The 56,322-nt window shown below is 70.8% G+C and carries 51 protein-coding genes, 2 tRNA genes, 1 other RNA gene and 1 pseudogene (1 of these 55 only partly in view); 26 read left to right on the top strand and 29 right to left on the bottom strand.

The annotated features are described in order from the left end of the window. Window positions 1-69: 69 nt before the first annotated feature. Window positions 70-1,581 (bottom strand): annotated as a pseudogene (locus ACWD4G_RS10640) (DNA polymerase III subunit gamma and tau); the annotation flags it as partial. A gap of 97 nt (window positions 1,582-1,678) precedes the next feature. Then, an RNA gene (gene ffs / locus ACWD4G_RS10645) (signal recognition particle sRNA small type) lies at window positions 1,679-1,773 on the bottom strand. Between the two features lie 73 nt (window positions 1,774-1,846). Here ffs and ACWD4G_RS10650 point away from each other — a divergent pair. Next, window positions 1,847-1,931, top strand: a tRNA-Ser gene (locus ACWD4G_RS10650). Window positions 1,932-2,454: 523 nt separating this feature from the next. Next, on the top strand, window positions 2,455-3,414 hold the full coding sequence (locus tag ACWD4G_RS10655; RefSeq protein WP_451292316.1) for a hypothetical protein: 960 nt from the start codon (window positions 2,455-2,457) through the stop codon (window positions 3,412-3,414). Window positions 3,415-3,529: 115 nt separating this feature from the next. On the opposite strand, the gene ACWD4G_RS10660 is transcribed toward ACWD4G_RS10655, so the two are convergent. The 4 genes from ACWD4G_RS10660 to ACWD4G_RS10675 all read right to left on the bottom strand — a co-directional run bounded on the left by ACWD4G_RS10660 (window position 3,530) and on the right by ACWD4G_RS10675 (window position 7,017). Next, entirely contained in the window at window positions 3,530-4,243 is a 714-nt protein-coding gene (locus ACWD4G_RS10660) for a hypothetical protein (protein ID WP_451292318.1), read from the bottom strand. Beyond that, complete coding sequence (locus tag ACWD4G_RS10665; RefSeq protein ID WP_451292320.1) at window positions 4,240-5,754, bottom strand: hypothetical protein; 1,515 nt, start codon at window positions 5,752-5,754, stop codon at window positions 4,240-4,242. Before ACWD4G_RS10665 ends, ACWD4G_RS10660 begins: the two co-directional genes overlap by 4 nt. An 8-nt stretch (window positions 5,755-5,762) precedes the next feature. Continuing rightward, entirely contained in the window at window positions 5,763-6,248 is a 486-nt protein-coding gene (locus ACWD4G_RS10670; protein WP_451292321.1) for a hypothetical protein, read from the bottom strand. A 238-nt stretch (window positions 6,249-6,486) separates the two neighbouring features. Continuing rightward, on the bottom strand, window positions 6,487-7,017 hold the full coding sequence (locus ACWD4G_RS10675) for a proline dehydrogenase (RefSeq protein WP_451292322.1): 531 nt from the start codon (window positions 7,015-7,017) through the stop codon (window positions 6,487-6,489). Between ACWD4G_RS10675 and ACWD4G_RS10680 the strand changes: the two genes are divergently transcribed. Then, window positions 7,016-7,411, top strand: coding sequence for a nuclear transport factor 2 family protein (locus tag ACWD4G_RS10680; RefSeq protein WP_451292323.1), 396 nt, complete (start codon window positions 7,016-7,018; stop codon window positions 7,409-7,411). The two genes, ACWD4G_RS10675 and ACWD4G_RS10680, sit on opposite strands and share 2 nt — an antisense overlap. 56 nt (window positions 7,412-7,467) lie before the next feature. Here ACWD4G_RS10680 and gap read toward each other — a convergent pair whose 3' ends face one another. Then, window positions 7,468-8,466 carry a type I glyceraldehyde-3-phosphate dehydrogenase gene (gap, locus tag ACWD4G_RS10685; protein WP_451292324.1) on the bottom strand — a complete coding sequence of 333 codons (999 nt, stop codon included), beginning with the start codon at window positions 8,464-8,466 and terminating at the stop codon, window positions 7,468-7,470. 259 nt (window positions 8,467-8,725) lie between these two features. Beyond that, a complete protein-coding gene (locus ACWD4G_RS10690) occupies window positions 8,726-9,682 on the bottom strand; it encodes a GlxA family transcriptional regulator (RefSeq protein ID WP_451292325.1) in 957 nt (318 codons plus the stop codon). A 121-nt stretch (window positions 9,683-9,803) separates the two neighbouring features. Here ACWD4G_RS10690 and ACWD4G_RS10695 point away from each other — a divergent pair, with 121 nt between their 5' ends. Further along, window positions 9,804-11,384, top strand: a complete 1,581-nt coding sequence (locus ACWD4G_RS10695; RefSeq protein ID WP_451292326.1) for an alpha/beta hydrolase — start codon at window positions 9,804-9,806, stop codon at window positions 11,382-11,384. Between the two features lie 73 nt (window positions 11,385-11,457). Here the strand turns inward: ACWD4G_RS10695 and ACWD4G_RS10700 are convergent, their stop codons facing one another. From ACWD4G_RS10700 to ACWD4G_RS10715, 4 genes are read right to left on the bottom strand one after another with little or no spacing between them, the layout of a single operon-like run. Next, on the bottom strand, window positions 11,458-13,113 hold the full coding sequence (locus ACWD4G_RS10700) for an ABC transporter substrate-binding protein (protein ID WP_451292327.1): 1,656 nt from the start codon (window positions 13,111-13,113) through the stop codon (window positions 11,458-11,460). A 24-nt stretch (window positions 13,114-13,137) separates the two neighbouring features. Further along, window positions 13,138-15,192, bottom strand: a complete 2,055-nt coding sequence (locus tag ACWD4G_RS10705) for a dipeptide ABC transporter ATP-binding protein (RefSeq protein ID WP_451292328.1) — start codon at window positions 15,190-15,192, stop codon at window positions 13,138-13,140. Then, on the bottom strand, window positions 15,189-16,127 hold the full coding sequence (locus ACWD4G_RS10710) for an ABC transporter permease (protein WP_451292329.1): 939 nt from the start codon (window positions 16,125-16,127) through the stop codon (window positions 15,189-15,191). The genes ACWD4G_RS10705 and ACWD4G_RS10710 overlap by 4 nt, the downstream gene beginning before the upstream one ends. Then, the gene (locus ACWD4G_RS10715; protein WP_451292330.1) at window positions 16,127-17,101 is read right to left on the bottom strand and encodes an ABC transporter permease; all 975 of its coding nucleotides are present in this window, start codon (window positions 17,099-17,101) and stop codon (window positions 16,127-16,129) included. The genes ACWD4G_RS10710 and ACWD4G_RS10715 overlap by 1 nt, the downstream gene beginning before the upstream one ends. A 250-nt stretch (window positions 17,102-17,351) precedes the next feature. On the opposite strand from ACWD4G_RS10715, the gene ACWD4G_RS10720 reads away from it, so the two are divergent. Then, a complete protein-coding gene (locus ACWD4G_RS10720; protein ID WP_451292331.1) occupies window positions 17,352-17,888 on the top strand; it encodes a GNAT family N-acetyltransferase in 537 nt (178 codons plus the stop codon). A gap of 70 nt (window positions 17,889-17,958) precedes the next feature. Further along, the gene (locus ACWD4G_RS10725) at window positions 17,959-18,900 is read left to right on the top strand and encodes a phosphorothioated DNA-binding restriction endonuclease (protein WP_451292332.1); all 942 of its coding nucleotides are present in this window, start codon (window positions 17,959-17,961) and stop codon (window positions 18,898-18,900) included. Between the two features lie 96 nt (window positions 18,901-18,996). On the opposite strand, the gene ACWD4G_RS10730 is transcribed toward ACWD4G_RS10725, so the two are convergent. The 5 genes from ACWD4G_RS10730 to ACWD4G_RS10750 all read right to left on the bottom strand — a co-directional run bounded on the left by ACWD4G_RS10730 (window position 18,997) and on the right by ACWD4G_RS10750 (window position 23,719). After that, window positions 18,997-19,638: a DinB family protein gene (locus ACWD4G_RS10730; RefSeq protein WP_451292333.1), complete on the bottom strand. Its 642-nt coding sequence runs from the start codon at window positions 19,636-19,638 to the stop codon at window positions 18,997-18,999. A 50-nt stretch (window positions 19,639-19,688) separates the two neighbouring features. Further along, the gene (locus tag ACWD4G_RS10735; RefSeq protein WP_451292334.1) at window positions 19,689-22,082 is read right to left on the bottom strand and encodes an ATP-binding cassette domain-containing protein; all 2,394 of its coding nucleotides are present in this window, start codon (window positions 22,080-22,082) and stop codon (window positions 19,689-19,691) included. A 182-nt stretch (window positions 22,083-22,264) separates the two neighbouring features. After that, window positions 22,265-22,675, bottom strand: coding sequence for a VOC family protein (locus ACWD4G_RS10740; protein ID WP_451292335.1), 411 nt, complete (start codon window positions 22,673-22,675; stop codon window positions 22,265-22,267). Between the two features lie 10 nt (window positions 22,676-22,685). After that, complete coding sequence (locus ACWD4G_RS10745) at window positions 22,686-23,219, bottom strand: helix-turn-helix transcriptional regulator (protein ID WP_451292336.1); 534 nt, start codon at window positions 23,217-23,219, stop codon at window positions 22,686-22,688. Between the two features lie 65 nt (window positions 23,220-23,284). Beyond that, window positions 23,285-23,719: a hypothetical protein gene (locus tag ACWD4G_RS10750; RefSeq protein ID WP_451292337.1), complete on the bottom strand. Its 435-nt coding sequence runs from the start codon at window positions 23,717-23,719 to the stop codon at window positions 23,285-23,287. Window positions 23,720-23,944: 225 nt separating this feature from the next. Between ACWD4G_RS10750 and ACWD4G_RS10755 the strand changes: the two genes are divergently transcribed. After that, entirely contained in the window at window positions 23,945-24,430 is a 486-nt protein-coding gene (locus ACWD4G_RS10755; protein ID WP_451292338.1) for a cation:proton antiporter regulatory subunit, read from the top strand. 8 nt (window positions 24,431-24,438) lie between these two features. Further along, window positions 24,439-25,857, top strand: a complete 1,419-nt coding sequence (locus ACWD4G_RS10760; protein ID WP_451292634.1) for a cation:proton antiporter — start codon at window positions 24,439-24,441, stop codon at window positions 25,855-25,857. Between the two features lie 125 nt (window positions 25,858-25,982). On the opposite strand, the gene ACWD4G_RS10765 is transcribed toward ACWD4G_RS10760, so the two are convergent. From ACWD4G_RS10765 to ACWD4G_RS10795, 7 genes are all read right to left on the bottom strand, one after another. Beyond that, a complete protein-coding gene (locus ACWD4G_RS10765; RefSeq protein WP_451292339.1) occupies window positions 25,983-26,591 on the bottom strand; it encodes a pyridoxamine 5'-phosphate oxidase family protein in 609 nt (202 codons plus the stop codon). Beyond that, window positions 26,588-27,478: an NAD(P)-dependent oxidoreductase gene (locus ACWD4G_RS10770; RefSeq protein ID WP_451292340.1), complete on the bottom strand. Its 891-nt coding sequence runs from the start codon at window positions 27,476-27,478 to the stop codon at window positions 26,588-26,590. Before ACWD4G_RS10770 ends, ACWD4G_RS10765 begins: the two co-directional genes overlap by 4 nt. Before the next feature lie 124 nt (window positions 27,479-27,602). Beyond that, complete coding sequence (locus tag ACWD4G_RS10775; RefSeq protein ID WP_451292341.1) at window positions 27,603-29,123, bottom strand: carboxylesterase/lipase family protein; 1,521 nt, start codon at window positions 29,121-29,123, stop codon at window positions 27,603-27,605. 174 nt (window positions 29,124-29,297) lie between these two features. Beyond that, window positions 29,298-31,241 carry a copper resistance CopC/CopD family protein gene (locus ACWD4G_RS10780; protein WP_451292342.1) on the bottom strand — a complete coding sequence of 648 codons (1,944 nt, stop codon included), beginning with the start codon at window positions 31,239-31,241 and terminating at the stop codon, window positions 29,298-29,300. 229 nt (window positions 31,242-31,470) lie between these two features. Beyond that, window positions 31,471-31,959: a cupin domain-containing protein gene (locus ACWD4G_RS10785; protein WP_451292343.1), complete on the bottom strand. Its 489-nt coding sequence runs from the start codon at window positions 31,957-31,959 to the stop codon at window positions 31,471-31,473. A gap of 60 nt (window positions 31,960-32,019) precedes the next feature. After that, complete coding sequence (locus ACWD4G_RS10790) at window positions 32,020-32,640, bottom strand: GNAT family N-acetyltransferase (protein ID WP_451292344.1); 621 nt, start codon at window positions 32,638-32,640, stop codon at window positions 32,020-32,022. After that, complete coding sequence (locus tag ACWD4G_RS10795; protein WP_451292345.1) at window positions 32,630-34,936, bottom strand: penicillin acylase family protein; 2,307 nt, start codon at window positions 34,934-34,936, stop codon at window positions 32,630-32,632. The genes ACWD4G_RS10790 and ACWD4G_RS10795 overlap by 11 nt, the downstream gene beginning before the upstream one ends. 137 nt (window positions 34,937-35,073) lie before the next feature. Here ACWD4G_RS10795 and ACWD4G_RS10800 point away from each other — a divergent pair, with 137 nt between their 5' ends. From ACWD4G_RS10800 to ACWD4G_RS10825, 6 genes are all read left to right on the top strand, one after another. Continuing rightward, a complete protein-coding gene (locus tag ACWD4G_RS10800) occupies window positions 35,074-35,805 on the top strand; it encodes a siderophore-interacting protein (RefSeq protein WP_451292346.1) in 732 nt (243 codons plus the stop codon). Window positions 35,806-36,149: 344 nt separating this feature from the next. Further along, a complete protein-coding gene (locus ACWD4G_RS10805; protein ID WP_451292347.1) occupies window positions 36,150-36,752 on the top strand; it encodes an HhH-GPD-type base excision DNA repair protein in 603 nt (200 codons plus the stop codon). A gap of 318 nt (window positions 36,753-37,070) precedes the next feature. Beyond that, window positions 37,071-37,394, top strand: coding sequence for a hypothetical protein (locus ACWD4G_RS10810; protein WP_451292348.1), 324 nt, complete (start codon window positions 37,071-37,073; stop codon window positions 37,392-37,394). 56 nt (window positions 37,395-37,450) lie between these two features. Then, window positions 37,451-37,603 carry a hypothetical protein gene (locus ACWD4G_RS10815; protein ID WP_451292349.1) on the top strand — a complete coding sequence of 51 codons (153 nt, stop codon included), beginning with the start codon at window positions 37,451-37,453 and terminating at the stop codon, window positions 37,601-37,603. 450 nt (window positions 37,604-38,053) lie between these two features. Next, entirely contained in the window at window positions 38,054-38,350 is a 297-nt protein-coding gene (locus tag ACWD4G_RS10820) for a type II toxin-antitoxin system VapB family antitoxin (protein ID WP_003999914.1), read from the top strand. Window positions 38,351-38,511: 161 nt separating this feature from the next. Continuing rightward, the gene (locus ACWD4G_RS10825; protein ID WP_451292350.1) at window positions 38,512-39,162 is read left to right on the top strand and encodes a LytR C-terminal domain-containing protein; all 651 of its coding nucleotides are present in this window, start codon (window positions 38,512-38,514) and stop codon (window positions 39,160-39,162) included. A 365-nt stretch (window positions 39,163-39,527) separates the two neighbouring features. Here the strand turns inward: ACWD4G_RS10825 and upp are convergent, their stop codons facing one another. Further along, window positions 39,528-40,163: a uracil phosphoribosyltransferase gene (upp, locus tag ACWD4G_RS10830; RefSeq protein WP_451292351.1), complete on the bottom strand. Its 636-nt coding sequence runs from the start codon at window positions 40,161-40,163 to the stop codon at window positions 39,528-39,530. Between the two features lie 195 nt (window positions 40,164-40,358). On the opposite strand from upp, the gene ACWD4G_RS10835 reads away from it, so the two are divergent. The 8 genes from ACWD4G_RS10835 (at window position 40,359) to ACWD4G_RS10870 (ending at window position 46,273) form a co-directional block, all read left to right on the top strand. Further along, the gene (locus ACWD4G_RS10835; protein WP_451292352.1) at window positions 40,359-40,580 is read left to right on the top strand and encodes a hypothetical protein; all 222 of its coding nucleotides are present in this window, start codon (window positions 40,359-40,361) and stop codon (window positions 40,578-40,580) included. Between the two features lie 465 nt (window positions 40,581-41,045). Then, window positions 41,046-41,579, top strand: coding sequence for a tRNA adenosine deaminase-associated protein (locus ACWD4G_RS10840; protein WP_451292635.1), 534 nt, complete (start codon window positions 41,046-41,048; stop codon window positions 41,577-41,579). Window positions 41,580-42,250: 671 nt separating this feature from the next. Further along, window positions 42,251-42,748, top strand: a complete 498-nt coding sequence (gene tadA / locus ACWD4G_RS10845; protein WP_451292353.1) for a tRNA adenosine(34) deaminase TadA — start codon at window positions 42,251-42,253, stop codon at window positions 42,746-42,748. Window positions 42,749-42,891: 143 nt separating this feature from the next. Beyond that, a tRNA-Ser gene (locus tag ACWD4G_RS10850) sits at window positions 42,892-42,976 on the top strand. A gap of 230 nt (window positions 42,977-43,206) precedes the next feature. Further along, window positions 43,207-43,383 carry a hypothetical protein gene (locus ACWD4G_RS10855; RefSeq protein ID WP_451292354.1) on the top strand — a complete coding sequence of 59 codons (177 nt, stop codon included), beginning with the start codon at window positions 43,207-43,209 and terminating at the stop codon, window positions 43,381-43,383. An 83-nt stretch (window positions 43,384-43,466) separates the two neighbouring features. Continuing rightward, the gene (locus ACWD4G_RS10860) at window positions 43,467-43,760 is read left to right on the top strand and encodes a Dabb family protein (protein ID WP_451292355.1); all 294 of its coding nucleotides are present in this window, start codon (window positions 43,467-43,469) and stop codon (window positions 43,758-43,760) included. A 187-nt stretch (window positions 43,761-43,947) separates the two neighbouring features. Next, window positions 43,948-44,883 carry a SigB/SigF/SigG family RNA polymerase sigma factor gene (locus tag ACWD4G_RS10865; RefSeq protein WP_451292356.1) on the top strand — a complete coding sequence of 312 codons (936 nt, stop codon included), beginning with the start codon at window positions 43,948-43,950 and terminating at the stop codon, window positions 44,881-44,883. 469 nt (window positions 44,884-45,352) lie between these two features. Next, window positions 45,353-46,273, top strand: a complete 921-nt coding sequence (locus tag ACWD4G_RS10870; RefSeq protein WP_451292357.1) for an RNA polymerase sigma factor SigF — start codon at window positions 45,353-45,355, stop codon at window positions 46,271-46,273. Between the two features lie 300 nt (window positions 46,274-46,573). On the opposite strand, the gene ACWD4G_RS10875 is transcribed toward ACWD4G_RS10870, so the two are convergent. Next, window positions 46,574-46,777 (bottom strand): hypothetical protein, encoded by a 204-nt coding sequence (locus tag ACWD4G_RS10875; protein ID WP_451292358.1) that lies wholly within the window; start codon window positions 46,775-46,777, stop codon window positions 46,574-46,576. Window positions 46,778-46,969: 192 nt separating this feature from the next. Between ACWD4G_RS10875 and ACWD4G_RS10880 the strand changes: the two genes are divergently transcribed. The 4 genes from ACWD4G_RS10880 (at window position 46,970) to ACWD4G_RS10895 (ending at window position 51,536) form a co-directional block, all read left to right on the top strand. Next, window positions 46,970-47,506, top strand: coding sequence for a MarR family winged helix-turn-helix transcriptional regulator (locus tag ACWD4G_RS10880; RefSeq protein WP_451292359.1), 537 nt, complete (start codon window positions 46,970-46,972; stop codon window positions 47,504-47,506). A 31-nt stretch (window positions 47,507-47,537) separates the two neighbouring features. Next, the gene (locus ACWD4G_RS10885) at window positions 47,538-50,063 is read left to right on the top strand and encodes an MFS transporter (protein WP_451292360.1); all 2,526 of its coding nucleotides are present in this window, start codon (window positions 47,538-47,540) and stop codon (window positions 50,061-50,063) included. A 31-nt stretch (window positions 50,064-50,094) separates the two neighbouring features. Next, window positions 50,095-50,931: a YceI family protein gene (locus ACWD4G_RS10890; RefSeq protein WP_451292361.1), complete on the top strand. Its 837-nt coding sequence runs from the start codon at window positions 50,095-50,097 to the stop codon at window positions 50,929-50,931. A gap of 125 nt (window positions 50,932-51,056) precedes the next feature. Further along, the gene (locus ACWD4G_RS10895; RefSeq protein WP_451292362.1) at window positions 51,057-51,536 is read left to right on the top strand and encodes a PPOX class F420-dependent oxidoreductase; all 480 of its coding nucleotides are present in this window, start codon (window positions 51,057-51,059) and stop codon (window positions 51,534-51,536) included. Between the two features lie 35 nt (window positions 51,537-51,571). On the opposite strand, the gene ACWD4G_RS10900 is transcribed toward ACWD4G_RS10895, so the two are convergent. The 3 genes from ACWD4G_RS10900 to ACWD4G_RS10910 all read right to left on the bottom strand — a co-directional run. Further along, window positions 51,572-52,357 (bottom strand): TetR/AcrR family transcriptional regulator, encoded by a 786-nt coding sequence (locus tag ACWD4G_RS10900; protein ID WP_451292363.1) that lies wholly within the window; start codon window positions 52,355-52,357, stop codon window positions 51,572-51,574. 161 nt (window positions 52,358-52,518) lie between these two features. Next, the gene (locus ACWD4G_RS10905; protein WP_451292364.1) at window positions 52,519-54,012 is read right to left on the bottom strand and encodes an MFS transporter; all 1,494 of its coding nucleotides are present in this window, start codon (window positions 54,010-54,012) and stop codon (window positions 52,519-52,521) included. Between the two features lie 181 nt (window positions 54,013-54,193). Next, window positions 54,194-56,322, bottom strand: partial view of an ArnT family glycosyltransferase gene (locus tag ACWD4G_RS10910; protein ID WP_451292365.1) — the 3' portion only. Its footprint extends 220 nt past the window's final position; the window shows 2,129 of its 2,349 coding nt (coding positions 221-2,349); the start codon falls outside the window, past its right edge; its stop codon occupies window positions 54,194-54,196.

The following is a 56,322-nucleotide window of genomic DNA, read 5'->3' on the forward strand; positions in this document are numbered from 1 at the left end:
GTCCGATGGATCTCAGCGAGTCCACGCCCCTCGCCCGGGCCGCCCTCGCACCCCGCCCCGACAACACCTGGCTGGAGCCGGTCCCGGACGCCCGGCACCGTACGCATCGGAACCAGGCGCACCCCCACCACCGCCACCCGGCATCCCAGGAGCGGGAGCGGGACCCCCCGGCGTACCAGGCACACCGGTTGCCCCAGGCGCGGTCGGCGCCCCCGGCCCCCCGGCCCCCCGTACCGCGGCCCGAGCCGCCGCGGCGCCACCACCCGGCGGAACCTGCACCGGCATGCCCTGCGGCGCGGCCTGCGGAGGCATCCCCATGGGCGCGGCACCCGCGTGTCCAGCGCCGTACCCTCCAGGCGCACCATGCGCCTCGGGCCCCGGCACGTACCCCATCGCGGGTCCGGGGCCGCCCCCGGAGAAGTTGACGCCGCGCTCAAGGCGGTCGAGGCGGGCCATGACGGACCGCTCGTCGCCGTACGTGGCGGGCAGCAGGACGCGCGCGCAGATCAGTTCGAGCTGGAGGCGCGGCGAATTGGCGCCCCGCATCTCCGTCAGTCCTTCGTTGACGAGATCGGCGGCGCGGCTCAGCTCGGCGGCGCCGAAGACGCCGGCCTGGGCCTGCATACGTTCCATCACATCGGCGGGGGCGTCGAAGAGCCCCTTCTCGACGGCGTCGGGCACGGCGGCGAGGATGACGAGGTCGCGGAGGCGCTCCAGCAGGTCGGCCACGAAGCGACGGGGGTCGTTGCCGCCCTCGATGACCCGGTCGACGACCTCGAACGCGGCGGCCCCGTCCCCTGCCGCGAAGGCCTCGACGACGGAGTCGAGCAGCGACCCGTCCGTATAACCGAGCAGGGACGTGGCCATGGCGTACGTCACACCGTCGTCCGTGGCGCCCGCGAGCAGCTGGTCCATGACGGACATGGAGTCACGCACGGAACCGGCCCCGGCGCGCACGACCAGCGGCAGAACGCCCTCCTCGACCGGGATGTCCTCCTTGCCGCAGACCTCGCCGAGGTAGTCGCGGAGCGTGCCGGGCGGGACGAGCCGGAACGGATAGTGATGCGTACGCGAGCGGATGGTGCCGATGACCTTCTCGGGCTCGGTGGTCGCGAAGATGAACTTGAGGTGCTCCGGCGGCTCCTCGACGACCTTCAGCAGCGCGTTGAAACCGGCCGACGTGACCATGTGGGCCTCGTCGATGATGTAGATCTTGTAGCGGCTGCTCGCAGGCCCGAAGAAGGCCTTCTCCCGCAGCTCACGGGCGTCGTCCACACCACCGTGCGAGGCGGCGTCGATCTCGATGACGTCGATGGAACCGGGGCCGTTGCGCGCGAGGTCCTGACAGGACTGGCACTCGCCGCACGGGGTCGGCGTGGGCCCCTTCTCGCAGTTGAGACACCGCGCGAGGATGCGCGCACTGGTCGTCTTGCCACAGCCACGCGGCCCGCTGAACAGGTACGCGTGATTGACCCGGTTGTTCCGCAGCGCCTGCTGCAGCGGGTCGGTGACATGCTCCTGCCCGATGACCTCGGCGAACGACTCCGGGCGATAGCGGCGGTACAGCGCGAGAGACGACACGCATACGAGGTTATAGCCGCCCACTGACAACGGGCCCCGACCTCGGACACCCGACAGGTCGGGGCAGGGCAGGGCACGGCAGGACAGGGCAGGGAACGCAGACGCCCCCCACGCACCCGCCAGAGCCGACCTACCCTTGCTGCCTTCCGGCCCTGGGGGAGTTCAGTCAGATAGCGCCGCGTGAGGGGCTCCGCACAGAGTACCCGACGTCAGGGACCGGGAACGAGTTCGCGAGCACTCCTCTCGGTCATGTAATGTTTCCGGCGGAGGATTCGCCTAGAGGCCTAGGGCGCACGCTTGGAAAGCGTGTTGGGGGCAACCCCTCACGAGTTCGAATCTCGTATCCTCCGCACCTCGCCTGAACAGGCAGACGAAGGGGCCCGCTGATCTCCAGCGGGCCCCTTCGTTGTGGTCCTCAGCCGTCGGCGATCTTCATGAGCACGGTGGGCGGCAGTGCGCCGAGCGCCGCGCAGCCGGGCGTACCGAACTCTTGTGCCCTCCAGTAGCCGCTGAGGAAATGCGGGGCCCACCGCGCTCGGCCGCTCGGCCGCCAAGCCGACCAGAGAGACGTTGAGCACGGGCTCGGGGCGGGTCATGAGTGGAGAGCTCCGCACCCGTCAGGCATGCGGCGGGTTCCGCGGCTCTAGTCGTCGTCAGGCGCTGTTGGAGCAGTCGTCGGCATCGCGCAAAAATTGTCAAAGAATATCAATATCGATCCAAACTACTAATTAGTTGGCTACTCGCGTCTGCAATACAACAATCAGACGCAACTCGAAGAGTCACCCCCTAGCATCTCTAGCGAGTGATCGAGACGCGCAGTCGCGCCGCTCTCGGCCTCCAAGATGTCGGCGCAAAGCGAGGAGAGGGAAGAACGTGACCGGGGAAGGCAGTGAGAATCCGCGCGCATACACCGAGATCACCGAAGTGACGCCCGACAAGTGTTCGATCTGGATGGAAAAGAGGACATGTAATCGCGTCCCCTTGAAGCGCTCCAATGTGGACAAGTTCAAGAGCATTCTGCGCAATAGACAGTTTCGCACCACCCACCAAGGCTTCGCTCTGGACTGGCACGGCTGTCTCATCGACGGACAGCACCGAGCCGCCGCCATTATCGAGACCGGCGTTACCGTGACCGCACAGGTCACGTACAACCTCAGCCCGGACACCTTTGCCGCGATTGACGGCGGTCGCGTCCGTACCGCTGGCGACTTCGTCGCACAGATCACGGAGATGAGGCAGAGCAACTCCAACGTCTATGCGGCCGCGCTCAAGATCCTCGCAAACCGCGCTGCGGGCCTGCACTGGATGAGGTGGACCAGCGGGCGGCTGACCGCCGAACAAGTACAGGATCTGGTCCCGAGGTGGCCGGTCGACGAGGAGCGCATCGTCAGCCTGGTCAGCAAGGGAAAGCAATGCCACTCCAGCGCAACGGGCTTGATTGTCGCGCGCACGATCATCACAGAAGTATGGCCTGAGAGTATCGCCGACCTGTTCTTCGACGGCATCGGCGAGACCAGCCGCGAATTCGTCGGGCGAGACCCTCGATCCCTGTATACGCACACCATGATCAATGTGAACCGCGGAGTCGTGAGCAGGGACAGTGTTCAGCAGTCGGCTCAGGCCATCAAAGCGTTCAACGCCCTCGTATCGGGTGACTCCATCGGCACCCTGAAGAAAATGAAGGCGGCCGGCGTAAAGATCATCAAGGATCGCCGAACCGGCAAGGAGATTCAGCGGGAGTACCCTCCGGACCGTTATCCGGAAGTCATTCAGCCGGCCATCAGCATCAGTGACAAGTGGCTTGGGGATGACGACACAAGGTCGGTCGGGTAAGGGAAGTCGATCGGGTAAGGGAACAGGTCAAGGCTCCCCGGAGCAGGCGCGTCAACCTCTCACGAATTCGCATCTCGTATTCTCCGCAGCCGCCTGATCAGGCGGAACGACGGCCTCAGTCCGTCGATGGCGATGAGGACGGGGTCGCGGGGAGAGGGTTGATGCCGGGTTCGAAGTGGGCGCGGAGGTAGATACGGGTTCGCTTGGGTGAGAACTCGTGTGCGTACAGACGGATGCAGCGCTCGTCGGACGTGTCGTAGGCGTCGGACGTACCGTACGGGTTGTCAGGGGTGCCGGAGGCTCCGGGATCTTCGGTGGCCTCGGCGGCGCCGGGGCAGACGTAGCCGTAGCGCATGCCGTCCTTGAACGTCTCCGGTTCCGGGAGCCCGAGGTGCGCGAAGTCATGGGGAGTGACGTCGGTCTGCGCGGAGGACGGCTCCAGCCACTTGCCCTCCGGGGGGTGCTCCTCCAGGTACGTCTCCGCCTCGGACCTCGTCAGCGTGAAGGTGAGGAGGCCCGTGTCGAAGCGGGAGGTGACCTCGTATGCGGCCTGGGGAGACCGGGCCGTGACCGGGACGTCAAGGCCCATCTGCTCGCTCATCCACTCCGGCGTGATCCCCTCGGCCCACCTCGCGTCCGCCGCCTGTTCCGCCACGCGGTCGCCGGCGCCGTCGCCGCCCTGGTCGGCGAGGAGCCACCCCGCCGCGGTCACGGCGCCCGAGAGGGCCAGCACACCGACGGCCACACCTGCGACGAGCCACCAGCGACGGCCGCCACGACGGCCCTTGCCGCCCTCTTCGGGTGCCCGGTACGCGTTGACGTCGTTCATCGGCCGTCCGCTCTTTCTGCCGCCCCGCTGGTCGTTCGGTCCTGCTGTTGCTCTCGGCCGGGGTTCAAGCGTCCGTCCCTGCTGTCGTCGGGGCCCGGCAGCGGGTCGTCGTTGGGCTCCGAGGAGCCGAGATCGTAGTGCTTGACGCTGCTGCTGCCCGACATGTCGAACTCCTGGGCCATGCCCACCCGGTGCAGCTTGGCCATCTGTCCGTCGGGGATGTCCAGCGGACCGACGTTGACGCCCTTGCCCTCGTCCCAGTTGTAGCGGTCCCAGACGTTCGCCTGGTAGTCGACGCTGATCTTGGGGTTGCCGTTCGCGTCCGGAACGGCCGTCACCACACCGGTGACATTGGTGTTGGCGCCACCCACCGCGTAGAACCAGTTGGGGTCGTCCTGCTGAGTGAAGTAGAAACCCTCGGGCTGCTTCGCCTCGACCGGGAAGGCGACGGGCTTTCCGCCGTTCTTCCTGAACTCCTCCAGGGCCTGCTTGCGCCAGTCGTCCTGGTTCAGCCGGACCGTGTCGTCGACGTACGACTTGAAGGCGGGGACGTCCGTCATCATCTTGTCCACGGGCAGGTTCATGGGACTGCCGCTGTTTCCCAGGTAGTGCGCCATGTGGCGGGACGCGTCCGTCATGCCCTTCCAGTCGGCGCCCTCCGTCAGCAGTTCCATCTTCTGCTTGGTGACCCACTCGTCGAAGCCAGGCGACTCGGACCCGTGCTTCCCCGAGCCCGCGTCCGCCGCGATCTGCGGCATGGTGGGGCTCAGGATGCCCGCTGCCATCAGGTCGTCCTTCTGCGCCAGCCAGAGCTGTGCCCGTGCCTCGGGGCTCAGGGACTCCCACAGGCGGCGCAGTTCCTCGCGCTGCTTCGGGGTCGCGTCCCCGGCGAGCCCGGCCAGTTCCTTCGCGCGCGGCAGTTGTTCCTCGTCGAGGGACGTGTACCTGGCGTGGCCCGCGTTGTGCGGGTCGTTGCCGTGGCTCTTGCGCAGCGCGCGTACGGCCGCCGCGTCGACCTCGGCGGCGTGCTGGACGATTCCGGTGAGGGTGTCCGCGTACCACTGGATGCGGTCCTTGGTGCGCTGGTCGGGGCCCTCGGGAGTGCACATCGCCTCCGTGACGCGGACGGTGCCGCCCGGGCCGTCGAAGACGAGGAGTCCCGGGTCCGGCGGAGTGCGGGCCGGGTCGCCCTCGCGTGCCGAGTCGGTGAGGCTCTGCGCCTGCTTCTGGTACCGGGTCAGCTCGCTGTGCGCGTCGGTGAGGACGTTGGCGATGCTCTCGGCCTCTGTCTGGAGGTCCGTGAACTCCTTGGCCGTCTTGCGTACGAAGTCCCTGGTCACGCCGGCGTTGACGCCCTTCCAGCGGGCTTCCTCGGACTTCTTCGTCAAGCCGTCCCGTACGTCGGTCGTGAGCTGGGCCAGTTGGCCGGCCATCGTTCCCCAGTCGGACGCGACCGTGCCCAGCTTGGTGAGGTCCAGGGCCATGAGGTCCGAGTACGAGAAATCTCCCATGGCGCTTCCTACTTGAAGTAGTCGTTCAGCGCCGAGACGGGCAACGGTCCCGTACGGCCGCTGATTTCGGCGGCGATCCCTACGTCTTCCTGCGCGTGCAGCTTCTTGCTGTAGTCGAGGTGGTTGGAGATGTGCGCGCAAGCCTGTAGGACGTGCTTCACCTGCGAGGTCCAGATCTCGACGGTCGACTCCAGCTCCGAACCGAGTCCGAGGTTGTGGCTCTTGAGCACGGCGGCCGCCTGCATGGTGGAGCCGGAGCCGTTCTGGTCCGCGCCCATCCCGGCGATGTCGGCCTTCTTCTTCAGCTCGCCGTGGAGAACGAACGCCTCGTGGCCGACAGCGCCGAGGTCGTCCTGGTGGACCACGAGATCCGCGTCACCCGCGCCTCCCGGTCCGGCCTGATTCAGCTGCGTCTGGACTGCCTGCCCATCCGACTGGACAGCCTGACCATCCGACGCCGCAGCCTTGGCTCTCTCCCACTCTTCCCAGGCCAATTCGTCCCCCGTCCCGGCCTCGCCACCTGCGGCGGGCCTCGCAGTGGCCACCACCCGTCGCTCACGCCAGCCTATCAACTACCTATATTCGGCCAGCAGTTCAGCTCGCCCCGCGTCTCGGTACCCCGGGAGCCTCACTCCTCCTAGGAGGCGGATGGCGGTGGCTTCGCTGGTCCCCCGCAGCCATGACGTGCTTGGGACGTAGCCGGTTCTTGCGGAGCTTGGCCACCCCTGACGATCAGTAGACGCGTATCCGGCTGTCGCCTAGGACGTCCGCAGCCGCCGCGCGGAAGCCCTTCACGGCTTGGTACAGCAGGTGCTCCCGTTCAGCGGCGAGCGCGGTGTCCGCGGCTTTGCGGGATGTGTCACCCGCATGGGCATCACCGACCATCCGCCGCACGACCTTGGCGAGGTCGTCGGCGGCGCGGACCACACGGTAGAGCGCCTCCACCACGGATTCGGGACCTTCGAGGATGACGAACTCGGCGGCCCGATGGACCCCGCGAGCCTGGGCGGTGAAGCGCTCCATCCGCTCGTCGACTTCCCGCAGGTCCGGGCGGTCTGCCCGAAGTGCGTCACGCACGGAGTCCAGGGCGACGTCTCGGTCGTACAACGCGCCCAGGTAGTTCGCGTAAGCGTCTCGGCGGTGCTGACGGCGCCACTGACCAAATTGCGAGCGCGCCGCCGCGCGCCCCGTGACCATCGCGGAACCGAGCGTGGCGAGTGAGCCTACGGCGGCGCCGAGCAGTGCCGTGAGTCCAGCGTCCATGGCCCCATTCTGCCGACGGCCGGGGCTAGTTGGCTGTCGGCCTGCCGTCGCGTTCCAGGTCGCGGAGGGTGTCGGTGAGGGCCTTCGCGCTGATGCTGTCCTTGTTGTCGCCCGGCGCTACGTCGACGCCGTGTCCGCCAAGGACTTCGCCGCGGTCGTGGGTCTGTTCGCCGACGACATCCTGTGGCATCAGCCCGGCGACAACGCCGTCTCCGGCACCTACGGCGGCGGCGCGGCGGTGGGCCGGATGCTCGCCGCGCAGGTGACCGCCACCGGGGGAACCTTCGAACTCCAGGCGACCGGCGACCCCATGGTCAACGGCGTGCTGGTCGCGATCCCCATCCACTTCTCCGCCGACCAGCAGGCCGAGGACGCCTTCGGGGGCGTCGGCTGAACACCGCCGGGTGCCCCTGACATGGGCGTGCCCGCCCCGCCGCGCCCCGGCCTCCGTCAGCCGGTGGCCAGGAGTTCGAGCGTGTCGATCACCCGGTTCGAGAAGCCCCACTCGTTGTCGTACCAGGCGACCACCTTGATGTGGCGGCCGTCGACGCGGGTGAGGGCCGAGTCGAAGATCGACGAGGCCGGGTTGCCCGTGATGTCGGACGACACGAGCGGGTCGTCCGAGTATTCGAGGATGCCGGCGAGCGGGCCCCGCGCCGCGGCGCTGTACGCCGCCAGTACGTCGTCGCGGGTCACGTCGCGGGCGACCGTCGTGTTGAGTTCGACGATCGAGCCCACGGGAACCGGCACGCGGATCGAGTCGCCGGACAGCTTGCCGTCCAGGTTCGGCAGGACGAGCCCGATCGCCTTGGCGGCGCCCGTCGTGGTCGGCACGATGTTGACGCCGGCGGCGCGGGCGCGGCGGGCGTCGCGGTGCGGGCCGTCCTGGAGGTTCTGCTCCTGCGTGTAGGCGTGCACCGTCGTCATGAAGCCGTGCTCGATGCCCGCGAGTTCGTCGAGGACCGCGGCCAGCGGCGCGAGCGCGTTGGTGGTGCAGGAGGCGTTCGAGACGATCGTGTGTACGGCCGGGTCGTACGCGTCGGTGTTGACCCCGAACGCGAGGGTGACGTCGGCGCCGTCCGACGGCGCGCTGACGAGCACCTTCTTCGCGCCGGCGTCGAGGTGGGCGCGGGCGGCCTTGGCCGAGGTGAAGCGGCCGGTGGCCTCCAGCACGATGTCCACGCCGAGTTCGGCCCACGGCAGCTGCGCCGGTTCGCGCTCGGCGAGCACCGTGATGCGGCGGCCGTCGACGACGAGGACGTTCCCGTCGACGGTCACCGGGCGACCGAGGCGGCCGGCCGTCGTGTCGTAGGCGAGCAGCCGGGCGAGGGTGGCGGGCTCCGTGAGGTCGTTGACGGCGACGATGTCGAGGTCGCTGTCGCGTTCGAGCAGTGCGCGCAGCACATTGCGGCCGATACGGCCGAATCCGTTGATCGCGATGCGAGTCATGGGTGGTGTCCCTTCGGTCCCTTCGAACCATTCGGTCTCTCTTCGAGCCCTTCGAAGCCTTCGCAGGGCTCGAACCATTCGGTTCGCCACCAGCGTCGCGTGCGGCATCCGCGCGTGACAGCGGCGGGATCGCCACGGTTCAAAAGGATCGCGCCACACGCCGAGTGGCCCGGCGCCCCATGCGTGAGTGGCCCGCCGCCCCACGCCCGAGTAGCCCGCCACCACACGCGCGAGCAGCCGGACGCCACGCGGCGGCGGGCTACTCCCCCCGCGCGAAGGTGCGCCGGTATTCGCTCGGCGTGGTGCCGAGGATGCGCTGGAAGTGCAGCCGCAGATTCGCGCCGGTGCCCAGACCGACGTCGGCGGCGATCTGCTCCACGCTGCGCTGCGAACGTTCCAGCAGCTCACGGGCCACGTCGATGCGGGCGCGCATGACCCACTGCATCGGCGTGTACCCCGTGTCCTCGACGAAACGCCGCGACAACGTACGCGGCGAGACCCCCGCGTGCCGCGCCAGCACCTCAAGGGTGAGGGGCTCGCCGAGCCGGTGCAGCGCCCACTCGCGGGTGGCGGCGAACCGTTCGCCGAGCGCCTCGGGCACGCTGCGCGGTACGTACTGGGCCTGGCCGCCGCTGCGGTAAGGGGCCGCGACCAGGCGCCGGGCCGCGTGGTTCGAGGCGGCCACCCCGAGGTCGCCGCGCAGGATGTGCAGGCACAGGTCGATGCCGGAGGCGGCGCCCGCCGACGTCAGCACGCTGCCCTCGTCGACGAACAGCACGTTCTCGTCGACCCGGACGAGCGGGTGCTTCGCCGCGAGCGCCCGCGTGTAGTGCCAGTGCGTGGTGGCGCGTCTGCCGTCGAGCAGGCCCGTGGCGGCGAGCGCGAAGGCGCCCGTCGAGATCGCGGCGAGCCGGGTGCCCCGGGCGTGGGCCGCGATCAGCGCGTCGACGACGGCACGCGGCGGGTCGTCGCGGTCCGGGAACCGGTAGCCGGGGATGAAGGCGATGTCGGCCCACGCGAGCGCGTCGAGGCCATGGGCGACGTGGTACGACAGGCCGTCGGCGCCGGTCACCAGACCGGGTGCCGCCCCGCACACCCGCACCTCGTACGGCATGCTCGCGCGGGTCGTGAACACCTGCGCGGGAATGCCGACGTCGAGGGGCTTGGCACCCACGAGCACGAGGACGGCTACGCGATGCGGGCGGGGGGACGGCACGGGGACAGGGTACGAGGGGGTGCGGGGCCGGGCCTTGCGCCCTGACCTCCGGGAGCCTCCGAGAGCACGCCCGTATGGGCGACATGTGGCAGGACAGCCTCGCCCACGGCACCTAGCGTGAATGACCGTGATCATCGGATTCCGCCGTGGGGCGACCGGCATCGCGGCGCTCGCGACGCTCATCTGTCTGACGGGCGTGAGCGCGCGCCCGGCCCCGGACCCAGCACCGGACCCGCTGGACCGCTACCACCGCCAACGCGTCGAGTGGACGAGTTGCGTGCGAGGCGCGGAGGACGAAGCCGGTCGAAGGCTGGAGCGAGCGGGCGCGCGGTGCGCCGGGATCACGGTTCCGCTGGACTACGACGACCCCGGCGGCCGTACGCTCACCGTAGCCGTGTCCCGGGTCGCGGCCACGGACACCGCGCACCGGATCGGGACGGTCGTGATGGTCGCGGGCGGCCCCGGCGACTCGGTGCTGGAGAACGGCGCCGACCCCCCTGCCCCCTTGACCGGCCTCGCCCCACGCTTCGACATCGTCGGCTACGACCCTCGGTTCGTCGGCCGCAGCACCCCCCTCGACTGCGGCTGGCCCACGAGCCACGCGGCCCGTTCGGCAGGCCTCACCCGCGCCGCCTTCGAACACCAGGTCGCCTTCCAGAAGGACCTCGCCGACCGCTGCCGCCGTACGCGCTCCGATCTGCTGCCCCATGCGACGACCCGCAACACGGCTCGCGACCTCGACGTCCTGCGCCATGTCCTGGGGGAGGAAAGGATCTCGTACTACGGCTTCTCGTACGCCACCTACCTCGGCACCGTCTACGCCCAGATGTTCCCTGGCCGCTTCGACCGGGTCGTCTTCGACGGGCCCATGAATCCGCTGCGCTACGACACCCGGATCTTGAGGGACGCGGCGCCGGCCAACGAGGCGGCGCTCGCCGCCTGGGCCGCCTGGGCGGCACGGCACCACGCCGAGTACCGGCTGGGCGGCACCCGTGCCCAGGTGCTGCGCCGGGTCCACGGCATCATGCGGGCCGCAGCGGGGCGGCCACTGGCCGTCGGAGCGCCCCCGAAGGTGTTCCAGGTGGATGACACGGTGATCCCGGTGGCCCTGCTGTACCAGCTCGAAAGCGACGCGGAGAACAGTCGGCGAGCGCTCGCCGACACGCTGTCCGTGCTGGCCAAGGCCGCCGACGGCGAACCGGCGGTCCCGGGCCGGGCCCTTCGTGATCTGCTGGAGTCGCTGTCCACCGGCTCCGCCTCGGCCTACGGCAGTGCCGCGACCGCCATCCTGTGCGGCGACGTCACCGCACCGCACGACCCGGAGTCGTACTGGCACGACATCCGGCGCGGCCGCCGGGATCACCCCCTCTTCGGCCCCGCCGTGCACAACATCACCCCCTGCGCGTTCTGGCCGACACCGCCCCGCGAGGAGCCCACCGCCGTACGCGAGGACGCGGCCGTCCTCATCGCCGCCTCCACCGGCGACCCCCGCACCCCCTACCCCGGCGCGCGGGTCCTGCGCCGTCTGCTGCCCAGCTCCCGGCTCCTCACCTTCCGAGGCGGTCACCATCACGGAGTCGGGCAGGACGACGCGTGTGTCAACGCGGTCATCCGTACGTATCTGGCCCACGGCCGACTGCCCGCCCACGACACGGTCTGCCGCGCGCCGGGAACCCGCGTCCGGCCGGCGCCCCCGTCATAGGGCACCGGCCGGCGGCCGTGTCATAGCGCTCCGGCCCGCAGCCGCATCACAGGCCATCGACCGGCGGCCGTGCTCACCCCGTCGACTTCAGGTGGAAGATCCATGTGCCGTTGGACAGGTCGAAGGAGGTGATGCCGGAGGTGTCGAAGGCCATGCCCTCGCCCACGGCGTACAGCTCGTCCTCGGTGAAGAGGGGGATGTAGGGAACCTGGTCGGCGACGGCGGTGAGGATCGTCTGCGTGGCGGTCCAGCGCGTGGCGTCGGAGCCGGCGGTGGTGATGACCGACTGGGCCTTGTCGACCTCCGGGGTGGTCCAGTTGGCGATGTTGATCTTCTGGGGGCCGATGTTGGCCTTGCCGACCAGTTTGCCGAGGAGGGGGGCCGGGTCGGGGTAGGTCGCGCCGAAGCCGAAGGGGAGGGTGATGTCGGTCAGTTCGTGCTTGAAGAACTTGCCGTACCACTCGTTCGTGGTGACCGGCTTCGGGGTGATCGTCACGCCGAGCGGCTTCATGTTGCGCTGGATGTTGAGGGCGGCCAGCTCCTGCCAGGGGTAGTCCTTGACGTACTCGATCGTCGCCGTGAAGCCCTTCGGGTGGCCCGACTTCGCCAGCTCGGCCTTCGCCTTCGTCTCGCTCAGCTCGTACTGGGGGAGGCCGGCGAGGAAGTCCTCCGCGTTCTGCCGGGAGCCTGCCACTCCGGCCAGCTCCTGGGCCGGGACCAGTCCGTTCATCGGCTGCGCGTACGAGTCGAAGGCGGCCTTCATGATGCCCGCGCGGTCCACCGAGTGGGCCACGGCGCGGCGGACGTGGACGTCGTCGAAGGGAGCCTTCGTGACGTCCATCGCCAGGAAGTCCTGGGAGAGGGACGGGGAGGCGTAGAGGGTCGCGCCGGGTACGGACTTCCACTGGTCCGCGCTCTTGCGGGCGGTGATCGCGCCGCCGTCGATCTCCCCGGAGCGCAGGGCGAGTTGGCGGGCCGTGTCGTCGGGGATCACGGAGAAGACGACCTTGTCGGCGGCGGGCTTCGGGGTGCGGGCGTACTCCGGGTTCCGGACGAGGGTGATCTTCTCCGCCGTCTGCGACTCGACCTTGTACGGGCCCGTGCCGACCGGTGCCGAACCCGCGTTGCCCAGCGTCTTCGCGTGCTCCTTCGCGTACTTCGCCTCCTCCACGAGCGTGGTGATGGCGATACCCGCGCGGGCCGTCGGGACCGGTGCCTTGAGCTTGACGGTCACCTCCATGGGGCCGGTGACCTCGACCGTGTCCACCTGCTGGCCGACCGCCGACGTCTGTGCCGTGGGCGCCGAGAAGTGCTCGATGCTCCACACCACGTCCTCGGCCGTCATCTCCGCGCCGCTGGAGAACTTCACTCCCGAGCGCAGCTTGTAGACGAGCGTCTTCGCGTCCGGCTGGGTCACCGAGGTCGCCAGGTTCGGGGTGAACTCCCCCGTGGACGAGACGCGTTCCAGGGGTTCCGTGACCAGGGACATCACCGCGCCGGTGGAGTTGTTGTCGTAGCTCTTCGCGTAGTCCAGCGACGCGGGGGCGTTGGGCAGGGCCCAGTTCACCACCGGTATCGCCTTGTTCGTCGTTCTGGGTGTGTCGCTGTTCTCTGTGTCGTCTCCGCCGTCGCCTCCGGCGCAGGCCGTGGCGGTGAATGTGGTGAGGGTGGTGAGGAGGGCCGCGGCCAGCAGGGTCCTGCGGCGGGGGGTGCGGTCGGTGGGGGGCATTTCTTCTGCCTGCTTTCCGTGCGGTCACCTCTCGCCCGGGATGGAGGCGAGGAGGCGTTGGGTGTAGGGGTGTCGGGGGGAGTCGAGGGTGTCGGGGGTGGGGCCGGTCTCGACCAGTTCGCCGCCGCGCAGGACGACGACCCGGTCGGTCAGCTGGCGTACGACCGACAGGTCATGGGTGATGACGATCAGGCTCGTGTCGTACGCCGTCCGCACCTCGCGCAGCAGCTCCAGGATCTGGGCCTGTACCGACACATCCAGCGCCGCCACCGGTTCGTCGCAGATCAGCAGCTTGGGGCGGACCGCCAACGCGCGGGCGATGGCGACGCGTTGGCGTTCACCGCCGGAGAGTTCGTGGGGGTGCTTGCGGGCGTAGGGGGCGGGGAGGCGTACGAGGTCCAGCAGTTCGGCGGTGCCAAGGGCTCGGTCCGCTGGGGGGTTGGCGCGGGTCGTACGGTCGTGACGGCTCGTACGGTCGTGACGGCTCGTACGGTCGTGATGGCCCGTACGGTCGTGATGGGCGTCCCCCGCCGCCAGTGCCTCGCTCAGGGTCGCGCCGATGGTCAGGCGGGGGTTGAGGGAGGCGTACGGGTCCTGGAAGACGATCTGGGCCAGGCGGCGGGCCTCGCGGAGGTCGTCACGGGTGAGGCGGCGGTGGTCGCTGACGTCCAGGTCGCCGAGGCGGATCGTGCCCGAGGTCGGGGTGGTCAGGCCCAGTACGCAGCGGGCCAGGGTGGTCTTGCCGGAGCCGCTCTCGCCGACGACGCCCAGGGATTCACCTTCATGGAGTTCGAGGGAGACCTCGTGCAGGGCGGGGGTGGCCGTCCCCGCCCCCTTGTCCCGAGGCCGGAGGAAGGGTGACAGCCACCGCCCGTACTCCTTCCCGTACGACGTCCCGTACGTCTTCGTGAGGCCGGTGACACGGAGGAGGGGCACGCCCGCGGGGGCGGGAGGCGGGGTGCCCGGGGTCGGCGGGTGGAGGCGGAGGGCGCTGAGGTCGTCGGCGATCTCGGCGATACGGGCGCAGGCGGAGGAACGGTGGTAGCGGTACGGGTCGGCGGTCCCCTGGCCCCCTTCATGTTTCACGTGAAACGTCTCCGCCGCCAAGCGCTCCGGCAGCGGTACAAGGGCCGGGCGCGACGTGACGCAGATGTCCTGGCGCCAGGTGCAGCGGGCGGCGAAGGCGCAGTGGTCGGTGACGCTGTCGGGGGTGGGGACCTGGCCCGGGAGGGTGGCGAGGTGGTCCACGTAGTGGGTGACCGGGGGTTCGGTCTGGATCAGGCCGAGGGTGTAGGGGTGGCGCGGGGCGCGGGCGAGGGCGGTGGCCGGGGCGTCCTCCAGGACGGAACCGGCGTACATCACCAGCACCCGGTCGCAGACCGAGAACGCCACGCGCAGGTCATGGGTGATCAGGACGAGGGCCATACCCCGCTCGGCCCTCAGCCGCCGCAGCAGGGTGAGGATCTCGGCCTGGGTGGTGACGTCCAGGGCGGTGGTCGGTTCATCGGCGATGAGCAGATCGGGGTCGCGGGCCAGGGCCGCCGCGAGGGCCACGCGCTGGCGCATCCCGCCGGAGAGCTGGAACGGGTAGCGGTCGGCGACCGTGTACGGGTCCAGTTCCACTTCGCTCAGGCGGCGGGCGACCTCGGCGGTGGCGGTGGCCCGGTCGCGGCGGACGTGCGGGGCCAGTGACTCCCGTAGGTGTTCGGCGATGGTCTGCGACGGGTTCAGCGCGGTGAAGGGGTCCTGCAGCACCATGGCCAGGCGGGTGCCGCGCAGGGGGCGCAGGTCGCGTTCGCGTCTGCCCAGCAGGGGGATGCCGTCGAAGAGGACCTCGCCCTCCGCGCGTAGACCGTCGGCGAGTACGCCCGTGATCGCGCGGGCGGTGAGGGTCTTGCCGCTGCCGGACTCTCCGACGATGCCGAGGGTCTGACCGGCCGCCAGGTCGAAGCCGACGTCACGGACCAGGGTGCGGGTGCGCGTTTGGGTGTGGGTCCGGCCTCGGGGGTGCGGGGCGGCGGCGTGCACGTGGAGGTGCCGTACGGACAGGAGGGGGAGAGGCCGCTCGTCGGGCGTCATCGGTGGGCCGTCCCGTCGGTGTGGCGGTCGTACAGCCAGTCGCCGAGGAGGGTGACGCCGGTCGCGGTGGTGATGATCATCAGACCGGGGGCCAGGGAGAGATACGGGTTGACGGTGAGCAGGGTCTGGCCCTGGCGGAGGAGTTCGCCCCAGTCGGGGGTGCCGGGCGGTACGCCGAGGCCCAGGTAGGACAGGCCCGAGAGACCGATCAGGGCGCCGACGAAGTCGAGGAGGAAGGTGGCGAGGACCGTGGGCAGGATGTTCGGCAGGATGTGCCGGAACATGATCCGCCGGGCGGGCAGCCCGAGGACCCGGGCGGCTTCGACGTACGGCAGTCGCGCCTGTACGAGGGTGGTGTTGCGGCAGAGGCGGATCTGCGCCGGGAGCGACAGCAGGGTGAGGACGGCTACGGCGAGCCAGTAGCCGCCGAGGCGGTCGTCCGCGCCGCCGATCACTCCGACCACCACGATGACCAGCAGCATCGCGGGGAACGCGGAGATGAGGTCGGCGAGGCGGTTGGTGGTGGCGTCGAGGAGGCCACGGCGGTAGCCGGCCGCGATCCCGAGGGGGACGCCCAGCAGCAGGACGCCGATCGCCACGCAGAGGGGGCCGATCACGGCGGTGCGGGTGCCGGCGAGGACCTGGGAGAGGACGTCCCGGCCCAGGGTGTCGGTACCGAGCCAGTGCCCGTCGCCGGGGCCTGCCGCGCCGCGCATCAGATCCTGGTCTTCGGGGTCGTACGGAGCCAGACGGTCGCCGGTCAGGACGAGGAGGGCGATGACGGTGACCGCGATCACGGCGAGGACGACCAGGGGCGGGGGCGGGCGGAAGCCCTTCGAGGGGGCGGGTACGTCGGCCGGGGTGGGCACAGCGTGCCGGCCGGGAGCGGCGTGTTCGCCCGAGACCGTAGGCGTCCCGGGGTCCGGTCGGCCCATCAGTGGTTCCCCTCCCCGTGAAGGCGGACGCGGGGGTCCACGACGTACGTGAGGAGGTCGACCAGCAGGTTGATCAGGATCACCAGGGTGCCCAGGAGCAGGGCGAGGCCCTGGACGACCGGGACGTCCTCGGCGGCGACCGCCGCCAGCAGCAGTGAGCCGGCGCCGGGCAGGGAGAACGCCTGCTCGATGAAGACGCCGGAGCCGAGGGGTGCGATGAGGAGGAGACCGGCGCTGGTGAGCACCTGGGGCGCGGAGTTGCGCAGGATGTAGCGGAACAGCACGCGGGTCGGGCTGAGCCCTCGTAACCGGGCGAAGGTGACGTAGTCCTGGCGGGACACCGTCAGGGTGGCCGCCCTGGTCTGCCGTACGACGACGGCCGACAGCACGGTCGCGAGCGCCACGGCGGGCAGCGTCAGATGGACGACCCGGTCGGCGAAGCCCTCGCCCGCGCCGTACACCGGGAACCAGCCCAGGGCCACGCCGAAGACGTACAGCAGCACGATGGACAGGGCGTGGACGGGGGCGCCGAAACCGATCGTGGCCAGCAGCGAGATGCCCCGGTCGGCGGCACGACCGCGCCGGACGCCCGCCGCGACGCCGAGGGGGATGCCGACCAGGAGGGCCAAGAGCAGGCAGTAGAGGGCGAGTTCGGCGGTGAGGGCCATACGGCCGTAGATCATGTCGGCGACCGGGGTGCCCGGTTGGACGGAGATCGAGGTGCCGAGGTCGAGGTGGACCGCGTCGGAGAGCCAGTACAGGTAGCGGACGGCGAAGGGGTCGTCGAGGTGGTGCCTGGCGTGGAGTTCGGCGACCAGTTCGGGGGTCGCGGGGCGGGTGCCCAGGAGGGTCTGGACCGGGGTGCCGGGGGCGGCGGCGAGCAGGGTGAAGACGAGGAGGCTGAGGGCCAGCAGGAGCAGAAGGCCGCCGGACAGCCGTCTGACGACGAAGGTGATGATGGCCACGATGCCCATACGGGACGAACCGACCCTTACGACCGACCTGTCACGCGCTACCGGATGTGGGGAGGGAGGCGATCGGCGCCTTACATCTCGGTCCGCCGGAACACTATGCTCCGCCGGGCCGCTCCGAGCAAGATCTTGAAGACTTGAGAACCGTATGCGCACACATCACCCACAACCCCTCAACTCCCGCGATGCCCAGGGGCCTTATGAAGTTCTCGATCACTGATCCTTGATCGCCGCGACGAAAGCCGGAAAGCCCATGTTCAGTCATCCCCTTGCCCCAGGTGCCGAGTTGCGCGCGTTGGAGCCCTGGCGGGCGCGGGAGTTCTACGAGTTCGTCGAGCGGTCGGGGGCGCATCTGGCGCCGTGGCTGCCGTGGGCGACCGCGATCGATGACGTGGCCAAGGCCGAGGCGTGGCTGCGGGGTTACGCCGAGGACCAGATACGGGACGGCCGGCGGCTCTTCGGCATCTGGCTGGACGGCCTCCTCGTGGGCGGCGCCGGTTTCGCCACGTTCGACACCCGCAACGGCACCTGCTCCCTGGGCGCCTGGCTCGCCCCGGAGGCCCGCGGCCGGGGCCTGGTCACCCTCGCCGCCCGCCACCTGACCGACTGGGCCCTCACCACCCGAGGCCTGACCAGGGTGGAGTGGTCCGCCGCGACCACCAACACCCCCAGCCTCGCCGTACCGAAACGCCTCGGCATGCGCCGGGAGGGCGTCCTCCGCTCATCCGTGAAGCTGGCCGGCGTACACCATGACGTGGAGGTGTGGTCCCTCGTCGCGGGGCGGGACTGACGGCAGGACCGGCGGGCCGAACCACGCCCGCCTCATCACCGGTTCCGCGCCGGTTCTACGATCGGTGGTCATGGACTGGCTGGGGCGGGTCTCGGGGTTGCGGCAGTGGAGTCGGGGTGGGGCGCGGGCTCCGCACAAGCCGTTGTTGGTGCTGTATGCGCTGGGGCGGTTCCAGCGGGACGGTGAGGGGGAGCTGCGGTACAGCGCCGTCGAGGACGATCTTCGGCGGCTGTTGGAGGAGTACGGGCCGCCGCGCAAGACCTCGCCCTCGTACCCGTTCCATCATCTGGTGAGCGACGGGGTGTGGGAGGTGCGCACCGAGCGCGGGCCCGGGAGCCCCGGGACCGGGGTGGGGGAGCTTCGGGCCTCGGGGGCCGCGGGGCGGCTGGTGCCGGAGCTGCGGACGGCGCTGCGGCGGGAGCCCTCGCTGTTGCCCCGGATGGCCCGGGCGCTCCTCGATCTGCACTTCCCGCCCTCCCTCCACAGCGAGTTGTGCGAGGCCGTCGGGCTGGAGTTGGAGCCGGTCGAGATCCAGGGGGCCAGGGGGATCGAGGGGATCGAGGGGGTCGAAGGGCTCGGCGAGAGCGTACGGCGGAAGCGGGACCCCCGGATGCGGGAGCTGGTGCTGACCGCGTACGAATACCGGTGTGCCTTCTGTGGTTACGACGGGCGGATCGGAGCCGTGTCCGTCGGGCTGGAGGCCGCGCATGTGCGGTGGTGGGCGTTCGACGGGCCGGACGAGGTCGAGAACGGGCTGTGTCTGTGCTCGTTGCACCACAAGCTCTTCGACAAGGGCGTCCTCGGGGTCGGCGACGGCCGGCGGGTGCTGGTCTCGCAGCGTTTCGTGGGGCACAGCGACGCGGCCCGCGCGCAGGTGCTGGCGCTCGCGGGCCGGCCGCTGCTCGGGCCCCAGGCGGGTGCCCCTTCCGTCGCCCCGGCCCACCGGGACTGGCACATCAGCCAGGTGTTCCACGGGGCCCCGCGTCCGGCCGCCGTGACGGTCGACGACTGACGCCGCGACCGTCGACGACTGACGGAACGGGCCGGCACAACGGCAGGCGGAACGGCAGGCGGAACGGCAGGCGTGTCGCCGAACGGCAAGGGGCGTCTACGGCTGTTGCCGTCTGCGCTCCGCCTCCACCGCCGCGTCTTCCAGGCGGGCGTGGTGGTCCGCCCATGCCTTCGCGTCATCCGTCGGCATGCTCGTGTTGGTCTCGTTCATGCCGACGGCGCCGTCGATGAGTTCGCGGAGGATGTCGGCGTGGCCCGCGTGGCGGTGGGTGTCGGCGATGACGCGGGTGACGATGTGGTGGAGGGTGGCCGTGTTGCGGTCGGCGGGCCACCAGGGGACCGTGCCGACGGTGTCCAGGGGCAGGGCGTCGATGGTGGCGTCGGAGTGGGCCCAGGCACGGCGGTAGAGGTCGGTGATCCACTCGCGGGACTCGTCGGGGGTGGCCCACATGTCGGAGTTGGGGTCGTCGTCGGCCATCACCGTCTCCCAGGTGAGGGGTTCCCCGGAGGGGCGGCCGAACGTGTCGCCGAGATAGCCCAGTTCGATGATGGCCACGTGCTTCACCAGGCCCAGCAGATTGGTGCCGGTCGGCGTCATCGGCCTCCGGATGTCGTACTCGGAGAGCCCTTCGAGCTTCCACAGCAGGGCGTCACGGGCGTTCTGGAGATAGAAACGAAGGCCGGCTTTGGCATCGTCTTTGGCATCGTCTTTGGCATCGGCGTCCGGGGAGGCAGTCATGGGGTCAGTCTGCTGACCCCATGACTGCCTCCGCACCGCAATTTGAGGGATCACACCCCCACATACGCCGCCAAGTGCTCCCCCGTCAGCGTCGAGCCGTCGGCGATCAGGTCGGACGGGGTGCCCTCGAAGACGACCTTGCCGCCGTCGTGGCCGGCTCCGGGGCCGAGGTCGATGATCCAGTCGGCGTGGGCCATGACGGCCTGGTGGTGTTCGATGACGATGACCGACTTGCCGGAGTCGACCAAGCGGTCCAGCAGGCCGAGGAGTTGTTCGACGTCGGCGAGGTGGAGGCCGGTCGTCGGCTCGTCCAGCACATAGACACCGCCCTTGTCGGCCATGTGCGTGGCCAGCTTCAGGCGCTGGCGCTCGCCGCCTGAGAGGGTGGTGAGCGGCTGGCCGAGGGTGAGATAGCCGAGGCCGACGTCCGCGAGCCGCTCCAGTATGCGGTGCGCGGCCGGCGTACGGGCCTCGCCGGCGCCGAAGAACTCCTCCGCCTCCGTCACCGACATCGCCAGCACCTCGCTGATGTCCCGGCCGCCGAGGTGGTAGTCGAGGACGGACGCCTGGAACCGCTTCCCCTCGCAGTCCTCGCAGGGCGTGGCGACGGTCTGCATGATCGCCAGGTCCGTGTAGACGACCCCGGCGCCGTTGCAGGTGGGGCAGGCGCCCTCGGAGTTGGCGCTGAAGAGGGCCGGCTTGACGCCGTTGGCCGAGGCGAAGGCCTTGCGGATCGGGTCGAGGAGTCCGGTGTACGTGGCCGGATTGCTGCGCCGGGAGCCGCGGATCGGCGTCTGGTCGACCGAGATCACACCCTCGGAGGCCGGGATCGAGCCATGGATGAGCGAACTCTTGCCCGAGCCCGCCACGCCCGTGACCACGCACAGCACACCCAGCGGGACATCCACGTCCACGCTCTGGAGGTTGTGGGTGCTCGCGCCCCGGATCTCCAGCGCGCCGGTGGACTTGCGGACCTCGTCCTTCACCGAGGCCCGGTCGTCCAGATGCCGCCCGGTGATCGTGCCGCCCTTGCGCAGCCCCGCCACCGTGCCCTCGAAGCAGACGGTGCCGCCCGCCGTACCGGGGCCGGGGCCCAGGTCGACGACATGGTCGGCGATCGCGATCACCTCGGGCTTGTGCTCGACGACGAGCACGGTGTTGCCCTTGTCGCGCAGACGCAGCAGCAGGTCGTTCATGCGCTGGATGTCGTGGGGGTGGAGGCCGACCGTGGGCTCGTCGAAGACGTATGTCACATCCGTGAGGGACGAGCCGAGGTGGCGGATCATCTTCACTCGCTGCGCCTCGCCGCCGGAGAGCGTGCCGGAGGCCCGGTTCAGGGAGAGATAGCCGAGGCCGATCTCCACGAACGAGTCCAGCGTCCGCTGCAGCGAGGTGAGCAGCGGCGCCACCGACGGCTCCTTCAGCGCCCGCACCCACTCCGCGAGATCCCTGATCTCCATCGCACAGGCGTCCGCGATACTGATCCGCCCGATCTTCGACGAACGGGCGCCCTCGCTCAGCCGCGTCCCGTCGCACTCCGGGCAGGTCACGAACGTCACCGCACGCTCCACGAACGCCCTGATGTGCGGCTGCATCGACTCCTTGTCCTTGGACAGGAACGACTTCTGGATCTTGGGGATCAGCCCTTCGTACGTCAGATTGACCCCGTTGACCTTGACCTTCGTCGGCTCCCCGTAGAGGAAGTCCCGCATCTCCTTCTTCGTGTAGCGGCGGATCGGCTTGTCCGGGTCGAGGAAGCCGGACTGGGCGTAGAGGCCGACCGTCCACACGTTGTCCGACTTCCAGCCCGGGATGGTGAACGCGCCCTCCGCGATCGACTTCGAGTCGTCGTAGAGCTGGGTGAGGTCGATGTCGGAGACGGTGCCCCGGCCCTCGCAGTTGACGCACATACCGCCGGTACGGCTGAACGTCGCCCGCTCCGCCTTCGTCTTGTTGCCCCGCTCCACCGTGATCGCGCCGCTCGCCTTCACCGAGGCCGTGTTGAACGAGTACGCGCTGGGCGGGCCGATGTGCGGTTCGCCCAGGCGGCTGAAGAGGATGCGGAGCATGGCGTTGGCGTCGGTGGCGGTGCCGACGGTGGAGCGGATGTCGCCGCCCATGCGGGCCTGGTCGACGATGATCGCCGTCGTCAGGCCGTCGAGGACGTCGACCTCCGGGCGGGCGAGGGTGGGCATGAAGCCCTGGACGAAGGTGCTGTACGTCTCGTTGATCAGGCGTTGGGACTCGGCGGCGATGGTGTCGAAGACGAGGGAGCTTTTGCCCGAGCCGGATACGCCGGTGAACACCGTCAGCCGTCTTTTGGGGATCTCTATGCTGACGTCCTTGAGATTGTTCTCCCTGGCGCCGTGCACTCGGATCAGGTCGTGGCTGTCGGCCTCATGCGCTCCGGCCGCAGGCCTGGCCGCACTTGTGACCTCGCTCATTGCGTCGTCTCCTTCTTCGTCGTCATCGGTCGGCCCGGAGTGCAGCTGGGCTGTCTACTGGGGTGCCGCGCTATGTCGTCGGTCGGCTGCGGCCGCGTCGTGGCTTGTCGCGCAGTTCCCCGCGCCCCTTTGGGGCGCGGCCCCAGCTCCAGGCCGCGCCCGAATCGCCAACCCGGCCGCCCTCAGCCCCTCTGCTGAATACGGATCATGTTTCCGGCGGGGTCCCGGAAGGCGCAGTCGCGGACTCCGTACGGCTGGTCCGTGGGCTCCTGGACGACCTCGGCGTCCTTTGCCTGGAGGCGTTCGAAGACGGCGTCGACGTCGGGGGTGGCGAGGACGATACCGCCGTAGGTGCCCTTGGCCATCATCTCGGTGATCGTGCGGCGCTCGTCGTCGGTGATACCGGGGTCGCCGGCCGGAGGCGACAGCACGATGTTGATCGCGGGCTGCTCCTTGGGGCCGACCGTGATCCAGCGCAACCCGCTGTAACCGACGTCGTTGCGGATCTCGAAGCCGAGGACGTCTCGGTAGAAGGCGATCGCGGCGTCGGCGTCGTCGTGCGGAAGGAAACTGGCGTGAATGGTGAGGTCCATGGCTGCCACGCTAGGCGCGCTCCACCCCCGGCGCTTCTCGATTCCTGACCGGCTTGCGAACCGGCCCCGCCTCCGCCTTGCGAACCGGCCCCGCCTCCGCGCCCCTGGCCGGGGTGACCCTCACCGGCCGCGTCACCTGCCTCACCACGCATGACGGCATCCCCACGGTCGTACGCTCGGCCGCCTGACGCCGATAGACGCTGGGCGGCACCCCCACCAGCTCGGTGAACCGGCTGCTGAACGTGCCCAGCGACGAGCAGCCCACCGTGAAGCACACCTCGGTGACACTGAGGTCCCCGCGCCGCAGCAGGGCCATCGCCCGCTCTATGCGCCGCGTCATCAGATACGCGTACGGCGACTCCCCGTACGCCGCCCGGAACTGTCTGCTGAGGTGCCCCGCCGACATGTTCACCCCACGCGCCAGCGCCTCCACGTCCAGCGGTCGCGCGTACTCCCGGTCGATCCGGTCCCGTACCCGGCGCAACAGCACGAGATCCCGCAGATTCCGCTCTCCGGCGGTCCCGGAGGGTTTGGTGCCACTCACCTGGACATCCCTTCGCACGTGGTCCCACCCACCACTGTGCCGGACCCCACTGACAGCGGCCCGGGTCAGAAGTCGTACGGGCGGTCCGGGCTGGTCGGGGGGACGCCGGTGGTGAGGCGGCGGTAGGCCGCGCGGGCCTGGGCGAGGCGGGCGACCGTGGTGCCGGTGAGGGCGGCGGTCAGCAGGCAGGTCAGCCAGAAGGTGTCCCGGGGGCCGGCCCAGGTGAGCGTGCCCAGGGGCGGTATGGCGAAGCCGTTGAGGAAGAGCCAGCACAGGGCGGCCGTGCCGGGCGCGGCGGTGAAGCGGGCGTAGCGGCCGAGAGTCGCGGACAGCAGGGAGAGCGCGGCGAGGGCGAGGCCGGGGCTGTCCGTACCGACCAGGGCGTTGAGCGCGGCGACCAGCACCATCGCGCCGGCGCACGCCGAAGCCCACACCAGCGGCGTGGCCACGGGCTGGGGCACGGGCCGGGGTCCGGTGCCCCACGACACCCACTGGATCATGCCTGCGCCTCCTCGCGCTCCTCCCCGCCGCCCGACTCCTCGACAGCCGCGACGACGACGGGGACGTGGATTCTCCCACCCGGCCCCCAACCCCGCCCCCGCCAGCCGCTTTTCGGGCTCTCGTCCCGTTCGCCGGAGTCTCGTTAGGGTGGCACCGACCGCTGTTCGAAGAAATATCCGAATCGGACAGGACAGGGCGGGACAGAGCGGAAGAGGAGGGCAGTCGTGGGTGCTCCGCGTCTGAGTAGTACACCGTTGCCGGGGATCGGGGTGAGGTACGACCTCTCGACCCGGGAGCGGCGCCGTCTCTCGGTGGTGGCGCATCGGGACGGTACCCGCACACTGAGCGCCTACCGGGACGACGACCCGGACGCGTGCTCGATGTCGGTGCACCTGAGCGCGGGGGAGGCCGCCGCCGTCGTCGACGCGCTGATGCCGGACCACCACAGCCCCACCCTGCTGTCCACCACCGAACTGGGCCTGGTCGCCGAGCGGATCGAGCTGGCCTCGTCGTCGTACTGGAACGGGCGGGTGCTGGGCGACACCCGGATGCGTACGGAGACGGGCGCGTCCATCGTGGCCGTGCTGCGGCGGGCCGAGGCGATCCCCTCGCCGGCGCCGGACTTCCGGCTGGCCGGCGGTGACACGCTCATCGTGATCGGCACCCGCGAGGGTGTGGAGACCGCCGCGACGATACTCGGTCGGGAGTGAGCGGACCGATGCACCTCGCCGCACTCCTGCACACGTCCTCATCGGGCCCTCTCCTCACGCACCCCGCCTTCTCTCTGTCGGCGGAGTCCTCGGGGCACTCCTCCGCCGTCTTCCTGATCGAGTTCGGCGCGATCATCCTGGGCCTCGGGCTGCTGGGCCGGTTCGCCGGGCGGTTCCAGCTCTCGCCGATACCCCTCTATCTCCTCGCCGGGCTGGCCTTCGGCGAGGGCGGGCTGCTGCCGCTCGGCGCGAGCGAGGAGTTCGTGGCGATCGGCGCGGAGATCGGTGTGATCCTGCTGCTGCTCATGCTCGGCCTGGAGTACACCGCCACCGATCTGGTCTCCAACCTCAAGACGCAGTACCCGGCCGGTCTGGTCGACGGCGCGCTCAACGCGCTCCCGGGTGCCGCCATGGCCCTGCTGCTGGGCTGGGGCCCGGTCGCGGCGGTCGTCCTGGCCGGGGTCACCTGGATCTCCTCCTCCGGGGTCATCGCCAAGGTCCTCGGCGACCTCGGCCGCCTCGGCAACCGCGAGACCCCGGTCGTGCTGAGCATCCTGGTCCTGGAAGACCTCTCCATGGCCGTCTATCTGCCGATCGTCACCGCGCTGCTCGCCGGAGCGGGCCTGGCCGCGGGCAGCGTCACCCTCGCCATCGCGCTCGGCACCGCCGGGCTGGTCCTGCTGATCGCGGTCCGCCACGGCCGCCACATCTCCCGTTTCGTCTCCAGTGACGACCCCGAGAAACTGCTGCTCGTCGTGCTCGGCGTGACCCTCGTCGTCGCCGGGCTCGCCCAGCAGCTCCAGGTGTCGGCGGCCGTGGGGGCGTTCCTGGTGGGCATCGCGCTCTCCGGTGAGGTCGCCGAGGGCGCCCACAGTCTGCTGGCGCCGCTGCGGGACCTCTTCGCCGCCGTGTTCTTCGTCTTCTTCGGTCTGCACACCGACCCGGCGTCGATCCCTCCGGTCCTGGTGCCCGCCCTGGTCCTGGCCGTCGTCACCGCGTGCACGAAGATCGCCACCGGCTACTGGGCGGCCCGCCGGGCGGGCATCTCGGCCAAGGGCCGCTGGCGGGCGGGCGGCACGCTGGTCGCCCGTGGCGAGTTCTCCATCGTCATCGCGGGCCTCGCCGTCACCGCCGGCATCGAACCCTCCCTCGGCCCCCTGGCCACCGCCTACGTCCTCATCCTCGTCATCGTCGGCCCTCTGACCGCCCGCTGGACCGAGCCGGCGGCGATGTGGGCGACCGCGAAGCTGAGGGGCCGCGCGGGAGCCGCGCGGAAGAAGGGCGACTCCGCGGGGCAGGGTGCGCGGGTGGCGGACGGCGACCCGCTGGCCGGGACCGGGGACGGGCACGGGCCACGGGCACCCGAAGTCCCCGGCCCGCGCGAGGCCCTGGAACTGGACGAACAGGACGCGGGCGGCAGGGCGTAGGGGCGGCTGGGCACGGCCCCTCGCGCGGGGTGTGGGGGCGGCCAGGGGGGCTGGCGGCGGCCACCACCTCATGGCCGAGGGATACGGCGCCGCTCGCGCCCCCGCACCGGGTCACGGCCTCGCGTTCACCGAGCCGTGCCCGCCAACAGCCATCGCCGTACCGGCACTTCGAGCAGGACGCGGGTGTCGCCCGGCCGATGCGGGGCGGAGACGTCCCAGCCGTACTTCGCCGTGAACGCCTCCGTGACGTCCGCCGGGAACACTCCCCGGCGGACGATCGCGTCCCCCTCGGCCACCACCGGGAACCGGCCGTCCTCCAGCGCCAGCGACACCCGGGGGTCCTTCCCGGCATTGCGGACCTTGACCGAACTCCCGTCCGACCCGACCCACCACCGCCCCCGCAGAAAGACGAACCAGACCGGCGTCACATGCGGCGACCCGTCCGGCCGCACGGTGCACAGCCACACATTGGCCTCCCGCGCCAACCTCGCGCGAACCACGTCGGAGATCTCCTCCCCAGCCGGGTTCTCCTCCCCAGCCGGGTTCTCCACCGCCGCCGGGATCTCCACCCCGGCGGCAACCTCCAACCCACCGGCGGCCTTCTCCCCGGCGGCAAGCTCCACCACGTCGGCGGCCTTCTCCCCGGCGACGCACTCCACCACGTCAACGCCCTCCGCTCCAGCGGCTGCCGCCACCTCTGCGGCATCCCCCTCCAACTCGGCCCTCCCCTTCAAGACCGGCCCCCCTCCTCAAAGCTCGCGAAATAGGCCGCCGCCATGTCCTCGTCCCCATGCCCCTGGGCGGCGGCACGGTCGAAGCGGTCGGCGCTCGCCTCGGCGACGTCGAGGCGGATGCCGTGGCGGCGGCCGGCCTCGACGATCAGGTGGGCGTCCTTGGCGGCGGTGGTGACCGCGAAGGACGCGGGGGAGAGGCGGTCGTCGAGGACGAGCGCGGACTTGGCGCGGAGATAGCCCATGTCGAGGGGGCCGCCGTCGATGATGTCGAAGAAGGACCCCGGTTCGACACCGAGCGCCCGGGACAGGGCGAGCGCCTCACCGGCCGCGTTGGTGACGGCCAGCACCCAGCTGTTGGCGACCAGCTTCAGCCGGGTCGCGCTCCCGGCGCCGCCGTCCTCCCCCGTCCAGACGGTACGCACGCCCACCGCGTCGAAGACCGGCGTCACCCGCTCCCGCCCCTCGACCGGCCCCGCCGCCAGCACGGTCAACTGCCCCGCCTCCGCCGGCTGCCGGGTGCCGAGCACGGGCGCGTCGTAGAAGACCAGCCCGAACTCGCCCGCCATGTCCGCCAGTTCGGCGACACGCTCGACCCCGGCGGTGGTGCACTGCGCCCAGACCGCCCCGGAGGCCGGCCCCGGCGCCGCCGCCCGCATCACCTCCACCACGGCGGCCCCGTCGTACAGCATGGTCAGCACGACATCGGCGCCCCGCACCGCCTCCGCCGGGCTGTCGACGACCCGCGCGCCATCGGCGGCCAACGGTTCGGCCTTGGCCCGCGTACGGTTCCACGCCCGGACCGTATGCCCGGCCCGGACCAGGTTGCGGGCCATCGCGGCACCCATGATCCCGGTGCCCAGAACGCTCACGGTGAGCCTGTCGGCCATGACGTCACCTTCCTGCCGCGTACGCCTACGGTGCTTTGCCGACGCCAGTCTTCCAAGCCCCGGCACGAGCGCGCCGGGTACGACACCAAGGCCCGCTCACCGACACCCCCTCACCGACCGCCCCTCACCTCAACGGCACCGCCGCGAAGACATGCTCCTCCCACAGCCGGCGCGAGGCCTCCTCCGGATACGGCACCTCCGTCGGCGTCGTGTCGAACACCTTCGTGAGCCGGCGCTCGGGGTCGTACGGGGACCAGCCGGGGTCGCCGGTGGTGGCGAAGGCGGTCCAGGCGGTGCGGAAGTGCGCGGAGAGCGCCTCGGCCTCGGGACTGGGCCCGGCGCCGATGAGCCCCTGTCCGAGCCCGGCGTAGCAGCCGAAGACCAGCGGTACGTCCAGCCCGTGGCAGGCGCCGAGGAGACCGCCGGCGGTGGGCGCGGGCCAGGTGAGGTCGTACAGATACGCCCGTCCGCCGCCCGCCACCTGCGCCTCGGCGAGGTGGAGACTCGGCATGCGGAACAGCCAGTCGGAGTGGACGAGTTCGAAGAGCTTCTCGGCGGAGGCGCCGGGGTGGGCCGCGCGGTACGCCGTCTCACGTGCCGCGATGTCGTCGCCCGGCCCCATGGACCGCAGGGCCGCCGACGCCATGCCCGCGTCGATCCGGCCCAGCAGATCGGCGACGGCGACGAAGAGCCGGAACTCGTCCCGGTTGTGCCCGGCGATCAGCTCGATGTCCCGGGCCGCCCCGGCCGCCAGCGCCTCCCAGGGGGCGGTCGGCAGCACCTCGCCGTCCACGACGGGGGAGTACGGCGTCGGGGTGTGCTCCACAGGCCCCCACCGGTCGGCGTACTGGGCCATCCGGGCGCTCACCCCGGCACCGGCGGCGGTCAGCTTGTGCGGGTCGACACCGCGGAGGTCGGCGACCGTCGGCCGCAGCCCCACCTCGGCGGCCAGCACCGCCGCGACATCGGAGGCCAGCTCGGTGGAGAAGTACGTACCCGGCACGCTCTGGGCGATGGCCCGCCCGAAGAGGCCCCGGGCACGCTCCATCACCATCAGCGCCGCGATGGAACCGGCCCCCGCCGACTCCCCGAACACCGTCACCCGCCCCGGATCGCCCCCGAACGCGGCGATGTTGTCCCGCACCCACTCCAGCGCGGCGACCTGGTCGAGCAGTCCGCGATTGGCCGGGGCGCCCTCGATCTGCGCGAAACCCTCCATGCCGACGCGGTGGTTGAAGGTGACGAGGACGACGTTCCCGTCCTCGGCCAGCCGGCGGCCGTCGTACGCGGGGTCGTCGGCGGAGCCGAACTTGTAGGCGCCGCCGTAGATCCACACCATCACCGGGCGGCGGGCGGCCGGGTCGGTGTCCGGCGACCATACGTTCACGGTCAGCCAGTCGTCGCCGGTCAGCCGGTCCTGGGCGGGCCCCGGCCGGCCCAGCGGCTCCTGCGGGGGCGGCGGCCCGAACGCGTACGCCTCCCGCACCCCGTCCCAGCCCCGCGCCGGTCGCGGCGCCGCGAACCGCAGCTCGCCGACCGGCGCCTCGGCGAACGGAATCCCCCGGAACACGGCGAGCCCGGCCTCCCGCCGCCCCCGCACCACACCCGTCGCGATCCGGACCTCGGGAAACTCGACTGCGGACATCCATGGCTCCTTCACCGTGCGGACGCGACCCCGGAAACGTACGACAAGGTGCTTTAACTTTCTATAAACCCTTGTCGACCTGCCCTCAGCCTGTCCGCCGGCACCGCCGCCCGTCAGGACGGATTCCGGCCGCCTGCGAGCACCCGGTGGGCGGAGACGGCAACCCGCTCTTCGCTACCCGACCCGTACCGACTTCTCCACCGTCACCTGGTCGATGTCGGTGGTGCGGACCGTGAGCTTCATCGTCCATGTGCCGGCGAGCGGGATCTGGAGGGTGTCGGTGGCCCAGTAGCCGCCCCGGTTGGTGAGTTCGGCGTCGATCGGGCCGATCTTCCGCGACGTGAGCGTGAAGCTGAGCCGGAGTTCGGGGACGGTCGCGATGCCGTCGTCGGGGCCGAACACCACGGCCTGCACGGAGTTCTTGCCGACCTTGCCCGGACCGAGGTCGATCTGGACCTTGCCGTGGCCGTTCGGGGTGCCCACGTCGAACGGCACGACGGTCGAGGAGGCCGTGATCTCCCCGGCCCCCGCCGCCCCCGCGGACTCCTCGGCGATCTCCGCCGCCGCCCGGCCGGGCAGAGTTCCCGTCAACACCGTGGTGATCACCAGGATCACGACGGCGACGGTGAACTCGGCGAGCACGGAACGGCGCAGACCCAGACGGTGGGCGTCGGGCGCCGGGGCGGAGGTGGGTGTGGGTGTGGGTGTGGCTGCGGAGGCGGATGCGGAGGTGCAGCCGAGGTCGGTCGAGTCGTCGGAGGCCTTGGCAGCCGTGGGGCCTTCCGGGCCGCCCGAGCCGTCCACCCGGGCCGCGACTCCCACGGGCTCGGCCACCCGCACCGCCACCGCGTCCGAGGGTTCGACGGCGTCCCGCGACTCAGCGGCGACCACCGCCTCCGCCCTCTCGGCCCCCGCCACCAACCGAGCGGTCCACCGCCGCGAGAACCACGCCGCGACCAGCACCAACGCCACCGCCGCCAACTTGGCGACCAGGATCTCGCCGTACGCCGTGGACGTGACGGCGGACCAGGAGCCGAGGCCGCGCCAGGACTGGTAGACGCCGGTGACGACCAGGACGATCACGGAGGCGAAGGCCAACGGGGAGAAGCGGGCGACCATGGCGGCCGTCAGTGTCTCCGGGGCCCGGTACAGCACGGTGAGCAGCGCGGTGAGCCCCCCGAGCCACACCGCCATGGCCAGCAGATGCAGTACGGACGACGTCATCGCCACCGGCACCTGGATACCGGCCGACGCGTGCTCGGCGGCGGCCCACGTCCCGGCCAGCCCGACGCAGAGCACCACCCCGCCGACGACCGCCCAGGGCCGCCGACGCCCCTGCGGACCGGCCGAAGCCTCCGCCCCGGCCCGGGCCCCCGCAGTCGCAGCCCCTCGTACCCGTACGAGCAGGCCCCCCACCACCACGAGCAGCGCCAGCCTCGTCAGCAGGGCGAGACCCGGGCGGGTGGTGAGCGTGTCGCGGAGTACGGAGAGGTCGAGGACCGTGCCCGGCCCGGTGCCCCGTTCGTAGGGGCCCCTGAGCAGCAGCAGGACCGCCGAGGCGAGCAGCAGCGCCAGCCAGCCCGCGAGCAGCATCCGGCGCAGTGTCCCGCTCCAGCCGCCGAGTACGGCCGTCATGAAGACGGTCACGCCGATGAGCAGGGCGAGGGCGCCGTACGCGAAGTAGCGGGTGATGTCGTAGAGGGAGGCGGTGAGGGGGTCCTCGGTGAGGTCGGCGGGGAGGGGCGCGGTGGTCGCGGACGGCTCGCCGATCGAGAAGAGCAGGGCGCCGGAGATGGGATGGCTGTCCGCCGAGACGACCCGCCACGCGATCGTGTACGTGCCGTCGTCGAGCCCGGCGGGCAGGGTGACACGTGCCGTTTCGGCACGATCGCCCGCCCGCCCCGGTTTCCCGGTGTCGACCGCGCGGTTCTCGGGGTCGACGACGCGGATGGAGTCCTGGAGGAGGCTTACCGACTCGGTGAAGGTGAGGGTGATGTCGCGGGGAGCGGCGTCGAGGACGCTTCCGTCGGCGGGGTCGCTGCCCTTGAGCGCGGCGTGCGCGGACGCGCTCCCCGCCCCGCCGAGGAGGAGCAGGACCAGCACGGAGCCCAGCAGCACCAGGCGCTGAACCCCTCTGCGCCCGCCCCCGGAGCGGTGTCCGCGCCTGTCGATGGCCCCGCCGGTTCCGTCATCTCGCCGCTCGTCTCCGTCCCTGTACCTGCGTAGGCCCACGTCGCGCTCCGGTCCACTGTCGCCGGCTCTCGGATTCCTTCGAACAGGTACGGACGCCGCGAACCGCGCGTTCACCCGGCCCGGAACCGGTATGCGTCGCAACGCGGCGGCTCCGCTACGGCCTGCCCAACTCGGCGATCAGCTCCGCCCGTTCCGGATACCGAGCCGCCAACTCGCCGGCGTCCCCGTGCTCGTACCCCTCATAGGTGAACCCGGGCGCCATCGTGCACCCGAACAGCGTCCACGCCCCGGCATCGCCGCCGCCCAGTACCCGCGCCCCCATCCAGGTCCCGGCGGGCACCACGTACTGCACGTGCTGCCCGCCGAGCACGTCCGAGCCGAGGACGACGACCCGCGACGAGCCGTCCGGGGCCAGCAGCACCATCTGGAGCGGGTCGCCGAGGTAGTGGTGCCAGACCTCGTCGGTGGGCAGCCGGTGCAGCGCCGAGTAGTCGTCCGGCTCGGCGGTCAGCAGGGCGACGATCGCGGTCCCCTCGGGCCGCCCGTCCTCCCGCACCGGCCCCGCCCACATCTCACGGAACCGCCCGCCCTCACGGGGAATCGGCTCCAACTCGTAGTGCGCGATGAGATCTTCAGGAGTCACCCACCCGAGGCTACGCCGACGGCTACGAACCACGGGGCTACGTCCCTCGCCCGCTCCCTCCTACTCCCTCCTCAGAAACGCCAACCGGGCCCGCTTCTCCGGCAGATACACATCCGGCAGATCGATCTCCGGCAGCACGACCACCGGCCCGCTCTCGAAGCCCTGCCGCAGAAAGCGGGCGATCGCCCGCTCGTTCCGCTCGTCCGGATCGACGACCACCCGCCGCCGGCCCAGGCCGACCAGCACATACGAGGTGAAGGCCCCCAGCACCGAGGCCGACCACCCCGGCCGCCCGCCGCCCGCCCCCGGCGGAGCCAGCAGCACATGCACGCCGATGTCCCCGGGCTCGACCTCGTAGCACTCGCCGACCCGGTCCGCCTCCGGCTCGTACGTCTGCAGCAGGCCGACCGGTTCGCCGTCCCGCACCGCGAGATAGGCGTGGTGGGTGTCGAGGGTGTCCAGATGGGCGTAGATCTCCAGGACCCGTTCCCTGTCCAGCCCGTTCATGCCCCAGAACTCGGCACGCGGCTCGCTCACCCACCGGTGCACCACATCGACGTCCGCCTCCGGCAGCAGCGGCAGAATCCGCACGGCCCCGAACCCGTCGACGACCTGCTCGTACACGGCCTCCCGCCCGCCGTAGCCCTCGTCGTACGCCGCGTCGCGAACCTCAACGGACATGGCCCCGCTCCTCGTTGTCATCACCCATCACCTGCTCTTCTTCATCGTCTTCTTCATCCTTGGTGAGCCGGTCCCAGTCCGTGACGACGGGGGCGAGGTCTCCCTTGAGCCAGAGGGGGAGCTGATCGCGGTGATGGGGCGAACCGGGCACGCCGGACGCCCCGAACGGCACCACCCAGAGGCTGTCCTCGCGCCGGGCCAGATCCCAGACGTAACGGGCGGCGGGCCCCCGGGCGCTGAGGTCGGTGAGCCCGGGCACGGCGGACGTACAGAGCACACAGTCGTGATCACCGGCCAGCCCCGGCTCGTCGTACGGCTCCCCACCGGGGGCGTCGCCGAGCGCCCGCCACGGCGCCAGCCGATGCGCCTCGCCCCACGGCCGGAACTCCCCCTGCGCGGCCGCGTCCTCCACCGCCGCGCGTACGATCGCCGCCCGGTCGATCCCGTACAACTCCTCGGCCCTGAGCAGATGTTCGAGCGCGAAACCGATCCGGATGGTGAGCGACAGCCACGGCCGGAAGACCTCGGGATACTCCGGCGGCACGGCCAGCGCCGCGAACGCCGGCTCCACCGCCAGCCGCCGTACGACCGCCCCGCGCACCGCCGCGTACGACGCCGCCTCGGCGCTGTCGGCCGTCATCCGCCGGTCCCAGCGGAGGAGGCGGTCGCAGAGGTCGGCCGCGGCGGGGGTGAGAACGCGCGCGCGGGCCAAGCGTGCCACCTGGTCCAACAGGGGTCCGGCGGAGGCCAGATGGGTGTCCATGTGGATCGTGGGCATGTCCGGCGCGGACCACACCGGCTTCTCGTTCAGCAGTTCCCGGATGCGTTCGGCGCGGTGCGGCGGGGCGAACTCCACGCCGAGCGGGGTCGCCGGGCCACGCTGGTTCGCCATGACGGCGATCCCGTCCTCGACCGGCCCGTACGGCATCTCGTGCCAGCCCCGCCACTCGTGCCCCGGCTCCCAGGCGGCCACGACCCGCACCCGGTTCTCCGCGCTCCGCACGGGCACCCGCCCGGCCACCCGGTGCAGCAGCCCGCCCCTGGCATCCGCCGCCTGGACGACATTCACGGGCTCGGCCCACCGCTCGAACGCCCGCTCCACATCGGCGACTTCGCGGGCCCTGAGCAACGGGAGCAGCGCACTCAGCCCGAGGTCCCCGGTGACGCGCGGAGGATAACGAAGGCTGATGGGACCGGACCCGCCGACGACATCACCACGGCCCTGACCGTCATCGCCGCCCCCACCGCCCTCACGGCCACCGTCTCCATCACGGCCCCTGCCACCGCCGTCTGCATCCGCACCCTCCCCAACTCCCCCGATCACCACCGGCCCGCGCGGAGTCTCGATCACCTCCACCTCGACCGGTTCGCCCCCGGCGACCTCGATGACCTCCACATGCCGACGCACCGCCCGCCACACCCCATCGGGATCGAGCGCCTCGACAACGCGCTCCCCTCCGCCCCCAAAGAAGCCCTCGTCATCGCCCCGGGCGCTGGGCGCATCGTCTCCCCCCGACCGCCTCCTCGACCTCAACCGCTCCCGGTACAGGTCCTGGTAGTCGGCCATGGCGTTGGTGATCGCCCAGGCCACCTCCCCGGTGTGCCCGAAGTGGGCGATCCCCGGCAGGCCAGGCACCGCGAGGCCGATGACGTCGAACTCGGGGCAGGAGAGCCGTATCTGCTGATACACCCCGGGGTCCTCGATGAAGCGGTGCGGATCACCGGCGATGACGGCCCGCCCGGTGGTCGTACGGGCCCCGTCGACCAGCCAGCCGTTGCTGCCGGAGGTGCCGGGCCCGTCGGTGGCGAACAGCCCGACCGCGTCGGCGCCGAGATGCCGTACGACCTCCTCACGCCAGAGCTTCGCGGGGAACCCGGCGAACAGGATGTGCGTGGCCAGCCACACCCCGAGCGGATGCCAGGCCTCCCAGCGTCCGGCGGCGAGCCCGACCCGCTCGAACTCCGGTGCGCGCCGGGCCCCTTCGGCGAGCCCGTCGTTCACGCCCGCGACATACGCGCGGACCCACTCGGCGGTCTCCGGGTCCGTTCTCTCCAGCCGGTCGAAGCATCTTCGGGCCGTGTCCGCCAGCAGGGCCCGTCTCGCGAACCGGTCCCAGGGGAGGGCGTCCGCGCCGAGAAAGGACGCCGAGGTCCCCTGCACGCGGTGCCGTTCGACCTCCAGCTGCCAGGCCCGGTCGAGCGCGGTGACCCGCCCCTGCGCATGGGCGAGGGCGGGGGCGTCGGCTGCACGGAGGTGCGGAACGCCCCAGGCGTCCCGGTAAGTCCCCTCACTCACTCGCTGGCTGAAAGTAACCCCTTCAGCAGCCCTCTCCACACCCTCGAAAGCGCGCATCTCTCACACCCCACCCTTGATTTAGGTTAGCCTCACCTAAGAAATCTGTGGTGGAAGCGTACGCGAAGGGTGCAGAAGTCATGGGGCAGGGGCACGGTTGGGAGGGGGCGGTCCTCAAACTGCTCCGTGCGAAGGACTTCGTCCTCACGGTCACCGGTACAGAACCAGTCACCGATCACTACCGCCGGCTCCACTTCACCGACGGCGGCATGCTCGCCCTGACCGGGGTGCACCCGACGATGTGGGTACGACTCTGGTTCCGGGCCGCCGGCAAGCCGCACCAGCGCGCGTACACCCTGGTCGACCCCGACCCGGCGGCGGGGACGTTCAGCCTGGAGTTCGCCCTGCATGAGGGAACCGCCAGCGACTGGGCGCGCTCGGCGGGGCCCGGCGACACCATCGAGGCCACGGTCCACGGCACCGGCTTCACCGACCCCGACCCGTCCCCGTCCCACGTCCTGGCCATCGGCGACCCCGCCTCGCTCCCCGCGATCAACTCCCTCCTGGGCGCGCTCCCGTCATCCCCCGCGACGATCTGGTTCGAGACCCACGAGACCCACACCACCGACGGCCTCCCCCTCCGCCTCGACCCCGCCCGCCACGACCTCCGCCCGATCCCCCGCGAGAACGCCGGCGCCCGCCTCGTCACCCAGGTGAAGCAGGACGCCCCACCCCTCCTCGCCAACACCCCGAACCCCTACATCTGGATCACCTGCGACACCACAACCACCCGCACCCTCACCACATACTTCCGCAAAGAGCTAAACCTCCCGAAGCACCGCATACACGCCCTCGGCTACTGGCGGCCATAGCAGAACCAAGGAGTACGGGGAGGACCCGGCACACTCACAACCACCGCCTCACGCCCCGACACCGGGCCGAGCCGACCTGGACCGACGGCGGCCCGGGGCCGCGCCCATCCGGGCCGGGGCCGCGCCGCACCAGGGGCCCGGCCGGGCCATGCCACCGGGGCCGCGCCGCACCGCGCCGAGCCTGGTCGCAGGGCCGAGGCTGCACCGTGCCAGTCCAGGGCGGAGAGGCGCCGGGCCGCCGTCGGAGCACGCCGCGCCGCGCCAAGCAGCATCGGGCCCGGCCTCGGCCATGGCGCCCCGGCCCGGGGCTGCGCCGGGTCGGGTGGCGCGGGATCATCGGGGCCATGGATGTCACCCTTCATCTCGCTCAGGACCCCGAGGCCGACGAGCTTCTCGGGCGTAGTCCGCTCGCCGCGCTGGTCGGCATGCTGCTGGACCAGCAGGTGCCGATGGAGTGGGCGTTCAAGGGCCCCCGGACCATCGCCGAGCGGCTCGGCGCGGACGACCTCGACGCCCACGAGATCGCCGCGATGGACCCGGAGGCCTTCGTCGCGGTGCTGTCGACCAAACCGGCCGTGCACCGCTACCCCGGCTCCATGGCCAAGCGCATCCAGCAGCTCTGCCAGTACCTCGTCGAGCACCACGACGGCGACGCGAGCGCGGTCTGGCAGGACGTGACCACCGGCAAGGAACTCCTGACCCGCCTGGAGTCCCTGCCCGGCTTCGGCCGCCAGAAGGCCCAGATCTTCCTCGCCCTCCTCGGCAAACAGCTCGGCGTCCACCCCGAGGGCTGGCGCGAGGCCGCCGGCGCCTACGGCGAACCCGACTCCTTCCGCTCCGTCGCCGACATCAGGGGCCCCGAGTCCCTGGCCAAGGTCCGCGCCCACAAACAGGAGATGAAGGCCGCCGCCAAGGCGGCCAAGGCCGCGAAGACCTCCGGCCGGTAACAGCCGATCGCCCACAGGCCCCCAGCCGATGGCAGCCGGCCGATCGCGAGCCTCCGGCCCCTGGCCCAGCCGACCGACCGCCCATCTCCGGCCGCTGACCCAGACGACCAACCGCCAGCCACCGGCCGCCAACACAGCCGACGACCACACGCCTCCGGCACACAGCCCCGCCGGCGGCCGACGCCACGCGCGTGTCCGCCGACCAGTCCGACAGTTCCGGTCCGACAGTTCGTTCCGACAGTTCCGTTCCCTACGCCGTGTGGGCGGATCTCGTACCCCCGCGATGCTCCACCGCCCTCCAGCGGGGAAACGACCCCCGTGAGCACCACCCCGTTCCGCACGTGGGCCTGGTCCCGGACCCTGTCCTGGACCAGGGTGCTCGCCCTGACCCTGGCCCTGCTCGTCCCGGGCGCCCACGGCACGGCCCACGCCGGACCGGCGGTCACGGTGTCGAGCGAGTCGGCCGCCGTCGAGTACGACCTCGTCGAGAGCGCGCCCCGCCCGGACCCAACGGCACGCCGAGCCACCTCCCCGGCCACCCCGCCCCCACCCCGGGCGGCGGTTCACCCCCTCCCCGTACGGCCGTACCCCCGGCCCCCTTACCTCCCGCACCCCCTGCGCTGCGTGGTCCTGCGCTGCTGAGGAAGCCCCGGCTCACCTCACCCATCGATTCGACCAGCACAGAACAGGACCCACACATGCCCAGCGACCCCTACACGGTCCTGCGCGCCCTCCTCCGCGCGGAGGCCGCACGCACCGCACCCAAGCCGAACCCCGAACAGCCCCCCGAGCCCGGCCGGAAGCCGACCACCGGCGACCGCCAGCCGCCGCCCCACCCGGAACGCGACTGACCCACAGCCGACTTACCATCGGCCCACCCACCACTGGCCCACGGTCAGCACATGACCGGCACACGACCGGCGCGCGCCCTGGAGCCGACCCGCTCCAGGGCGCCCCCTTTCGAGCGAATCAGCCGTACGGCCCCCGGCCGTCATCCGAACCGTCGTCAATTCGTGCTCGTGATCACTCGTCACGCCACACCCCATCGCGCCATCACTCGTCACGCGATCACGCCCTCACCCGTCACACCGGCCCCCGTTCACGTTTTCGACGCCTCGGATTGCCGTGCCCGAACCGTGGGCGACACCGCCCGCCACCCCTCGGCACCCTCCGGACGGAACACCCGACCGCCCCCACCCGCCACCGAATTCACACCCTTCGCCCGATTCAAGGCACCCTTCCGGGGTCGCACTCCGTCGCCATGGCTGCGCCCGGAACGTCTCGACCGGTAGGCTTTCCGTGTGATCTTCAAGCGCATCGGAAACGGCCGGCCGTACCCCGACCACGGCCGGGAAAGCACCCGGCAGTGGGCGGACGTCGCGCCGCGCCCGGTCCGCCTCGATCAGCTCGTGACGACCAAGGGGCAGCTCGATCTGGAGACCCTCCTCGCCGAGGACTCCACGTTCTACGGCGACCTCTTCGCGCACGTGGTGAAGTGGCAGGGCGACCTGTATCTGGAGGACGGCCTCCACCGAGCCGTACGAGCCGCACTACAGCAACGCCAGGTCCTCCACGCCCGCGTCCTCGAACTGGACTGAGCGCGGACGACCGCACCGTAACCGTAGAGGGCCGGGCACCGAACACCCCCGCCCCCCACCCTCCCGCCGACCGTTCACCGGTTGGCCCTTTCGGGTTGGTCCGCAGCGCGGTGAATGATCATCTAGTAGGCATCGCCGCCCCACCGCACTAGGCTGCGCCCATGAGCATGCTGACTCCTCCCGGCATGGGCGGCCAGTACCGGATCACGGGGGACAAGTACCCGAGGCTGCGCCGACCGAAGAGGCGCCGCAGGCTCGTGCTCGCGGTCGTGGCGTCCGCGACCGCGCTGGGCCTGGCCGGCTGGGGAACACTGCAGCTCATCGATGTCTTCACCGGCGGCGACGACAAGGCCGCCGCAGCCGGCCCCAAGGCGGACTGCGCGACCCGGGTGAGCGCTTCCCCGACGCCGGCCAAGGCGTCCGGCACCACCTACCCGGCCCCCGCGAAGATCACCGTCAACGTCCTCAACGCCACGCCCCGCGCCGGGCTCGCCAAGGACACCGCCGACGAGCTGAAGAAGCGCGGCTTCCGCATCGGGAACGTGGGCAACGCGACCCCGGAGTACGACAAGAAGGTCAAGGCCCCCGCGCTGCTGCTCGGCGCGAAGACCGCCGAGAAGACGGCCCTGGCGGTCCTCGCCACCCAGATCACCGGCGCCCAGCTGAAGACCGATACCCGCACCAAGCCCGCCGAGGTCGACTTCGTCATCGGCACCGGCTTCAAGTCCCTCAGCTCCGCCAAGGAAGCCGAGAACGCCCTGGACGCTCTGACCAGCCCGGACCCGACCCCGAAGCCGACGAAGACCTGCTGACCGGCCGAGGGTGTTCGGGTCTGTCGCGGTAACCGGGGGGCGTGCGGGCTGTCGCGGTAGCCGAGATCTTCGCGGTAACCAGAGGCTGTGCGGCGCTGTTGCGGTGAGAGGCGGCAGTGGCGTCACACGGGCACCAGCGCGGGTGAGCATGGTGAGCACCGGCGCGGGAACGGGGCCGGGCTGAGGGCCGTCGCGGCAGCAGGCGTGCGGGGGCTCGGGCGGCCGTAACCGCCGACGACCCCCACCCGGCGACCTCGCCCACGCAACACCCCCCGGTGGGCATCCACCCGCCGACTCTCGTCAACGACCCGCCGGCATCCCTCAACCCTCGGTGCTGCTCAGCCGCGCCGTACTCGGCCGTGGTGCTACTCGGCCGCGCCGTACAGACGGTCGCCCGCGTCTCCCAGACCCGGGACGATGTAGCCGTGCTCGTTGAGCCGCTCGTCGATGGCGGCGGTCACGACGGTCACCGGGGTGCCCGCCAGTTCGCGCTCCATGACCTCGACGCCCTCGGGAGCGGCGAGGAGGACCACGGCGGTCACGTCGTCGGCGCCACGGGCAATCAGCTCACGGATCGCGGCGACCAGGGTGCCGCCCGTGGCCAGCATCGGGTCGAGGACGTACACCTGGCGCCCGGAGAGGTCCTCGGGCATACGCGTGGCGTACGTGGAGGCCTCCAGCGTCTCCTCGTTGCGGATCATGCCCAGGAAGCCCACCTCGGCGGTCGGCAGCAGCCGGACCATGCCGTCCAGCATGCCGAGACCGGCCCGCAGGATCGGCACGACCAGCGGGCGCGGGTGGGAGAGCTTGACGCCGGTGGTACGGGCGACCGGCGTCTCGATGTCGACCTGCTCGGTGCGCACGTCACGGGTGGCCTCGTAGGCGAGCAGGGTGACCAGCTCGTCGGCGAGACGGCGGAAGGTCGGGGAGTCGGTGCGCTGGTCGCGCAGCGTGGTGAGCTTGTGGGCGACCAGAGGGTGGTCGACGACGTGGAGACGCATGACCCCAACAGTAACCGGGGCCACACCCGCCCCCTCCGCCCCCGCCCCCTCTGCTCCCGCCTCTCCGCACCCGCCCCGCCGGGCCGGGAACCCCCGTGCCCGCCCCTCCGTGCCCGGACCCCCTCTTGACCCGCCCGATGGCATCAAACGCCCCACCGGAGGGAAAGTGGGAATGACGTACCGGGGGTGAAGCCGATGGCAGACACGACGGACAGCTCTTCCCGCACGCCGGGGGAGCGCGGACCGGATCAGGAGCCGGCGGACGACCAGAGCGACGCCGCCGCCCGCCGACGCCGCCGGGCCCAGTTCCTCCGCGAACTGACCGAGGCCCGCGAACTCCGCGCCCGAGTCCAGCCCCGCCGAGCCAAGGCAGCCCGCCTGCGCCACGCCATGCGCATGCGCACGTTCCGCTGGTAACCACCGGGTGCGCGGCGCGCCCCTGAAGGGGCGCGGGGCTGTATCGATCTGCGGCTCCGCCGCGCGGGCGCGACAAGCCACGACGACACCGAACCCGAACGCCAACACACCGGAACCGCCCGGGCTCATAGGCGAACAACCCGAGCCGGAACACAGAAAACCCTCTTCACCCCGGCCCCCATGGCGCATTCCCGGCGGCCCAGCGCACCGTTCGCGGGGTGGTCGTGCGTACCCCGTCAGAAACTCCGCGTACGATCCGCTCGTGGCGGCAACAGGTGCGCAGGTGAACGGCGGACCGACCGGCGATCAAAACAGCCGGACACAGGGAGCGGAAGACGTCCCCTGAGCGCTTTGTTTCTGCCACGATTCCGAGTGGGTGGGGCTCGGAGCGCAAGCCGCCCCACCCATCAGCCTCCGCCGGGGGGACCCCCAACCGGCACGCCTATGACCAGTGGGAGAGTCACGGTGTACTTCGCCGCACTGCTCGCGCGCACCGAAGACGGGTGGGAAGCGAGCGACACAGAGCTCGACGATGTGGAGACCCTGTCGGATCTGGCCGACCTGGCCCGTGAAGCCTCGCCCGACGACGACACGGTGCTGGTGCTCATCGAGCAGGAGGACGCCTGGTTCGGCGTCGTCCGCATCGATGGCGAGGACGACCCGCGTATCTACGTCTCGGACGCCGCCGCAGCCGCCCGCAGCAGCTACGGCGAGATCCTGCTCACCGACGAGCTGCTCGGAAGGGAGCCCGGGGACGACGACACGGACCTGGACGCCCTCGACCTCGACGGCACCGAGGACGGTGAGCCCGAGGACGACGATGGCGTTGACGACGACACGGCCGCCGAAGCCGTACCGCACAGCCCCGTCGGCGACAGCGAGATCCTCGACGACCTGGGCGTCAGCGAAAAGGAACTACGCGCCCTGGACGCCGATGACGCCCTCAGCTCCATCGCCGAGGCCCTAGGAGCGTCGGAGGTCCTGGAAACGGTCCGCTAGGACCAACCTGGCCCCGGGCCCGTCCGGGCGAGGACAACCCCGGTCGCCCAGGGCCGCCGGGGCCGTCCGGGTCCCACGCGCACCGCCGCGTACGAACCAGGACCGGCGAGGACCGCCATGCCCAGGCGAGGACCAGCCTGGTGCGGTCAAGGAGCGCCGGTCCTGCGGGCCTGGGTCCGGCCAGGCCCGACAAGGCCCCCCGGTCGGCCGAGACCGCCGGGCCCGCCCGGTAGGTCAAGGCCGCCAGGCCCGCCCGGTTGTCCAGGCCCGGCAAGGACCATCGGCGTCCAGGCGAAGACAACCCGGCCCGACCAGGGACCGCCGAGTGCGGCCGGCCACCGGTTCCAGCCGGGTCCGGCGAGGACCACCACGTCCGGACCAGGACCCGGCGAGGACCGCCCCCAGCGAGGCGAGGACCGGCCTGGTCCGCCCAGGACGGTCCTGCGCCGCCCAGGACAACCGGGTCCGAGCACCGGACCCGCCCGGGCGTCCGGGCTCAGCGAGGACCTGCCGCGTCCGGGCCGGGCCCGGCGAGGACCACCACGTCCGGACCAGAACCCGGCGAGGACCGCCCCCGCCGGGCGAGGACAACCCCGGTCCGCCCAGAGCCGCCGGGCTTGCCCGGGTGTCCGGTCGGGCCGTCCGTCAGGGCATCCGCTAGGTTCCCCGGCGTGACCGACGCAATCGACGCAGAGGCAGCGGGCCCCGATCCGGTACGTGACCGTTGGCGGGACGCGATGCGGCTCGCTCTGGACGAGGCCGGGAGGGCCGCCGAGGGCGGTGACGTTCCGGTCGGTGCCGTCGTCCTCGCCCCGGACGGCCGTACCGTCCTGGCCACCGGCCACAACGAGCGCGAGGCCACCGGCGATCCGACCGCCCACGCGGAGGTGCTGGCCATCCGCCGGGCGGCGGCCGAGCGCGGGGAGTGGCGGCTGACCGACTGCACCCTGGTCGTCACCCTCGAACCCTGCACGATGTGCGCGGGCGCCCTCGTGCAGTCCCGCGTCGACCGGGTCGTCTACGGCGCCCGCGACGAGAAGGCCGGAGCGGCCGGCTCCCTCTGGGACGTCGTACGCGACCGGCGACTCAACCACCGCCCCGAGGTCATCGAGGGCGTCCTCGCCGACGACTGCGCCCGTATCCTGACGGACTTCTTCCGCCACCGCTGACACCACGCCGGCACCCCCCGGTGCGAGCCCAACCCCCTCGGCGCCGCCCCCGCACGTCCCGACTTCCCCGCCGTTCTCCCTCCCCCATCGCCCGGCGAATACCGATTTCAAAGCTCGCCCCACCTTGCTGTAAGGTCTCCCTCGGTAGCGTGTCCGAGCGGCCGAAGGAGCTCGCCTCGAAAGCGAGTGTGGCGCAAGTCACCGAGGGTTCAAATCCCTCCGCTACCGCTGAAGAAGGGCCCCGTCGAAAAGACGGGGCCCTTCGTGCTGTCGCCCGTGCCCTTTCCGTCCTCGCGAGAGGCACCCATCGCCCTCGGGAACAGCACGCACCGCCCCCGGAAATGGCACGCGCCCCCGCCATCTCCTCCATTCCTGCGAACGCATGATCGGGTTACACTCGCCGCCGACAAAGAGGGACCGACGGGGCCCACGGGACGCAAGCGACGGGGGAGGCCCTGGTGGCGGTGCAGGGGAAGAAGATCGCGGTGTACGTCCTCGTGGTCTTCGTGCTGTACGTGATCATCACCGACCCGGCCAAGGCCGCCGACTACGTCCAGATAGGGTTCGAGGGCGTCTCGAACGCCGCCCAGGCCATCGGCGACTTCTTCACCTGGCTCGCCAACGGGGCGGACTGACCGGCGCCCACGCGGTACGAACCTCCGTACCGGCCGGTACAGACCTCCGTACCGGCCCGTCGTACGACCTTCCCGGAGCCCCCATGATCCGCCACCTGGTCCTCTTCAAGCTCAACGAGGGCGTCGAGCGCGACGACCCCAGGGTCGTACGGGGCGAGGCCGCGTTCCGCGAGCTCGACGCCAAGATCCCCGAGATCCGCCACTGGGAGCTGGGCTGGAACTTCTCCGACCGCCCCATCGCGTACGACTTCGCGATCAACTCCGCCTTCGAGGACACCGCGTCCCTGCGTACCTACGTCGAACACCCCGAACACCAGGCGGGCGTCGCCCTGTGGCGGGAGTTCGCCACGTGGGTGATCGCCGACTACGAGTACTGAGCGGTCCCCTTCTCCGGCCGCTCACCGAAGGCTCCGCCGGCCGCTCACCCGAAGGCTTCTCCGGCCCCGCACTCGAACAGTGCGGGGCTCTTCCGTGTTCTCCCCGTCCCTCAACACGGCGATATGCGGTGCTTGATCACAGTGCACATGTCTTGTGATGCTATGACCGCTTTTGACGGTTGAGTTGATGGATGAAGAGGTGGCGTTGCCCGTGTCGGCCAGTACTGCGCCACCCCAGGAAGAGATCCCGGTCCCCGAGCCCGCTCAGCCCTCCGCTCAGCCCTCCGTCCAGCCCCCTGCGCAGACCGCCGAACAGGCCCCTGAGCAGGCACCCGTTCCGGCCCCCGGGCCGGAGAAGCGGCGGGGCGCGGACACCCGGGCACTCACCCAGGTGCTCTTCGGGGAGCTCAAGCACCTGGAGCCGGGCACCCCGGAGCACAACCGCGTACGCGGGGCGCTCATCGAGGCGAATCTCCCGCTCGTGCGCTACGCGGCCGCCCGTTTCCGCTCCCGCAACGAGCCCATGGAGGATGTGATCCAGGTCGGGACGATCGGGCTCATCAACGCCATCGACCGATTCGACCCGGACCGCGGCGTGCAGTTCCCGACCTTCGCGATGCCGACCGTCGTCGGCGAGATCAAGCGGTACTTCCGCGACAACGTCCGCACGGTCCACGTCCCGCGCCGGCTGCACGAGTTGTGGGTCCAGGTGAACAGCGCGACCGAGGACCTCACCACCGCCTTCGGACGGGCCCCCTCCACCGCCGAGATCGCCGAGCGGCTGCGCATCACCGAGGACGAGGTCCTCTCCTGCATCGAGGCCGGCCGCTCGTACCACGCGACCTCCCTGGAGGCCGCCCAGGAGGGCGACGGACTGCCGGGGCTGCTCGACCGGCTCGGCTACGAGGACCCGGAACTCGACGGCGTCGAACACCGCGACCTCGTACGGCACCTCCTCGTCCAACTCCCCGAACGCGAACAGCGAATCCTGCTCCTGCGCTACTACAGCAACCTCACCCAGTCGCAGATCAGCGCAGAACTCGGCGTCTCCCAGATGCATGTCTCCCGACTGCTGGCCCGCAGCTTCGCCCGCCTCCGCTCCGCGAACCGCATCGAGGTCTAGACGGTCTGGACGGTCTGGACGGTCCGGACACCCCCGGAAGCTCCGGGAAGGCCCCGGACAACCCCCTCCTGGTGGGGTGACCAGCGGTAACCAATTCCCCTCCCCCACACCCCGGATGGACCGTGGGGCACACGGGGCGCACGAAGGCAGACGGGGCGCACAGAATCGGCCGCGGACGCGCGTTCCCAGGCCATGGCCGTGCCCGAACGCGCTGTCGGGACATCACCGCTGAGAGCGAATCGCTCAGCGCCGCCCTTACCGACGACTCTCATCCGAAACACCGTCATACCGTCTGTTTCCAGGGCTTATTCACCCTCTCCATGTCGACATGTCACTACATCGCGTTGCCGACGTGTGACATTCTTCCCCCAGCGCGTTTGCCGTGGCCTCGCCGCCGGTATTCAGGTGGAGGCTGCGTTCCCTACGACGGAGCGTCCGCCGCGACCGTCCGCGACCCAAAGGGGGTGGCATGTCCGCAGACCAGGGCAGCTCGAAGGTGCTCACGCTCGCCAAGAGCGAGTCCGCGCCCGACGCTCTCCAGGCCCCTCAGGACCTTCCGGAGCTCGTCGACCTCTCCGGTCCCGAGGCTCCGCCGGCCACTGACTTCCCGGCCTTGTCGGCCTCGGCGAACATCGACACCCGCACCCTGTCCCGCTCCCTGTTCCTGCGGCTGGCCGCACTCGACGAGAACAGCCCCGAGCGTGCGTATGTCCGGGACACCCTGATCGAGCTCAACCTCCCGCTGGTGCGCTACGCCGCCGCGCGCTTCCGCTCCCGCAACGAGCCGATGGAGGACATCGTCCAGGTCGGAACGATCGGCCTGATCAAGGCGATCGACCGCTTCGACTGCGAACGGGGCGTGGAATTCCCGACGTTCGCGATGCCGACGGTCGTGGGCGAGATCAAGCGCTTCTTCCGCGACACCTCATGGTCGGTCCGAGTCCCGCGCCGCCTCCAGGAGTTGCGGCTGGCCCTCACCAAGGCCAGCGACGAACTCTCGCAGAAGCTGGACCGCTCCCCGACGGTCACCGAACTCGCCGCGGTCCTCGGCGTATCGGAGGAGGACGTGGTCGACGGCCTCGCCGTCGGCAATGCCTACACCGCCTCCTCGCTCGACTCCCCGGCCCCCGAGGACGACGGCGGCGAGGGCTCTCTGGCCGACCGCCTCGGCTACGAGGACACCGCCCTCGAAGGCGTCGAGTACCGCGAGTCGTTGAAGCCGCTGCTCGCCAAACTCCCGCCCCGCGAGCGCCGGATCATCATGCTCCGCTTCTTCGCCAACATGACCCAGTCCCAGATCGGCGAGGAGGTCGGCATCTCCCAGATGCATGTCTCCCGCCTCCTCACCCGGACCCTGGCCCAGCTCCGCGAGGGCCTGATCTCGGACTGAGCCCGGACATTCACCATTCACGTCGACACGTGACCGCCGGGGTGCCGATTCATGGCACCCCGGCGGTAGTCGTACGCATGGGTAGGTGGGGCGAGTGGGCGGGTGCGGGTCGTTTGTGGCTGGTCGCGCAGTTCCCCGCGCCCCTTAAAAGCGCCGGGCGCGCCCCAATGCTTTTAGGGGCGCGGGGCGTTGTCCATGTGCGGCTCCGCCGCGTGGGCGCGAGCAACCACGACGCACCCGCACCCGCAAGATCACAAGAACCCGGCAGATGAGTAGGCACCCAACAGCCGGGCGCCGCGCTCACACCAGCGCGAGCCACACAACGGCGGCCACCACAGCCACCGCCACGACCACACCCACGATCACACCAACGCGCGGCCCCGAAGCCCCGGCGGCAGCCACCCCCTGCCGACCCCCCGGAGGGGTCTCGTCGACGAAGGCACGGAACATCTGTGTGCTGCCCGCGGGGTCGTAGTTGCCCTGGGGTCCCTGGTTGTCAGCCATGCCCCGGACCCTAGCGAATCGCGGACGGCCCGCCCAAGCCGGGTGCGAGGGGTCGGCGTACCGGCGCCCGACGCACCCACACGCGCCCCCTTCCCTTTTGCCAAGACTTGGCCCACCCTTTCCCCGATTCATTTGCCTGCAGCAACCAACCAGTCCTATGGTTGCCCTAAGCAACGAACCGGGAGGGTCGTCATGGCGAGGCAGGCGCACTACGAGGAGCTGGCCCGTCAGCTCAGCGCCGTCGGGGCCGTGAAGCGGGAACTCGCCCGAACGCTGCCGCACGACTGCGCGGGCGGCTCGGCGGGCGTGCTCACGCTCCTCGACCGCCACGGCGAGATGCGCATGAGCAAACTCGCCGAACTCCTCGCGGTGGACATGTCCGTCACCAGCCGCCATGTGGCCCACGTGGCCGCCCGTGGCTGGATCGAACGCCTCCCCGACCCGGCGGACAAACGCTCCCGCATCCTCCGCCTCACCCCCGACGGCCGGACCATGCTCGCCGAACTCCACCGCCGCAGCACCCAGCTGATGGCCGAGCGCCTCAGCCACTGGTCCGACGACGACGTGGGCCACCTGGTCCACCTCCTCGGCCGACTCCGCGACAGCTTCGACGACTGCCGCCACCGGGCGCCGACCGAAGCGACCCCCTCGTACGACTCCTCGTACGCCCCCTCGACCGACGCCACCCCTTCGGACGACCCCGCAACCCCCACCCGTACACCCGCGTAGATCACACAGATCGCTCAGGAAAAGGAAGCTCATGGCAACGACCACACCAGCCGGTGTGCGGGCGCACGCCAAGCACGGTGCCAGTCAGAGTGCCGCCCACGGCGGCGGCCACAGCGGCAGCCCCGACGCCCCGATGACGCACCGGCAGATCATGGAAGCCCTGACCGGCCTGCTGCTCGGCATGTTCGTGGCGATCCTGTCGTCCACGATCGTCTCGAACGCGCTCCCGGACATCATCAAGGACCTCGGTGGCGGCCAGAGCGCGTACACCTGGGTCGTCACCGCGTCCCTCCTCGCGATGACCGCGTCCACCCCGCTGTGGGGCAAGCTCGCCGACCTGTTCTCCAAGAAGCTGCTGATCCAGCTGGCGCTGATCATCTTCGTGGTTGGATCGGCGGCGGCCGGCCTCTCCCAGAACGCCGGCACGCTGATCGCCTTCCGCGCGGTCCAGGGCATCGGCATGGGCGGTCTCTCCTCACTCGCCCAGATCATCCTCGCGGCGATGATCTCCCCCCGCGAACGCGGCCGCTACAACGGCTACCTCGGCGCCACCTTCGCGACCGCGATGGTCGGCGGCCCGCTGGTCGGCGGTGTCATCACCGACACCGACTGGCTCGGCTGGCGCTGGTGCTTCTACGTCGGCGTGCCCTTCGCGATCGTCGCCCTGATCGTGCTGCAGCGGACACTCCACCTCCCGGTGGTCAAGCGCAAGGTCAAGGTCGACTGGGCGGGCGCCTTCCTCATCACGGCCGCCGTCTGCCTGCTGCTGATCTGGGTGACCTTCGCCGGTGACAAGTACGACTGGGTCTCCTGGCAGACGTACGCGATGGTCGGCGGCACCGTGGCCCTGCTGGGCCTGTTCCTCCTCGTGGAGGCGAAGGCGAGCGAGCCGATCATCCCGCTGCGGCTGTTCCGCAACCGCACGATCGCGCTGGCCTCGCTCGCCTCGCTCTTCGTCGGTGTCGCGATGTTCGCGGGCACGATCTTCTTCAGCCAGTACTTCCAGCTCGCCCGTGACAAGTCCCCGACGATGTCCGGGGTCATGACCATCCCGATGATCGCCGGACTGTTCGTCTCGTCGACCGTCTCCGGCCAGGTCATCACCCGTACCGGCCGCTGGAAGGCATGGCTGATCGCGGGCGGCGTACTGGTCACCGCCGGCCTCGGCCTCCTCGGCACCCTCCGCCACGACACCGAGTACTGGCATGTGGCGGTCTTCATGGCGATGCTCGGGCTCGGCGTCGGCATGATGATGCAGAACCTGGTCCTCTGCACCCAGAACCAGGTGGCCCCCACCGATCTGGGCGCCGCCAGCTCGACCGTCACCTTCTTCCGCTCCCTCGGCGGCGCCATCGGCGTCTCGGCGCTGGGCGCGGTCCTCAGCCACCGCATCACCCACTACGCCGAGGAGGGCCTCGCCAAGCTGGGCGTCTCCGGCTCGTCGATGGGCCACGGCGAGATCCCCGACCTGGACTCGCTGCCCACCCCGATCCGCACGGTCATCGAGAGCGCGTACGGCCACGGCATCGGCGACGTCTTCCTCTACGCCGCCCCCTTCGCCGTCCTCGCCCTCCTCTTCTCGGTCTTCATCAAGGAGGTCCCGCTGAGGACGAGCGGGGCACTGGCCCAGGCGGTGGAGGCCAAGGCTCCGGCTCCGGGTACGACTTCCGAGACCCCGGCGGCGACGTCCGGGCCCGCCCCGGCCGCCGAGAAGGTGCCCAGCTGGGCGGCGCTCGCCGAGACGGCCCAGTCCGACGAGACCGGCGGGGCGGGAGCACCCCTTCCTCCCACCCCCTCCGGCATCCCCGTACGGGGTCATGTGCGCGGCACCGAGAACGTGCCCGTCCCCCGGGCCGCCGTCACCCTCATCTCGCTCGGGGGCCGACAGCTCGGCCGTTCGGTCGCGGGGGAGGACGGGTCCTACGCGGTGGACGCGCCCGGCGCCGGTTCCTACGTCCTGATCGCCGCGGCCGACGGCTTCCAGCCGCAGGCGTCCACGATCGTGGTGAACGGCGAGCCGGTCTCGTACGACGTGCTGCTGAGCGGTACCAGCGGGCTGACCGGGGTCGTGCGGGCGGCCGGGGCCGCGCTGCCGGTGAAGAACGCCATGGTCGTGGTGACCGATGTGCGCGGGGAGGTGCTGGCCACCGGGATGACCGGTGAGCAGGGCGAGTTCGGCTTCGGGGAGTTGGTGCCGGGGGTCGTGACCGTCGCGGTGAACGCCGACGGGTTCCGGCCGCGCGCCCTCCCGGTCGAGATCGGCGGCACTGGGATCACCCGGATCGAGGTCGAACTGGCCGCCGGGGCCCGGCTCCAGGGCGTCGTACGGGCGGCGGGCGGGCCCCTGGCCGACGCCCGGGTGACCCTCGTCGACGCGGCGGGCAACTTGGTCGGCACCGCCACCACCGGGTCGGACGGCGCGTACGCCTTCACCGACCTGGACACCGGCGAGTACTCGGTGGTCGCGACCGGCTACCCGCCGCTGGCCACGGCGTTGACGGTCACCGGCCAGGGCGTCGACGGCCACGACATCGAACTCGCCCACCCCGGCGAGTAGTTCGCGGAGCACAACGGTGAGGAGTGGGCCGATGGCGGCGACGACGGGGCCGACGGGGCTGAGCGCGAGGGTCCGTACGCGGGACGGGTGGGCCGTGTCGCACGCGGTGGTCACCGTGACCGACATGGCCGGTACGCAGGTGCTACGGGCGGAGGCGGACGCCGAGGGGGTGGTGCGCGACCCCGAGGCGCTCGCGCCCGGCGCGTACACGGTGATCGTCACGGCGGTCGGTTACGCGCCGTTCGCGGCCGGCGCCCTGGTGACGGCGAGCGGCCGGGCCGAGGTCGGCACGGTGACCCTGGCCCGGCTGGGCGGCACCGAACTGCCGCCGCCCGGCCCCTGGACCATCGACCCGGCCCACTCCTCCGTGGCGGCCGTGGCCCGGCACCTGGGCATCTCCAGCGTGCACGGCCGCTTCACCGACTTCACGGGCACGATCGAGATCGCCCCGACGCCGGACGAGGGCACGAAATCCCGGGTGACGGCGGCGATCCGAGCGGCGTCGATCGACACGGGCAACACCATGCGGGACGACCACCTCCGCTCACCGGACTTCCTGGACGCGGACAACCACCCCGAGATCACCTACATCTCGACCGGCCTGACCCCGGCCACCGGCGAGGACCACTGGACGGTCCACGGCGAACTGACCATGCACGGAGTGGTACGCCCCGTCGACCTCGACCTCACCTACCTGGGCACCGGCCCAGACCCCTGGGGCGGCACAAGGGCCGCGTTCCGCGCGACAACCGAACTCCACCGCGAGGACTTCGCGATGAACTACAACCAGGTGCTGCAGGCGGGGATAGCGGCGATCGGTACGACGTTGCGGGTGGAGCTGAACATCCAGGCGGTGCGGGAGGAGTGACTGTCAACTGCCGGCCAACGCTGGAAGGGGCGCGGGGAACTGCGCGAACAACCACGACGCACCGTCAGCCGCAAACGCACCCGAACCCCCGAGCTACTAGGCGCCCCCTGGCTACGCTGAGCGCCATGGCACCGTACATCGCGACCAACACCAAGGTCTCCCAAGACGAACTCCTCGACTTCGTCCGCCCCCGTCACCGCGCGATCCTCCTCACCCACCGCCGCGACGGCGGCAACCAGGCCTCCCCGGTGACCTGCGGCGTGGACGACTCGGGCCGCATCGTGGTCTCCACCTACCCCGAGCGGGCCAAGACACGGAACGCCAAGCGGGACGAGCGGGTGACGGTCGTCGTGCTGAGCGACGACTGGAACGGCCCGTGGGTCCAGGTCGACGGCACGGCGGAGGTCATCGACTCCCCGGACTCGGTCGAGCCCCTGGTGGAGTACTTCCGGAACATCTCCGGCGAGCACCCCGACTGGGACGAGTACCGCGCGGCCATGGTCAAGCAGGGCAAGTCGATCATCCGGATCACCCCGGAGAGGTGGAGCCCGGTGGCCACCGGCGGCTTCCCGGCACGGCTGGCGGAGGGCGAGGACAAGGCCTGAGCCACCCGGCGGGGATCAGCGGGGCTGCGCAGGGCTCACCCCCGTTCGACCATCGCCTCGATGCCGGTGATGAGGGTGTCCAGGGCGTAGCCGAAGTCCCGTTCGCGCATCTCCTCGATGGTGTCGCCGCCCCGGGCCTCCATGAGGTCCGCGGACCGCTTGACCAGCTCGCCGAGTTGGGGCGCGTCGGCGACCGCGCTCATGGCGTGCCGGAAGTACTCCTCCTGGGTCATCCCGGCACTGGCGGACCGCTGGACGAAGTGTCCCTCGATGGTGCCGAAGCCGTACACGAACTGGAAGACCGCCGCGATCGCCCCGGTCTGGCCGTGCGCGGGCAGACCGGTACGGCGGATCACGCGCTGGACGGCGAGCGAGAAGTCGAGGGAGTGCGGCCCGATGTTGAGGAAGGTCCCGGCGAGCGGCGAGACCCAGGGATGCCGGACGAGGAGCGCCCGATACTCCTTGGCGAGCCCGCGCAACTGCTCCCGCCAGTCCCCGTCACCGCCCCCGACCCCCTCCTCATGGGAGTCGTCCCCGGGCAGCACCACCTCGCCGAACACACGGTCGAGGGCGAGTTCCAGCAGGTCGTCCTTGGTGTCGACGTACCAGTAGACGGACATGGCGGTGACGTCCAGTTCCCCCGCCAGCCGCCGCATGGAGAACTTGGCCAGCCCTTCGGCATCCAACAACCGCACGGCGGCACCGACAATCCGCTCCCGATCCAGCCCACTGGGCTGCCCACCCCGCCGCCGCCCCTTCCCCTCCTCCAACCACACACTGGCCCGAACAACCTCACCACCCCGCCCGGCCGCACCGGCCATGACACCGCACCTTCCCAACACGATCACGTACATGCACTGGTGACGATGCTAGGTGCGCAGCGATGAAAGGCGTCGCGCAGCGAGCCTTTCAGGGGCGCGGGGAACTGCGCGAGAAACCACGACGCACCGTCAGCCGCAAACACACCAGAACCCCCGAGCTATTAGGCGCCCACCCGCTCAGCCCTGCGCAGCAGACCCGCCGCCACCAACCCCCCAAGCAACACAGCCAACGCCCCCACCAACAAACTGCTCTCCAACCCGGAGGCAAACGCCTCCACCACCAACGCCCTCTCCTCCGAAGACCCCGCCTCGGCCAACGCCCCCGGCAGGGAAACCGCCGCCACAGAAATCAGCGCCGCGAACCGCGAGTTGAGCACCGCCCCCAACACGGCCACCCCCAACCCGTTCCCGAACTCGGCGAGGGTGCCGTTGATCCCGGCCCCCACCCCCGCCTTGGCCGGCGGAATCGCACTCATGATCGCGTGAGCCATCGCCGGATTGGCGACCGCGCACCCCACCCCGATCAGCACCAGCCCGAGCAGCGTCCCGCCGTACCCCCCGGACGAGAACATCGCGATGGACACCAGCCCCGCCGACATCATCACCATCCCGAGCGCGATGGACACCGGCATCCCCAGCTTGACCGTCCACTTCGCCGACAGCCCCGAGAAGTTGAGCACGACCACGGTCAGCGCGAGGGGCGCCGTCCGCAGCCCCGCCTCCAGCGCGTCGTAACCGAGCACGAACTGCAGATGCTGGGTCAGCAGGAAGAGCGCCCCGCCCATCCCGAAGGTGATGAGCACGGCCCCGGCGACGGCACCCGTGAACCGGCGGTCACGGAAGAAGTGCGGATCGAGCATGGGGTACGGAATCCCGCTCTCCCAGTACGCGAACCCCGCGAGCACGACGACGGCGACGGCGGCCGTGACGACCACCAAACCGGACGTCCACCCATGCTCGGGCCCGGAGATGATCGCGTAGACCAACGACGTCATACCGACCGTGGACAGCAGCGCACCCACCAGATCGGGCCGATCCCCCTGCGGATTCTTTGACTCCGGCACCAGCGCCACCACCGCCACCAGCCCCAACGCAGCGACCGGCAGATTGATCAGAAAGATCGCCCCCCACCAGAAGTGCCCCAGCATGAACCCGCCGAGCAATGGCCCCGCCGCGAACCCAAGGGCATTGACGGCACTCCAGATCCCGATCGCCTTCGGCTGCTCCTCGGGCGCGAAGATCTGCATGGCGACGGCGAGCGTCGTGGTGAGCAGCAGCGCGCCGCCGACCCCCATCCCGGCCCGCGCGGCGATCAACTGCCCCGTGGACTGGGCGAGTCCGGCGACCAGTGAGCCGATCCCGAAGAGCGCGAGCCCCGCGATCAGCATCTTCTTACGGCCGTAACGATCGGCCGCGCTGCCGGCGGTGAGCAACAACCCCGACTGCACCAGCGAGTACGCGTTGATCATCCACTGGATGTCGGCGGTGCCCGCGCCCAACTCCTCGGTGAGCGACGGGATCGCCACGTTCAGCACGGTGTTGTCCAGCAGCACGGTGAGCTGCGCGAGGCAGATGACACCGAGGATGAGCCACCGCTGGGGATGGCCTTGGGTCCCGGGGAGAGCGGTGCTCTCGGGCGTGGCGGAGGTCGACATGCTGTACACCGTAGAACAGCTCCTGTACGGCGTACAACGCGCATTCCGACGCCGTACGACAGGGGCTCTTCCGAACGGCGTTCGAGCGGCGTACGAAAGGGGCCGTGACAAAAAAGGGCGGTGCCCCGGGGGTTCGTCCTCACCCCGGGGCACCGCCCCGACCAGTCGCCGTCGGCTGCCGTCAGCTGTCGCTCGTCGGCTGCGTCAGGTCGTAGAAGGTCGTCCCGTCCACGGTCACCGTCTCGAAGTTCTCCTGGACCCAGGAGCTGATCTGCGAGGAGGTGCCGTCGCTGCTGCCGCCCATGCCACCGCCGGTGCCGCTGGAGATGAAGTAGTGGATCTTGCCTTCCTCCACGTACTTCTTGAACTCCGCGAGGGTCGGGGACGGGTCGGTGCCGTTGAAGCCACCGATGGCCATGACCGGTTCGCCGGTGGAGAGCTGGTAGCTCGCCGCGTTCTGGGCGCCGATGGCGGCGGCGACCCAGGTGTAGTCCGAGGCGTTCTTCTCCAGCAGTTCCTTGGCCTCGTCGCTGACGTCGGCGCCGTTGAGCAGACCGCCCATACCGCCGCCACCGCCGCCGCCCATGCCGCCGCCGTCGCCGTTCTGGGTCTGGCCGTTGCCCTGGCCCTGCTGCTGGTTCTGGGTGGAGCCGTTGCCGTTCTGCTGGTTCTGCTGGCCCTGGCCCTGCTGGCTGTTCTGGCCGCCGCCGAAGCCGCCGGTCGGGGGCTGGCCCATCTGACCGTTGCCGTTCTGGCCGCCCTGGCCGTTCTGCTGGCCCTGCTGGCCGCCCTGCTGGTTCTGGCCCGGCATACCGCCGCCACCAGGACCGCCGCCCATGCCACCGCCACCGCCGCCGGGGCCGCCACCTCGGCCGCCCTGCACGGACGGACCGGCCGTGACGATCGAACCGGTGTGCCCCTCGTTCAGGGTGGTGAGCGTGTACGCGGTCGGACCGGCCAGCGCGGCGACGGCGCTGAGGCCCACGACCGCCATGGCCAGCTGCTTGCCGAGCTTGCCCACGAAGATCAGGCCGAGCGCGGCGACCAGACCGCCGACCAGCACGACCCACTTCAGCCAGGGCAGATAGTCGGAGGAACGGTTGAGGAGGACATAACCCCAGACCGCGGTCGCCGTCATGGCGGCGGCCAGCGTGATCGAGGCCCAGTACTTGTCGCGCTGCTCCCACAGCAGTGCCGCGCCCATACCGATCACCGGCGCGATGTAGGGGGCGAGGGCGACGGTGTAGTACTCGTGGAAAATGCCCTGCATAAAGCTGAAGATCACCATGGTGATCAGCAGCGAGCCGCCCCAGAGGAGGAACGCGGCGCGGGTGGTGTCGGTGCGCTTCAGCTTCCGCGTGGCCCAGATCGCGGCGCCCAGCAGGATCAGCGCGGCCGGGATCAGCCAGGAGATCTGGCCGCCGATGCTGGAGCTGAACATCCGGTCCCAGCCGGTCTCGCCCCAGTTGCCGCCGCCGTTGCCGCCACCGCCGCCGACGCTGCCGGTCTCCTCGCCGTTGATACGGCCGAGTCCGTTGTAACCGAAGGTCAGTTCAAGGAAGGAGTTGTTCTGCGAGCCGCCGATGTACGGGCGGGAGGAGGCCGGCCACAGCTCGACGATCGCGACCCACCAGCCGCCGGAGACGATCATCGCGAGCCCGGCGAGCAGCACCTGGCCGACCCGCTTCTTCCAACTGGCCGGCGCGAAGGCGACGTACACGATCGCGAGGACCGGCAGGATCAGGAAGGCCTGCAGCGTCTTGACCAGGAAGGCGAGCCCGATGGCGACACCGGCCCACACCAGCCACTTCGTCTGCGCCTTCTCCATCGCGCGCAGGGTGCAGTAGACCGCGGCGGCCATCAGCAGCGCGAGCGCCGCGTCCGGGTTGTTGAAGCGGAACATCAGCGCGGCGACGGGCGTGAGCGCGAACACCGCCATGGTGATGAAGCCGGCCGTGGCGTTGAAGCGACGGCGTACGGCCGCCCACAGCACCCCGGCGGTGGCGACGGCCATCAGGACCTGCGGGAACAGGATCGCGAAGGAGTTCAGCCCGAACAGCCGTACGGACAGGGCCATCGGCCAGAGCGAGGCCGGGGGCTTGTCGACGGTGATGGCGTTGGCCGAGTCCAGCGAGCCGAAGAAGAATGCCTTCCAGGACTGGCTGCCCGCCTGAACGGCCGCCGAGTAGAAGGAGTTGGCGTACCCGGAGGCCGTGAGGTTCCAGGTGTAGAGGCCGCCGATGAGGAGGAGGGTGAGCAGGAAGCCGGGGCGAATCCAGCGGTTGTCCTCCGGGCGCCCCCGCCACAGTC

The organism is Streptomyces sp. NPDC002643 (assembly GCF_053592555.1).

Excerpts from the sequence above, each read along its gene's own strand:
- ACWD4G_RS10660 (WP_451292318.1), bottom strand. The coding sequence starts at position 4,243 with ATGAACGACGTCAACGCGTACCGGGCACCCGAAGAGGGCGGCAAGGGC.
- ACWD4G_RS10665 (WP_451292320.1), bottom strand. The coding sequence starts at position 5,754 with ATGGGAGATTTCTCGTACTCGGACCTCATGGCCCTGGACCTCACCAAG.
- ACWD4G_RS10680 (WP_451292323.1), top strand. The coding sequence starts at position 7,016 with ATGGCCCCATTCTGCCGACGGCCGGGGCTAGTTGGCTGTCGGCCTGCC.
- ACWD4G_RS10675 (WP_451292322.1), bottom strand. The coding sequence starts at position 7,017 with ATGGACGCTGGACTCACGGCACTGCTCGGCGCCGCCGTAGGCTCACTC.
- gap (WP_451292324.1), bottom strand. The coding sequence starts at position 8,466 with ATGACTCGCATCGCGATCAACGGATTCGGCCGTATCGGCCGCAATGTG.
- ACWD4G_RS10695 (WP_451292326.1), top strand. The coding sequence starts at position 9,804 with ATGACCGTGATCATCGGATTCCGCCGTGGGGCGACCGGCATCGCGGCG.
- ACWD4G_RS10700 (WP_451292327.1), bottom strand. The coding sequence starts at position 13,113 with ATGCCCCCCACCGACCGCACCCCCCGCCGCAGGACCCTGCTGGCCGCG.
- ACWD4G_RS10705 (WP_451292328.1), bottom strand. The coding sequence starts at position 15,192 with ATGACGCCCGACGAGCGGCCTCTCCCCCTCCTGTCCGTACGGCACCTC.
- ACWD4G_RS10710 (WP_451292329.1), bottom strand. The coding sequence starts at position 16,127 with ATGGGCCGACCGGACCCCGGGACGCCTACGGTCTCGGGCGAACACGCC.
- ACWD4G_RS10715 (WP_451292330.1), bottom strand. The coding sequence starts at position 17,101 with ATGGGCATCGTGGCCATCATCACCTTCGTCGTCAGACGGCTGTCCGGC.
- ACWD4G_RS10720 (WP_451292331.1), top strand. The coding sequence starts at position 17,352 with ATGTTCAGTCATCCCCTTGCCCCAGGTGCCGAGTTGCGCGCGTTGGAG.
- ACWD4G_RS10725 (WP_451292332.1), top strand. The coding sequence starts at position 17,959 with ATGGACTGGCTGGGGCGGGTCTCGGGGTTGCGGCAGTGGAGTCGGGGT.
- ACWD4G_RS10730 (WP_451292333.1), bottom strand. The coding sequence starts at position 19,638 with ATGACTGCCTCCCCGGACGCCGATGCCAAAGACGATGCCAAAGACGAT.
- ACWD4G_RS10735 (WP_451292334.1), bottom strand. The coding sequence starts at position 22,082 with ATGAGCGAGGTCACAAGTGCGGCCAGGCCTGCGGCCGGAGCGCATGAG.
- ACWD4G_RS10740 (WP_451292335.1), bottom strand. The coding sequence starts at position 22,675 with ATGGACCTCACCATTCACGCCAGTTTCCTTCCGCACGACGACGCCGAC.
- ACWD4G_RS10750 (WP_451292337.1), bottom strand. The coding sequence starts at position 23,719 with ATGATCCAGTGGGTGTCGTGGGGCACCGGACCCCGGCCCGTGCCCCAG.
- ACWD4G_RS10760 (WP_451292634.1), top strand. The coding sequence starts at position 24,439 with ATGCACCTCGCCGCACTCCTGCACACGTCCTCATCGGGCCCTCTCCTC.
- ACWD4G_RS10770 (WP_451292340.1), bottom strand. The coding sequence starts at position 27,478 with ATGGCCGACAGGCTCACCGTGAGCGTTCTGGGCACCGGGATCATGGGT.
- ACWD4G_RS10775 (WP_451292341.1), bottom strand. The coding sequence starts at position 29,123 with ATGTCCGCAGTCGAGTTTCCCGAGGTCCGGATCGCGACGGGTGTGGTG.
- ACWD4G_RS10790 (WP_451292344.1), bottom strand. The coding sequence starts at position 32,640 with ATGTCCGTTGAGGTTCGCGACGCGGCGTACGACGAGGGCTACGGCGGG.
- ACWD4G_RS10800 (WP_451292346.1), top strand. The coding sequence starts at position 35,074 with ATGGGGCAGGGGCACGGTTGGGAGGGGGCGGTCCTCAAACTGCTCCGT.
- ACWD4G_RS10805 (WP_451292347.1), top strand. The coding sequence starts at position 36,150 with ATGGATGTCACCCTTCATCTCGCTCAGGACCCCGAGGCCGACGAGCTT.
- ACWD4G_RS10815 (WP_451292349.1), top strand. The coding sequence starts at position 37,451 with ATGCCCAGCGACCCCTACACGGTCCTGCGCGCCCTCCTCCGCGCGGAG.
- ACWD4G_RS10825 (WP_451292350.1), top strand. The coding sequence starts at position 38,512 with ATGAGCATGCTGACTCCTCCCGGCATGGGCGGCCAGTACCGGATCACG.
- upp (WP_451292351.1), bottom strand. The coding sequence starts at position 40,163 with ATGCGTCTCCACGTCGTCGACCACCCTCTGGTCGCCCACAAGCTCACC.
- ACWD4G_RS10835 (WP_451292352.1), top strand. The coding sequence starts at position 40,359 with ATGGCAGACACGACGGACAGCTCTTCCCGCACGCCGGGGGAGCGCGGA.
- ACWD4G_RS10860 (WP_451292355.1), top strand. The coding sequence starts at position 43,467 with ATGATCCGCCACCTGGTCCTCTTCAAGCTCAACGAGGGCGTCGAGCGC.
- ACWD4G_RS10865 (WP_451292356.1), top strand. The coding sequence starts at position 43,948 with ATGGATGAAGAGGTGGCGTTGCCCGTGTCGGCCAGTACTGCGCCACCC.
- ACWD4G_RS10870 (WP_451292357.1), top strand. The coding sequence starts at position 45,353 with ATGTCCGCAGACCAGGGCAGCTCGAAGGTGCTCACGCTCGCCAAGAGC.
- ACWD4G_RS10875 (WP_451292358.1), bottom strand. The coding sequence starts at position 46,777 with ATGGCTGACAACCAGGGACCCCAGGGCAACTACGACCCCGCGGGCAGC.
- ACWD4G_RS10880 (WP_451292359.1), top strand. The coding sequence starts at position 46,970 with ATGGCGAGGCAGGCGCACTACGAGGAGCTGGCCCGTCAGCTCAGCGCC.
- ACWD4G_RS10885 (WP_451292360.1), top strand. The coding sequence starts at position 47,538 with ATGGCAACGACCACACCAGCCGGTGTGCGGGCGCACGCCAAGCACGGT.
- ACWD4G_RS10890 (WP_451292361.1), top strand. The coding sequence starts at position 50,095 with ATGGCGGCGACGACGGGGCCGACGGGGCTGAGCGCGAGGGTCCGTACG.
- ACWD4G_RS10895 (WP_451292362.1), top strand. The coding sequence starts at position 51,057 with ATGGCACCGTACATCGCGACCAACACCAAGGTCTCCCAAGACGAACTC.
- ACWD4G_RS10900 (WP_451292363.1), bottom strand. The coding sequence starts at position 52,357 with ATGGCCGGTGCGGCCGGGCGGGGTGGTGAGGTTGTTCGGGCCAGTGTG.
- ACWD4G_RS10905 (WP_451292364.1), bottom strand. The coding sequence starts at position 54,012 with ATGTCGACCTCCGCCACGCCCGAGAGCACCGCTCTCCCCGGGACCCAA.